This window comes from Ruegeria spongiae (assembly GCF_023502395.1).
GTDB lineage: Bacteria > Pseudomonadota > Alphaproteobacteria > Rhodobacterales > Rhodobacteraceae > Ruegeria_C > Ruegeria_C spongiae.
The window spans coordinates 1-55002 of sequence record NZ_JAMFMB010000007.1; the positions used below are offsets into that span (position 1 = coordinate 1).

The 55002-nt window shown below is 62.1% G+C and carries 60 protein-coding genes (1 of these 60 only partly in view); 34 read left to right on the forward strand and 26 right to left on the reverse strand.

What is annotated here, in order from left to right; all coding sequences use genetic code 11:
* On the reverse strand, positions 1-1291 hold a 1291-nt coding region (locus M3P21_RS07085), incomplete at its 3' end, for an MFS transporter (RefSeq protein WP_249708049.1).
* A 188-nt stretch (positions 1292-1479) separates the two neighbouring features.
* Between M3P21_RS07085 and cyoA the strand changes: the two genes are divergently transcribed.
* From cyoA to M3P21_RS07115, 6 genes are all read left to right on the forward strand, one after another.
* Positions 1480-2550, forward strand: a complete 1071-nt coding sequence (cyoA, locus tag M3P21_RS07090) for a ubiquinol oxidase subunit II (protein ID WP_249708050.1) — start codon at positions 1480-1482, stop codon at positions 2548-2550.
* Positions 2551-2568: 18 nt separating this feature from the next.
* Positions 2569-4602 carry a cytochrome o ubiquinol oxidase subunit I gene (gene cyoB / locus M3P21_RS07095; protein WP_283780879.1) on the forward strand — a complete coding sequence of 678 codons (2034 nt, stop codon included), beginning with the start codon at positions 2569-2571 and terminating at the stop codon, positions 4600-4602.
* Positions 4602-5234 (forward strand): cytochrome o ubiquinol oxidase subunit III, encoded by a 633-nt coding sequence (gene cyoC / locus M3P21_RS07100; protein ID WP_249708051.1) that lies wholly within the window; start codon positions 4602-4604, stop codon positions 5232-5234. The genes cyoB and cyoC overlap by 1 nt, the downstream gene beginning before the upstream one ends.
* Positions 5231-5590, forward strand: a complete 360-nt coding sequence (gene cyoD, locus M3P21_RS07105; protein WP_249708053.1) for a cytochrome o ubiquinol oxidase subunit IV — start codon at positions 5231-5233, stop codon at positions 5588-5590. Before cyoC ends, cyoD begins: the two co-directional genes overlap by 4 nt.
* Positions 5587-6285 carry an SURF1 family protein gene (locus tag M3P21_RS07110; protein ID WP_249708054.1) on the forward strand — a complete coding sequence of 233 codons (699 nt, stop codon included), beginning with the start codon at positions 5587-5589 and terminating at the stop codon, positions 6283-6285. Before cyoD ends, M3P21_RS07110 begins: the two co-directional genes overlap by 4 nt.
* Before the next feature lie 140 nt (positions 6286-6425).
* Positions 6426-8003, forward strand: a complete 1578-nt coding sequence (locus M3P21_RS07115; RefSeq protein ID WP_249708055.1) for an FMN-binding glutamate synthase family protein — start codon at positions 6426-6428, stop codon at positions 8001-8003.
* A gap of 9 nt (positions 8004-8012) precedes the next feature.
* Here the strand turns inward: M3P21_RS07115 and M3P21_RS07120 are convergent, their stop codons facing one another.
* The 4 genes from M3P21_RS07120 to M3P21_RS07135 all read right to left on the reverse strand — a co-directional run bounded on the left by M3P21_RS07120 (position 8013) and on the right by M3P21_RS07135 (position 11549).
* Positions 8013-9071 carry a threonine aldolase family protein gene (locus M3P21_RS07120; RefSeq protein ID WP_249708056.1) on the reverse strand — a complete coding sequence of 353 codons (1059 nt, stop codon included), beginning with the start codon at positions 9069-9071 and terminating at the stop codon, positions 8013-8015.
* A complete protein-coding gene (locus tag M3P21_RS07125; RefSeq protein WP_249708058.1) occupies positions 9071-9541 on the reverse strand; it encodes a YcgN family cysteine cluster protein in 471 nt (156 codons plus the stop codon). Before M3P21_RS07125 ends, M3P21_RS07120 begins: the two co-directional genes overlap by 1 nt.
* The gene (locus tag M3P21_RS07130) at positions 9538-10470 is read right to left on the reverse strand and encodes a bifunctional riboflavin kinase/FAD synthetase (protein ID WP_249708060.1); all 933 of its coding nucleotides are present in this window, start codon (positions 10468-10470) and stop codon (positions 9538-9540) included. Before M3P21_RS07130 ends, M3P21_RS07125 begins: the two co-directional genes overlap by 4 nt.
* Before the next feature lie 362 nt (positions 10471-10832).
* The gene (locus M3P21_RS07135) at positions 10833-11549 is read right to left on the reverse strand and encodes a GntR family transcriptional regulator (RefSeq protein ID WP_249708062.1); all 717 of its coding nucleotides are present in this window, start codon (positions 11547-11549) and stop codon (positions 10833-10835) included.
* Positions 11550-11638: 89 nt separating this feature from the next.
* On the opposite strand from M3P21_RS07135, the gene M3P21_RS07140 reads away from it, so the two are divergent.
* From M3P21_RS07140 to M3P21_RS07160, 5 genes are all read left to right on the forward strand, one after another.
* The gene (locus tag M3P21_RS07140) at positions 11639-13159 is read left to right on the forward strand and encodes a UxaA family hydrolase (protein ID WP_249708063.1); all 1521 of its coding nucleotides are present in this window, start codon (positions 11639-11641) and stop codon (positions 13157-13159) included.
* Entirely contained in the window at positions 13159-13896 is a 738-nt protein-coding gene (locus M3P21_RS07145; protein ID WP_249708065.1) for an SDR family oxidoreductase, read from the forward strand. The genes M3P21_RS07140 and M3P21_RS07145 overlap by 1 nt, the downstream gene beginning before the upstream one ends.
* 21 nt (positions 13897-13917) lie before the next feature.
* The gene (locus M3P21_RS07150; protein WP_249708066.1) at positions 13918-14760 is read left to right on the forward strand and encodes a fumarylacetoacetate hydrolase family protein; all 843 of its coding nucleotides are present in this window, start codon (positions 13918-13920) and stop codon (positions 14758-14760) included.
* Between the two features lie 102 nt (positions 14761-14862).
* Positions 14863-16095, forward strand: coding sequence for a lytic murein transglycosylase (locus M3P21_RS07155; protein ID WP_249708067.1), 1233 nt, complete (start codon positions 14863-14865; stop codon positions 16093-16095).
* A 43-nt stretch (positions 16096-16138) separates the two neighbouring features.
* On the forward strand, positions 16139-16738 hold the full coding sequence (locus M3P21_RS07160; protein WP_249708068.1) for an HAD family hydrolase: 600 nt from the start codon (positions 16139-16141) through the stop codon (positions 16736-16738).
* A 13-nt stretch (positions 16739-16751) separates the two neighbouring features.
* Here M3P21_RS07160 and M3P21_RS07165 read toward each other — a convergent pair whose 3' ends face one another.
* Positions 16752-17714, reverse strand: coding sequence for an acetyl-CoA carboxylase carboxyltransferase subunit alpha (locus M3P21_RS07165; protein WP_249708069.1), 963 nt, complete (start codon positions 17712-17714; stop codon positions 16752-16754).
* Positions 17715-17839: 125 nt separating this feature from the next.
* Here M3P21_RS07165 and M3P21_RS07170 point away from each other — a divergent pair, with 125 nt between their 5' ends.
* Entirely contained in the window at positions 17840-18673 is an 834-nt protein-coding gene (locus tag M3P21_RS07170) for an AraC family transcriptional regulator (RefSeq protein ID WP_249708070.1), read from the forward strand.
* 1 nt (position 18674) lies between these two features.
* Here the strand turns inward: M3P21_RS07170 and M3P21_RS07175 are convergent, their stop codons facing one another.
* Complete coding sequence (locus tag M3P21_RS07175) at positions 18675-19271, reverse strand: LysE family translocator (protein ID WP_249708071.1); 597 nt, start codon at positions 19269-19271, stop codon at positions 18675-18677.
* A gap of 73 nt (positions 19272-19344) precedes the next feature.
* On the opposite strand from M3P21_RS07175, the gene M3P21_RS07180 reads away from it, so the two are divergent.
* A complete protein-coding gene (locus M3P21_RS07180) occupies positions 19345-19797 on the forward strand; it encodes an Lrp/AsnC family transcriptional regulator (protein ID WP_249708072.1) in 453 nt (150 codons plus the stop codon).
* Between the two features lie 115 nt (positions 19798-19912).
* Positions 19913-20503, forward strand: coding sequence for a PA14 domain-containing protein (locus M3P21_RS07185; protein WP_249708074.1), 591 nt, complete (start codon positions 19913-19915; stop codon positions 20501-20503).
* A 57-nt stretch (positions 20504-20560) separates the two neighbouring features.
* Here M3P21_RS07185 and M3P21_RS07190 read toward each other — a convergent pair whose 3' ends face one another.
* Positions 20561-21523: an L-malyl-CoA/beta-methylmalyl-CoA lyase gene (locus tag M3P21_RS07190; RefSeq protein ID WP_249708077.1), complete on the reverse strand. Its 963-nt coding sequence runs from the start codon at positions 21521-21523 to the stop codon at positions 20561-20563.
* A gap of 295 nt (positions 21524-21818) precedes the next feature.
* Between M3P21_RS07190 and dgcN the strand changes: the two genes are divergently transcribed.
* The 3 genes from dgcN to M3P21_RS07205 all read left to right on the forward strand — a co-directional run bounded on the left by dgcN (position 21819) and on the right by M3P21_RS07205 (position 24727).
* The gene (gene dgcN, locus M3P21_RS07195; RefSeq protein ID WP_249708079.1) at positions 21819-22820 is read left to right on the forward strand and encodes an N-acetyltransferase DgcN; all 1002 of its coding nucleotides are present in this window, start codon (positions 21819-21821) and stop codon (positions 22818-22820) included.
* A 69-nt stretch (positions 22821-22889) separates the two neighbouring features.
* Positions 22890-23855, forward strand: coding sequence for an N-acetyl-D-Glu racemase DgcA (gene dgcA / locus M3P21_RS07200; protein ID WP_249708081.1), 966 nt, complete (start codon positions 22890-22892; stop codon positions 23853-23855).
* A gap of 11 nt (positions 23856-23866) precedes the next feature.
* A complete protein-coding gene (locus M3P21_RS07205; protein ID WP_249708082.1) occupies positions 23867-24727 on the forward strand; it encodes a D-amino-acid transaminase in 861 nt (286 codons plus the stop codon).
* 32 nt (positions 24728-24759) lie between these two features.
* On the opposite strand, the gene M3P21_RS07210 is transcribed toward M3P21_RS07205, so the two are convergent.
* The 5 genes from M3P21_RS07210 to M3P21_RS07230 all read right to left on the reverse strand — a co-directional run bounded on the left by M3P21_RS07210 (position 24760) and on the right by M3P21_RS07230 (position 29057).
* Positions 24760-26643 carry an SLC13 family permease gene (locus M3P21_RS07210; RefSeq protein ID WP_373319969.1) on the reverse strand — a complete coding sequence of 628 codons (1884 nt, stop codon included), beginning with the start codon at positions 26641-26643 and terminating at the stop codon, positions 24760-24762.
* A 390-nt stretch (positions 26644-27033) separates the two neighbouring features.
* Positions 27034-27390: a RidA family protein gene (locus M3P21_RS07215; protein WP_249708083.1), complete on the reverse strand. Its 357-nt coding sequence runs from the start codon at positions 27388-27390 to the stop codon at positions 27034-27036.
* Positions 27391-27582: 192 nt separating this feature from the next.
* Positions 27583-27897 (reverse strand): DUF1244 domain-containing protein, encoded by a 315-nt coding sequence (locus M3P21_RS07220; protein WP_249708084.1) that lies wholly within the window; start codon positions 27895-27897, stop codon positions 27583-27585.
* A 96-nt stretch (positions 27898-27993) separates the two neighbouring features.
* Complete coding sequence (locus M3P21_RS07225) at positions 27994-28233, reverse strand: DUF6868 family protein (protein ID WP_249708085.1); 240 nt, start codon at positions 28231-28233, stop codon at positions 27994-27996.
* Between the two features lie 86 nt (positions 28234-28319).
* Positions 28320-29057: an N-formylglutamate amidohydrolase gene (locus M3P21_RS07230; RefSeq protein ID WP_249708086.1), complete on the reverse strand. Its 738-nt coding sequence runs from the start codon at positions 29055-29057 to the stop codon at positions 28320-28322.
* 116 nt (positions 29058-29173) lie between these two features.
* On the opposite strand from M3P21_RS07230, the gene pyk reads away from it, so the two are divergent.
* Positions 29174-30619 carry a pyruvate kinase gene (gene pyk / locus M3P21_RS07235; protein ID WP_249708088.1) on the forward strand — a complete coding sequence of 482 codons (1446 nt, stop codon included), beginning with the start codon at positions 29174-29176 and terminating at the stop codon, positions 30617-30619.
* 72 nt (positions 30620-30691) lie between these two features.
* Here pyk and M3P21_RS07240 read toward each other — a convergent pair whose 3' ends face one another.
* Together M3P21_RS07240 and M3P21_RS07245 are read right to left on the reverse strand one after the other, a co-directional pair.
* On the reverse strand, positions 30692-31141 hold the full coding sequence (locus tag M3P21_RS07240; RefSeq protein WP_249708090.1) for a hypothetical protein: 450 nt from the start codon (positions 31139-31141) through the stop codon (positions 30692-30694).
* 20 nt (positions 31142-31161) lie between these two features.
* A complete protein-coding gene (locus M3P21_RS07245) occupies positions 31162-31533 on the reverse strand; it encodes an antibiotic biosynthesis monooxygenase family protein (RefSeq protein WP_249708092.1) in 372 nt (123 codons plus the stop codon).
* A 31-nt stretch (positions 31534-31564) separates the two neighbouring features.
* Here M3P21_RS07245 and M3P21_RS07250 point away from each other — a divergent pair, with 31 nt between their 5' ends.
* On the forward strand, positions 31565-32044 hold the full coding sequence (locus M3P21_RS07250) for a MarR family winged helix-turn-helix transcriptional regulator (RefSeq protein ID WP_249708096.1): 480 nt from the start codon (positions 31565-31567) through the stop codon (positions 32042-32044).
* A 79-nt stretch (positions 32045-32123) separates the two neighbouring features.
* On the opposite strand, the gene M3P21_RS07255 is transcribed toward M3P21_RS07250, so the two are convergent.
* Positions 32124-33044 carry a manganese-dependent inorganic pyrophosphatase gene (locus M3P21_RS07255; RefSeq protein ID WP_249708097.1) on the reverse strand — a complete coding sequence of 307 codons (921 nt, stop codon included), beginning with the start codon at positions 33042-33044 and terminating at the stop codon, positions 32124-32126.
* A gap of 116 nt (positions 33045-33160) precedes the next feature.
* Here M3P21_RS07255 and M3P21_RS07260 point away from each other — a divergent pair, with 116 nt between their 5' ends.
* The 10 genes from M3P21_RS07260 to M3P21_RS07305 all read left to right on the forward strand — a co-directional run bounded on the left by M3P21_RS07260 (position 33161) and on the right by M3P21_RS07305 (position 42168).
* Entirely contained in the window at positions 33161-33832 is a 672-nt protein-coding gene (locus M3P21_RS07260) for a DUF2161 domain-containing phosphodiesterase (protein WP_249708098.1), read from the forward strand.
* Positions 33833-33984: 152 nt separating this feature from the next.
* Positions 33985-34272 (forward strand): co-chaperone GroES, encoded by a 288-nt coding sequence (locus tag M3P21_RS07265; protein WP_249708101.1) that lies wholly within the window; start codon positions 33985-33987, stop codon positions 34270-34272.
* Between the two features lie 63 nt (positions 34273-34335).
* On the forward strand, positions 34336-35982 hold the full coding sequence (gene groL / locus M3P21_RS07270; RefSeq protein ID WP_249708102.1) for a chaperonin GroEL: 1647 nt from the start codon (positions 34336-34338) through the stop codon (positions 35980-35982).
* Positions 35983-36133: 151 nt separating this feature from the next.
* Complete coding sequence (locus M3P21_RS07275) at positions 36134-36547, forward strand: hypothetical protein (RefSeq protein ID WP_249708104.1); 414 nt, start codon at positions 36134-36136, stop codon at positions 36545-36547.
* A gap of 3 nt (positions 36548-36550) precedes the next feature.
* On the forward strand, positions 36551-37783 hold the full coding sequence (locus M3P21_RS07280; RefSeq protein ID WP_249708106.1) for an HlyD family secretion protein: 1233 nt from the start codon (positions 36551-36553) through the stop codon (positions 37781-37783).
* 73 nt (positions 37784-37856) lie between these two features.
* Positions 37857-38282, forward strand: a complete 426-nt coding sequence (locus tag M3P21_RS07285) for a lysozyme inhibitor LprI family protein (RefSeq protein ID WP_249708107.1) — start codon at positions 37857-37859, stop codon at positions 38280-38282.
* Positions 38283-38393: 111 nt separating this feature from the next.
* Positions 38394-39335 carry a DMT family transporter gene (locus M3P21_RS07290; RefSeq protein ID WP_249708108.1) on the forward strand — a complete coding sequence of 314 codons (942 nt, stop codon included), beginning with the start codon at positions 38394-38396 and terminating at the stop codon, positions 39333-39335.
* Between the two features lie 36 nt (positions 39336-39371).
* Positions 39372-40214: a DMT family transporter gene (locus tag M3P21_RS07295; protein ID WP_249708109.1), complete on the forward strand. Its 843-nt coding sequence runs from the start codon at positions 39372-39374 to the stop codon at positions 40212-40214.
* 38 nt (positions 40215-40252) lie between these two features.
* A complete protein-coding gene (locus M3P21_RS07300) occupies positions 40253-41026 on the forward strand; it encodes an esterase/lipase family protein (protein ID WP_249708110.1) in 774 nt (257 codons plus the stop codon).
* Positions 41023-42168: an alpha-D-ribose 1-methylphosphonate 5-triphosphate diphosphatase gene (locus M3P21_RS07305; protein WP_249708113.1), complete on the forward strand. Its 1146-nt coding sequence runs from the start codon at positions 41023-41025 to the stop codon at positions 42166-42168. The genes M3P21_RS07300 and M3P21_RS07305 overlap by 4 nt, the downstream gene beginning before the upstream one ends.
* A 67-nt stretch (positions 42169-42235) precedes the next feature.
* On the opposite strand, the gene M3P21_RS07310 is transcribed toward M3P21_RS07305, so the two are convergent.
* The 3 genes from M3P21_RS07310 to M3P21_RS07320 all read right to left on the reverse strand — a co-directional run bounded on the left by M3P21_RS07310 (position 42236) and on the right by M3P21_RS07320 (position 44448).
* Entirely contained in the window at positions 42236-43309 is a 1074-nt protein-coding gene (locus M3P21_RS07310) for a 5-(carboxyamino)imidazole ribonucleotide synthase (protein WP_249708115.1), read from the reverse strand.
* Positions 43302-43790 (reverse strand): 5-(carboxyamino)imidazole ribonucleotide mutase, encoded by a 489-nt coding sequence (gene purE, locus M3P21_RS07315; RefSeq protein ID WP_249708117.1) that lies wholly within the window; start codon positions 43788-43790, stop codon positions 43302-43304. The genes M3P21_RS07310 and purE overlap by 8 nt, the downstream gene beginning before the upstream one ends.
* Before the next feature lie 433 nt (positions 43791-44223).
* Entirely contained in the window at positions 44224-44448 is a 225-nt protein-coding gene (locus M3P21_RS07320) for a YdcH family protein (protein ID WP_249708120.1), read from the reverse strand.
* A 167-nt stretch (positions 44449-44615) separates the two neighbouring features.
* Between M3P21_RS07320 and M3P21_RS07325 the strand changes: the two genes are divergently transcribed.
* The 4 genes from M3P21_RS07325 to M3P21_RS07340 all read left to right on the forward strand — a co-directional run bounded on the left by M3P21_RS07325 (position 44616) and on the right by M3P21_RS07340 (position 47111).
* Positions 44616-45029, forward strand: coding sequence for an Hsp20 family protein (locus M3P21_RS07325; protein WP_249708122.1), 414 nt, complete (start codon positions 44616-44618; stop codon positions 45027-45029).
* A 3-nt stretch (positions 45030-45032) separates the two neighbouring features.
* Entirely contained in the window at positions 45033-45257 is a 225-nt protein-coding gene (locus M3P21_RS07330) for a DUF1150 family protein (RefSeq protein ID WP_249708131.1), read from the forward strand.
* A 100-nt stretch (positions 45258-45357) separates the two neighbouring features.
* Positions 45358-46245: a PhzF family phenazine biosynthesis protein gene (locus M3P21_RS07335; RefSeq protein WP_249708132.1), complete on the forward strand. Its 888-nt coding sequence runs from the start codon at positions 45358-45360 to the stop codon at positions 46243-46245.
* Positions 46242-47111, forward strand: coding sequence for a glycosyltransferase family 10 domain-containing protein (locus tag M3P21_RS07340; RefSeq protein WP_249708141.1), 870 nt, complete (start codon positions 46242-46244; stop codon positions 47109-47111). The genes M3P21_RS07335 and M3P21_RS07340 overlap by 4 nt, the downstream gene beginning before the upstream one ends.
* Positions 47112-47424: 313 nt before the next feature.
* On the opposite strand, the gene M3P21_RS07345 is transcribed toward M3P21_RS07340, so the two are convergent.
* The 4 genes from M3P21_RS07345 to trxB form a co-directional block, all read right to left on the reverse strand.
* Positions 47425-49140: a bifunctional sulfate adenylyltransferase/adenylylsulfate kinase gene (locus M3P21_RS07345; RefSeq protein ID WP_249708142.1), complete on the reverse strand. Its 1716-nt coding sequence runs from the start codon at positions 49138-49140 to the stop codon at positions 47425-47427.
* A 192-nt stretch (positions 49141-49332) separates the two neighbouring features.
* Positions 49333-51027, reverse strand: coding sequence for an adenylate/guanylate cyclase domain-containing protein (locus tag M3P21_RS07350; protein ID WP_249708144.1), 1695 nt, complete (start codon positions 51025-51027; stop codon positions 49333-49335).
* Positions 51028-51084: 57 nt separating this feature from the next.
* Complete coding sequence (locus M3P21_RS07355; RefSeq protein ID WP_249708145.1) at positions 51085-51552, reverse strand: RES family NAD+ phosphorylase; 468 nt, start codon at positions 51550-51552, stop codon at positions 51085-51087.
* Positions 51549-52490, reverse strand: coding sequence for a thioredoxin-disulfide reductase (trxB, locus tag M3P21_RS07360; RefSeq protein ID WP_249708147.1), 942 nt, complete (start codon positions 52488-52490; stop codon positions 51549-51551). Before trxB ends, M3P21_RS07355 begins: the two co-directional genes overlap by 4 nt.
* Before the next feature lie 226 nt (positions 52491-52716).
* Here trxB and M3P21_RS07365 point away from each other — a divergent pair, with 226 nt between their 5' ends.
* Positions 52717-53217: an Lrp/AsnC family transcriptional regulator gene (locus M3P21_RS07365; RefSeq protein WP_249708149.1), complete on the forward strand. Its 501-nt coding sequence runs from the start codon at positions 52717-52719 to the stop codon at positions 53215-53217.
* 92 nt (positions 53218-53309) lie between these two features.
* Here M3P21_RS07365 and M3P21_RS07370 read toward each other — a convergent pair whose 3' ends face one another.
* The 3 genes from M3P21_RS07370 to pgeF form a co-directional block, all read right to left on the reverse strand.
* Positions 53310-54092, reverse strand: a complete 783-nt coding sequence (locus M3P21_RS07370; RefSeq protein WP_249708150.1) for a Hint domain-containing protein — start codon at positions 54090-54092, stop codon at positions 53310-53312.
* Between the two features lie 330 nt (positions 54093-54422).
* Positions 54423-54575: a hypothetical protein gene (locus M3P21_RS07375; RefSeq protein ID WP_249708152.1), complete on the reverse strand. Its 153-nt coding sequence runs from the start codon at positions 54573-54575 to the stop codon at positions 54423-54425.
* A 270-nt stretch (positions 54576-54845) separates the two neighbouring features.
* Positions 54846-55002, reverse strand: partial view of a peptidoglycan editing factor PgeF gene (pgeF, locus tag M3P21_RS07380; protein ID WP_249708154.1) — the 3' portion only. It continues 599 nt past the right edge of the window; the window shows 157 of its 756 coding nt (coding positions 600-756); its start codon lies beyond the right edge, outside the window; the stop codon is at positions 54846-54848.

Sequence of the window (55002 nt, forward strand, 5' to 3'; positions counted from 1 at the left end):
GAACGAAACCAGAGCCGCCGCCACAGCCCGCTTGCGCGGCCTTGAGGCGGTTCAGCTGGTAGAGCGCAAAAAAGGTCACGACCACGCCCGAAATCAGATACAGCGCCGACGCCCAGAGGCCGAATGCCACGGTCAGGCCCAGCCCGATCAGCGGTGCAAAGGCAGCGCCGGTGATCCAGGACAGGTTGGTGGCCATCGCGGTGCCGGAATAGCGGTATTCGGGGGCAAACCGGTTGCCGACAATGGCGCTGGCCTGCCCATAGGCCAGCCCCAGCACCACGAAACCGAAGACAATGAAGATCGCGGGTTCGTTGTTCAGCGTGTCGATCAGAAAGCTCAGCACAACGATCAGGCCGGTGCTGATCACCAGCACCACACGCTTGTTCGTCATGTCGGCCAGCTTGCCCGACGCCATGACCGCAATGATCGCCAGCGCGCAGCCGATCAACTGGATCACCAGAATGCGCGAGATGTCCTGTTCGCCATAGAGCAACTCATAGGCCAGCGGGAACACCGTCACCATGTGGAACAGCGCATAGCTTGCCAGCGGCACCATGGTCGACAGCAGAACCTGGCGCCATTGGCTGTGCAGCAGCGCGCCCAGCGGGGCCGAGGTGGTCACCTTGGGGTCAACGCCCAGATCGGCATTGAGCAGCCGCAGCCGCGCAAACAGCGAGACCACATTCACCGCCATCACCGCGAAGAAGGCAAACCGCCAGCCCCATTGGATGAATTCTTCATCGGTCAGGAAATCGGTCAGCACAAAAAACAGTGAGGCCGCCACGAAGAACCCGATGGGTCCGCCCAATTGCGGCACCATGGCGTAAAGTCCCTTGCGGTGCTTGGGGGCGACATGTTGCAGCTGCAATGTCAGCCCGTCCCAGGCGCCGCCCAGCCCGAGTCCCTGCAGGATTCGCAGCACCGCCAGCAGCACCGGTGCCAGCCAGCCGATTTTCTCGTAGCCCGGCAGCAATCCGATGGCGACGGTGGCGCAGCCCAGGATCATCAGCGCCAGCGTGACCTTGGCGGCGCGCCCGATCTTGGCCTGTACCCAGCGCCCGGTCAGGCTTGCCACCGGTCGCGCAAGGAAGGCGAGCGAGAAGATGGCAAAGGATATCAACGTTCCTGTCACCGGGTCATGGGTGGGAAAGAACACCCGCGGAAACACCAGCGCCGAGGCGATGGCATAGACGAAGAACCCGAAGAAATCGGTGACGCGGGCCATGATGACAGTGATCACCACCTCGTCGATGGTGGCGCGTTCGGTATGGCTCTGACTGGCGGCGCTCATTGGGCCCTCCTCAACGTCTCGTCCTCATGGTGTTCTACACCGAAGGGCGCGCTGGCAAAAAGTGACCAGATGAGTCACCTTTTGTCGCATTGCGACACCGGCCCTGTCGGATCACAACATTACAATACACGCTATGGGGCAATTTTCCCTTTGCCAACGACTCGTTACGCATATGGTATGGAATCATTATGAAACGCGCAGTTCATATCGTGGCCCTGTTTTCCTGCCTCTTTCTGGCGGGGTGTGATCTGGTTGTGCTGTCGCCTTCGGGCGATGTGGCGCAGCAGCAAAGCGACCTGATCATCTATGCCACCGTCCTGATGCTGATCGTGATCCTGCCGGTCATGGCACTGACCGTGTTCTTCGCGATCAAGTATCGCGAATCCAACAAGAAGGCGAGTTACGAGCCCGAGTGGCATCACTCCTTCAGCCTCGAGATCGTGATCTGGTCGGTGCCGCTGGCGATCATCATCTGCCTTGCGGGTCTGACCTGGGTGGCAACCCACCGACTTGATCCTTACCAGCCGCTGACCCGGATTTCGCCGGATCAGCCAGTGAACCCTGAGGTGATGCCGCTGGTCATTCAGGTGGCCTCGATGGATTGGAAATGGCTGTTCATCTACCCCGAACAGGGTATCGCCACCGTCAACGAGGTGGCCGCCATCGTGGACCGCCCGATCGAGTTCCAGATCACCTCGGCCACGGTGATGAACTCGTTCTACATCCCGGCGCTGGCGGGGCAGATCTATGCCATGGCGGGGATGCAGACCGAGATGAACGCGGTGATCAACAAGCCGGGCGTCTATGACGGGTTCTCGGCCAATTACAGCGGCGCGGGATTCTCGCAGATGCGGTTCAAGTTCCACGGGATGGATCCCGCCGGGTTCGACGATTGGGTTGCCAAGGTCGGCACCAGCGCGCAGGTGCTTGATGCCGATATGCTGGCAAAGCTGAACCAGCCCAGCATCGCGGACCCGGTCAGCTATTACGGCGCGATCTCGGACACGGTCTGGGACCGTCTGGTCAATACCTGCATCGATGCCGACAGCCTCTGCCGGAACGACATGATGATGGTCGATGCACTGGGCGGCGGCGGGTTGGAGGGGCTGTGGAACCGTGAGATGTTCCGCGGCATCTGCTCGGCCGAGGACCCCGGCGCGTTCATCGCCATGCTGCGGCCCGAGATGCGTCTGCGCGGCGATGAGATCGTGACCGCCATGTCGCTGCTGCCCGGCATCACCCCCGACACACGACACTAGCAGGAAGAGAGACCTCAGATGGCGACATCCTCCGATCCCCATGGTCTGGCCTCCGGCAGCGTGGATATCCATCCGTTCTGGGGCAAGCTGTCCTGGGATATCTTCCCGTTCTACGAACCCATCTTGCTGGTCACCTTCATTGGTGTGGTGACCTTGGGCCTCGCCGTGCTGGGCACGATCACCTATTTCCGCCTCTGGGGCTATTTGTGGAAAGAGTGGTTTACCTCCATCGACCACAAGAAGATCGGCATCATGTACATGGTGCTGGGTCTGATCATGCTGCTGCGCGGATTTGCCGACGCGCTGCTGATGCGGGGCCATCAGGCGATGGCCGCCAGCGGCTCCGAGGGCTATCTGAACGCTCATCACTATGACCAGATTTTCACCGCCCATGGTGTGATCATGATCTTCTTCGTGGCGATGCCGTTTGTGACCGGATTCATGAATTACGTGATGCCGCTGCAGATCGGCGCGCGCGATGTGGCCTTTCCATTTCTCAACAATCTGAGCTTCTGGCTGACGGTTTCCGGTGCGATCCTTATCATGATCTCACTTTTTGTGGGGGAATTCTCAACCGCGGGCTGGCTCGCCTATGCGCCTTATTCGGGGCTGGAATACAGCCCCAGCGTGGGCATGGATTATTACCTCTGGGCGCTCAATATTGCCGGAGTCGGCACCACGCTGTCGGGCATCAACCTGGTGGTGACCATCGTCAAGATGCGTGCGCCGGGCATGACCTTTATGCGGATGCCCATTTTCACCTGGACCGCGCTTTGCACCAACATCCTGATCGTCGCGACATTTCCGGTACTGGCTGCCACGCTGGCGCTGTTGACCGCCGACCGCTATCTGGGCACCCATTTCTTTACCAATGAGCTGGGCGGCAATCCGATGATGTATGTGAACCTCATCTGGATCTGGGGCCACCCCGAGGTCTATATCCTGATCCTGCCGATCTTTGGCATCTTTTCCGAGGTTGTTCCGACCTTCACCGGCAAGCGGCTGTTTGGATATACCTCGATGGTCTACGCGACCTGCGTGATCATGATCCTCAGCTATATCGTCTGGCTGCACCATTTCTTCACCATGGGGGCGGGGGCCAATGTGAACTCGTTCTTCGGGATCACCACGATGATCATCTCGATCCCGACCGGGGCCAAGATCTTCAACTGGCTGTTCACCATGTACAAGGGCCGCATCCGGTTCGAGGTGCCCATGCTGTGGGTCATGGGTTTCATGATCACCTTTGTGATTGGTGGCATGACCGGAGTGCTGCTGGCGGTGCCACCGGCGGATTATGTGCTGCACAATTCGCTGTTCCTGATCGCGCACTTTCACAATGTGATCATTGGCGGCGTGGTTTTCGGCATCTTTGCCGGAATCGTCTACTGGTGGCCCAAGGCGTTTGGCTTCAAGCTTGAACCGTTCTGGGGCAAGGTCAGTTTCTGGTGCTGGCTGATCGGCTTCTACCTGGCCTTCATGCCGCTTTACGTGCTGGGGCTGATGGGCGTCACCCGCCGTCTCAGCCAGTTCGAGGATACGTTCTATTCGGTCTATTTCATCGTTGCCCTGATCGGCGCGCTGTTTGTGGCCGCCGGTATCGGGGCGTTTCTGGTGCAGATCGTCCAGTCGATCCGCAAGCGCGAGGAATTGCGCGATGTGACCGGCGATCCGTGGAATGGCCGCACGCTGGAATGGTCGACATCATCCCCGCCGCCCTATTACAACTTCGCCTTCTCGCCCCGTGTGCATGAGATCGACGCCTTCGCCCAGATGAAGCGCGAGGGGTTTACGCGACCCACCGATGGGTTTGTGCCGATCCACATGCCACATTCCACGGCAACCGGCGTGGTGCTGGCGGCGATCCTGACGGTGATGGGCTTTGCGCTGATCTGGCATGTGTTCTGGCTGGCCGCTGCCAGCTTTGCCGCGGCGCTGCTTTACGGCATCGGCCACACCTTCAACTACAACCGTGACTACAATATCCCGGCCGACGAGGTGCGCAGCATCGAGGATCAGCGCAGCGCGCAACTGGCACAGGCGGCGGAATGATGACGGATAGCCCTGTGAACGACGCGTCGAAATTCTACGTCCTCGACGAGCCGCACCACGACGCGGATCACGCCCATGAACCCCCGACGATGCTGGGGTTCTGGGTCTATCTGATGAGCGATTGCCTGATCTTCGGCATACTCTTTGCGACCTATGCGGTGCTGGGGCAGAACTATGCCGCCGGGCCGTCGCCCGCCGATCTGTTCGATATCGAGATGATCCTGGTAGCGACCTTCGCGCTGCTGTTCTCGTCGGTGACTTTCGGTTTTGCGGTGCTGCGGATGGATCACGGAGACCAGCGCGGTACGCTCTTTTGGCTGGTGGTCACCGGCCTGTTCGGCGCGGCGTTCCTCTATCTGGAATATCAGGAGTTCAGCCATCTCTGGCATCTGGGCGCCACGCCGATGGCCAGCGCCTTCCTGTCCTCGTTTTTCTTCCTCGTGGGCACCCACGGGCTGCATGTGACCGCCGGATCGATCTGGCTGGTCGTGTTGCTGATCCAACTGTCCCAGCACGGTCTGACCCCGGCCAACACCCGCCGGGTGATGTGTCTGAGCCTGTTTTGGCACTTTCTCGACCTGATCTGGATCGGGGTCTATTCGCTCGTCTATCTCACCGGGGTGCTGTTATGAGCAATCACGTCAAAGACGCGGGTCACGGCTCGTTGCATTCCTATCTTGTCGGTTTTGCCCTGTCGGTGATCCTGACGCTGATCCCGTTCTGGCTGGTACTGGGCGATGTGATCGACAACAAGGTCTGGGCCGTGGTGTTCATCTTCACCCTCGGTGGCGCGCAGATGCTGGTCCATATCCACTACTTCCTGCATGTCTCGTTGAAGGTGGACGAGGGCTGGCAGGTGATGTCGATGGTGCTGACCATCCTGTTGCTGGTGATCGTATTGGCCGGGTCGATCTGGGTGATGTTCAACCTGGACGAAAACATGATGCCCGCCCATGACCGGATCGAGCGCGCGCGCGCGCTGCAATGACGCAGACGGGCAGGCCGGTCTGGCTGACGGTTCTGCTGCTTGGTCTCTGCGCGGTTCTGATCCTCATCTTCATTCTGCTGGGCAACTGGCAGATACGCAGGCTGGCCTGGAAAACGGACCTGATCGAGCAGGTCGAGAGCCGCGCCTATGGCGACCCGGTGCCTGTTCCGGCAGAGTTTGACCCGGATGCGCATAGCTATCTGCGGGTTACGGTCACGGGCCGGTTCGACATGGAAAAGCAGGTTCTGGTCAAGGCTGTCACCGGATTGGGGCCGGGATATTGGGTAATGGTCCCGCTCCTGACCGGACGGGAGGCGATCTGGATCAACCGGGGTTTCGTTCCGGCGGATGAACGGGACTCGGACGGCTGGGTCGCGCCCGCCATACCGGTGACCGGCCTGCTGCGCCCGACCGAACCCGAGGGCACGCTGCTGGAGCGCAACGACGCAGTGGACGGGCGCTGGGTCTCGCGCGATGTTCAGGCGCTGTCGCAGACGGTTGGATTGAGCGTGACCGCGCCGTTTTTCATTGATGCCGACCCCTCGGGCGGGGCGTCGGCATGGCCGCGCGGAGGTCTGACCCAGCTTGGGTTTCGCAACACTCACCTGTCTTACGCGCTGACCTGGTATGCGATGGCGGCGTTGCTGTTTGGGGCGGTGACCTGTCTGGGCCTTGGATGGCTGCGCCGGACCTGATCGCGTCGCCACGCGGGTGACCCGCGTAGCACCTTGCGGAGGAAACTGTTGCCAACCCGGCACTTACGCGCAACCATGCCCCTGAAGCGCCGGATGCGCAGCGGCCCTCTGGGCTTGGCCACGTAACAAGGGACGGATGAATGGTACGCAAGATATACTATGCGGTGGCGCTATTGGGTTTGCCGCTTGTGCTGCTGCTGGGGTGGCTCTGGTCGCCGGCCTATTGGCTTCTGATCCTCGTGATCCCTTATATCATCGTGGGTTTCTACGATCTGACGACCACCCGGCACAACGTGTTGAACAATTACCCGGTTCTGGGCCATTTCCGCTATGCGATGGAATTTGTCAGCCCCGAGATCCGGCAATATTTTGTGGAAACCAACGAAAGCGGGCGGCCCTTCAACCGGATCACCCGCGCGCTGGTCTATTCGCGGGCCAAGGGGCAGGCCGATACGCTGCCCTTCGGCACGCAGTTCGATCTGCAGAAAGTGGGCTATCACAGCACCAACCACTCGCTTGCGCCCAAGGAGGTTGACGCCTCGGAGGAGCGGGTGATGCTGGGTGGGCCGCAATGCGACAAGCCCTATCTGGCCTCACGGCTCAACGTTTCAGCGATGAGCTTTGGCGCGCTCAGCTCCAATGCGATCCGGGCGCTGAATGGCGGTGCCAGGGATGGTGGTTTTGCCCATAACACCGGCGAGGGCGGGCTCAGTCCGTATCATCTGGCCGAGGGCGGCGACATCATCTGGCAGATCGGCACTGGCTATTTCGGCTGTCGCACCAAAGAGGGCGGGTTCGACAAGGACCTGTTTGCCGAAAAAGCAAAGAAGGATGTGGTCAAGGCCATCGAGATCAAGCTGAGCCAAGGCGCCAAACCCTCGCATGGTGGCGTCTTGCCAGCCGCCAAGGTCGATGAAGAGATTGCCAAGATCCGCGGGGTGGAGCCGCATAAGGACGTGATCTCACCCCCGGCCCATTCCGCCTTTGACGGACCGACCGGCTTGATGAATTTCGTCCAGCACCTGCGCGAGATGTCGGGCGGCAAGCCGGTGGGGTTCAAGCTGTGCATTGGCAACCGGTCGGAGTTCATGAGCATTTGCAAGGCGATGCTTGACACCGGTATCCTGCCCGATTTCATCACCGTGGACGGGGCCGAGGGCGGCACCGGTGCGGCCCCCGTGGAATACACCAACCGGCTGGGAGTTCCGCTGAACGAGGCGCTGATCTTCGTCAACAACTGCCTGCGCGGTATCGGGGTGCGCGACAAGATCCGGGTGATCGCCTCGGGCAAGGTGGCGACGGGGTATGATCTGATCGAGAAATTCGCGCTGGGGGCTGATATGTGCAATTGCGCGCGGGCCATGATGTTTGCGGTGGGCTGCATTCAGGCGCTGCATTGCAACACCAACCGCTGCCCCAGCGGGATCGCCACCCAGGACCCGGTGCGCGCCCGTGCCGTCAACGTGACGCAGAAACGGGTCCGTGTGCATCGGTTTCACGACGCCACGCTGGAAAGCTTTCGCGAGTTGCTAGGCGCGATGGGGCGCGAGACGGTTGCAGATCTCAGCCCCTCAGACATCCGCCGCCGCAATGCCAATGAATGCGAAGAAAGCTATGCCGAGCTTTTCACCCATCTGAAAGAGGGTGCGCTGCTGGGCAAGAAAATCCCGCCGGAATTTGCCGCCGATTGGGACCGCGCCTCGGTTGATCGGTTCTGAGCGTCGGCGTCAGGCTCCGGCAGGGGCCGTGTTCGAGATCAGCGCCAGGAACCGGGTGATCTCGGCCTCCTGCATCGACCAGTCGCAGACCAGGCGGCAGCTTAGCAGGGCGTTCTCGTCCGGGCCGTCCAGCTCTTCGCCTTCCATGTGATAGACCGCCCCGGCGTCAATCAGGCGGCGGTGCAGGTGGCGGGGCAAGCGGGCGAAGATCATGTTGGCCTGCGGCTCATACAGGAACACCGCACCCTCCGTGCGCAGCCCTTCGGCCAGATGGGCGCAATTGTCATTGGCCATGCGCGCTGAGCGCAGCCAGAGATCGTCGCGCAGATAGGCCGCCATCTGGGCCGACAGGTAGCGGTGTTTCGACAACAGGTGGCCGCCGCGCTTGCGGCGCAACTCAAATTCCTGCGCCTTGGTCGGATCGAACAGGATCACCGCCTCGACCCCCATCAGCCCGTTCTTGGTGCCGCCAAAGCTGACCACGTCCACGCCCGCTTTCCAGGTCATCTCGGCAGGCGTGCAGCCAAGTGCCACCAGCGCATTGGCAAAGCGCGCACCGTCCAGATGCAAAGGCAGGTCATAACCATGCGCCACCACGCCCAATGCACGGATCTCGTCCAGCGTATATAGCGTGCCGCATTCGCTCACCTGGGTGATCGAGACCGGGCCTCGCTGTGGCCCGTGCACGCCGCGATTTCCTTCGCCCTCAATGGCGGTTCGCAGCGCCTCAGGGCTCATCTTGTCGTCGCCTGCAACCAGCGTCAGCTTGGCCCCGCTGTAGAATTCGGGCGCGTTGCATTCGTCGCGGTGGATGTGTGAGACAGGGGTGCAGAACACGGTGTCCCAGGGATCGGCCAGCGTGGCCAGCGCCAGCGCGTTGGCCGAGGTGCCGTTGATCACCAGATAGACCGCCGCGTCGGGCGCTTCGAACAGGGAGCGGATTCGGTCGCGGACCTCATCCATCATCTCATCGGCACCATAGCCCATCTGGTAACCCTGGTTGGCCTCGGCCAGCGCCTGCAGGACTTCCGCATGGACCGGGCCGGAATTGTCAGAGGCAAAGAACATCAGGTCGGCTCCTCGATAATATGGTCTTCCCATTCGTCTTCGGGGGTCTCGAATTCCGAGACCGTCCAGCCGCGCACCGAGACGCCCGCCTTGTGCACGCTTTCAGCCGTGCCCGAGATCAGCGGGTGCCAGTCGTAAAGCGGCTTGCCCTCCCAGAGCAGGCGATAGGCGCAGGTCTGCGGCATCCAATAGGCGTGGCTGTCCAGATTGTCGGGCCGCAGCACGATGCATTCCGGCACGAACTGATGGCGGATGTCATATTGCGCGCAGCGGCAGCTCTCGTCATCCAGCAGGCGGCAGGCAACGCGGGTCAGGGCGACCTCGCCGCTGTCCTCATCTTCCAGCTTGTTGAGGCAGCATTTGCCGCAGCCATCACACAGCGCCTCCCATTCCTTCTGGGACAGTTTGGCGAGCGGCTTACGCTCCCAGAACCGGGGGGTCAGCCCCTTTCGGTCAATCGGATCGCTCATAGCGCCGCAAGGATGCCGCGCGCCTGCGCGCAATCGCCGTCCATCTGCGCGATCAGGGCGTCGAGCCCGTCGAACTTTAGTTCGGGGCGCAGATAGGCGACCAGCCCGACCGAGAGCGTCGCGCCATAAAGATCACCCGAGAAGTCAAACAGGAAGGTCTCGATATTGGGTTGTTCGCCGTCGAACATGGGCCGCACCCCGACCGAGGCCGCGCCGTGATAGCTGCCCGCATGGGGGCCATCCAGCACATCGACCAGCACCGCATAGACGCCGAATTTCGGCAGATGCAGCCCGTCCATCGACATGTTGGCGGTGGGATAACCCAGCTCGCGCCCGCGCTGCTCGCCACCGATCACCTCGCCCTCGATCCGGTGCCAGTGGCCCAGCATGGCGGCGGCGTCGCGAGGCTGGCCAAGGCTCAGCGCCTCGCGGATCGCGGTCGAGGACACGATTCGGTCGGAATGTTCCATCAGCCGGGCGATGGTGACGCCAAAGCCCATTTCGGCTCCAAAACGCTCAAGGTCGCCGGCATCGCCGCTGCGCCCCTTGCCAAAACAGAAATCAGACCCGACGACCACGTGGCGCAGGCCCAGACCGTCGGCCAGCACGTTGCGCGCGAACTCTTCGGGCGACAGCCCTGCGAGGCCTGCGTTGAAGTTCAGCTCATACAGCCGCTCGACGCCCAGCTTCTCCAGCCGGTGCGCGCGCGAATTGGGGCGCATCAGGCGAAAGGGCGGGGCGGAGGGGGCAAAATACTCGCGTGGATGCGGCTCGAAGGTCAGCACGCCCAGCGGCGCATCGGGGGCTGCGGCGCGGGTCTGGGCGATGACCGCCTGATGGCCCAGATGCACGCCGTCGAAATTGCCGATCGCAACGCTCGCGCCGCGATCTTCTGGGGTGACGAACTGATGATCCCGAATGATCTGCATAACCCGCATCCGTACAAGCAGAGCGGGGCCGGTTCAAGCGTGGTTTGGCGGCGCAACGCGCGCCCGGCTAACGTCATGCAAACCGTGACTGGTGCAGGGTGGCGGCGATCGATCCTTCACCTGCGCTCCTTGGGGCCTGCGTGTCGTAACAGACGTGGAACCGGACCCTGTGGCAGGGGTCTCGACCGACCGGTTGGCCGAGCGGGGGTGACGCCCCGTTTCCGATCTCCGCACCCGGTGGCGCCACCGATCATATCCCAAACATGATGCCCTGACGGGTTCCACCGCCCTGGCCAAGCCAGCGGCGGGCAAGGGCGATTCTGCGGGCGGACGAACAGCCTCGCCGCAGATCATCGCCCCTTTCAGGCCTGCGGTGAGAAGAGTTCGGGTCGGTCCTCGGCCAGTTGCGCGATCCGGGGCATGAGCTGGCCCAGGTGGTGGCGCATCCGGTCCTGCGCGGTGTGCGGATCGCGGTCACGGATCGCCTCGAAGATGGCGCGGTGTTCGTTCAGTGTCTCGGCCATCCGGCCCGGTGAGGGCAGCAGCAATATCCGCGCGCGGGTCACCTGCAGCGAGACTTTTTGCGCCACATCCGTCAGTCGGGCAAAGCCGGTGAAGGTCATGAGCAGGGCGTGAAACGTTTCATCCGTCTCGTAGAAGCCCCGGAAATCGCCATCCTCGGCCAGCAGCGCCTGCAGGCGCAGGGTCCGGTTGAGCTGTTGCAACTGCTCTTCGGTACGGTCCCGCGCCACATTGCCCACTGCCGCCAGTTCCAGCGCTTCGCGCAAGAACGCGCCTTCGCGAATTTCCGGCATCGAGAAATAAGCCACGCGCGTGGCCGATTGCGGGATCACCTCGACCAACCCGTCCTCTGACAACCGCGCGATGGCGTCAGAGACCGGTGCGCGCGACACACCCAGGCGCGCGCAGATTGCTGGCTTGCGCAGCACTGCGCCGGGCGGAAACTCAAGCGTCAGGATCGCCTGCTTCAGCGCCCGGTACACCTGTTGAGACAGCGGCCCATCCTGCGCGCCGACGGGGCTGAGTCGGGTCATGTCGATGTCTGGGGTCAGGGTCATGGGGCCTCATGTGTTAGCTAACATGTTAGTTGACAGTTTTTGCCCGTCAAGCTAGCAAACTCCCACCACCCGCAATGAAAGGACCCGCCATGAGCGGCCCGGCCCGTGATACGATTCGGCTGCATCCGAAGGACAATGTGGTGATCGCCCTGCGTGATCTGCCTGATGGAACAGGGGTTGAGGGCGCGGTACTGCCCGCGCCGGTGAGTCGCGGGCACAAGATCGCGGTGGCCGCGATCCGGGCAGGGCAGGTGGTGCGGCGTTACGGGCAGATCATCGGAGCGGCGAAACTCGATATCGCACCCGGCGACCACGTGCATGTGCACAATCTTGGCATGGGTACGCATCAGCAGGACTATGCCTTTGCCAGCCAGAACGATCCGCTGCCGGCGATCGACGGGGCGCGGGTCTTTCAGGGCTATCACCGCGCCGATGGCAAGGTCGGCACGCGCAACTATATCGGCATCCTGACCACGGTGAATTGTTCGGGTTCGGTGGCGCGCTTCATTGCCGAGGCGGCCGAGAAATCCGGCCTGCTGGATGCCTTTCCCAATGTGGATGGGATCGTGCCCATCGTGCATGGTACCGGCTGTGGCATGTCGATGCGCAACGAGGGGTACGCATCGCTTTTCCGCACGTTGTCGGGTTATGCGCAGCACCCCAATTTCGCGGGAATCCTGCTGATCGGGCTGGGTTGCGAAGTGATGCAACTCTCTGATCTGGTGGGCGGTCGCCCGATCCGGGCCGATGGCGCGCTGCGCTACATGACGATCCAGTCCGAGGGCGGAACGCGCAAGACCATCACGCGCGGGCTGGAGGAACTGCGCGGTATCGCCGCCCAAGCCAATCAGGCCATGCGTGCCCCCGCGCCGGTGTCAGAACTGACGGTCGGCCTGCAATGCGGTGGATCGGACGGCTATTCCGGGATCACCGCGAACCCGGCGCTGGGTCATGCCTCGGACCTGCTGGTGCGCCATGGCGGCACGACGATCCTGTCGGAAACCTCGGAGATTTACGGTGCCGAACACCTGCTGACCCGGCGCGCCGAATCCAGAGCCATCGGCGAAGCGCTGATCGACCGCATCCGCTGGTGGGAGGACTATACCGAACGCAATGGCGGCGAGATGGACAACAATCCCAGCCCCGGCAACAAGCGCGGCGGGCTGACCACCATTCTGGAAAAATCGCTGGGCGCCGTGGCCAAGGGTGGCACCGCGCCGCTGCGCGGGGTCTACAAATTCGGCGAGATCGTGGATCGCAAGGGGTTCGTCTTCATGGACAGCCCCGGCTTTGATCCCTGTTCGGTGACCGGGCAGATCGCCTCGGGGTCCAACCTGATCGTGTTCACCACCGGGCGCGGCTCGGTCTCGGGCTACCAGCCGACGCCTTGCATCAAGCTGGCGACCAATTCCGAGATGTATGCAAGGATGGCCGAGGATATGGACCTCAATTGCGGCGATATCGTCAGCGACGGGGTCAGCATCGAAGACAAGGGCAGGGCGCTTTTCGAGTTGCTGATCCGGGTGGCGTCGAGTGAGCATACAAAGAGCGAAGAATTGGGGTTCGGGGGCGTCGAATTTGTGCCCTGGCAAATCGGAGCGGTGATGTGATGGGACGACTTTCAGGAAAACGGGCGCTGGTGACGGCAGCGGGGCAGGGCATTGGCCGAGTATCGGCCGAAATATTCGCCGCCGAAGGGGGCGAAGTGCTGGCCTGCGACATCAACGAGGCAACGCTGGCAGAGTTGGAACCCCTCGACGGGATCACCCCGTTCCGGCTCGATGTGACCGACGCGGACGCGGTGCGCGATGCGGTGGCGCGGATCGGGCCGGTTGATATCCTGTTCAACTGCGCGGGATTTGTGGCGGCGGGGACGATCCTTGACTGCGACGAGGATGACTGGGCGTTCAGCAATGACCTGAACGTCACCGCCATGTACCGGCTGTGCCGGCTGGTGCTGCCGGGGATGCTGGAGCGCGGGGCCGGGTCGATCGTCAACATGTCCTCGGTCCTGTCCTCGATCACGTCGGCGCCCAACCGGTTTGCCTATGGCACGACCAAGGCGGCCGTAATCGGGCTGACCAAGTCAATCGCTGCCGATTTCGTGACACAGGGCATTCGTTGCAATGCGATCTGCCCGGGCACGGTCGATACGCCCAGCCTGCATGACCGGCTGCGCGCCACTGGCGACTACGACAAGGCGATGGACGCGTTTGTGGCCCGTCAGCCGATGGGACGGCTGGGCACCGCCGAAGAAATCGCCAAGCTCGCGCTTTATCTGGCGAGCGACGACAGCGCCTATACCACCGGACAGGCTTTCGCCATCGATGGCGGCTGGAGCATCTGACATTTTGAGAAGGGATCACCGATGAAACTACTGCGCTATGGCCCGGTCGGGTCGGAACGGCCCGGTCTTCTGGACGGCGATGGCAATATCCGCGACCTCTCGGGGCAGATTGCGGATGTGAGCGGGGATGCGCTGGGCGATGCGGCGCTCGAGCGGATCCGGGCGCTGGACCCGGCCTCACTGCCGCTGGTTGAGGGTAATCCGCGCTTCGGTGCCTGCGTCGGGCAGGTGGGCAAGTTCATTGCCATCGGCCTCAACTATGCCGATCACGCCGCCGAGGCGGGGATGGAACTGCCACCCGAGCCGATCGTTTTCTTCAAGGCGACCTCGTCGATCTGCGGCCCCAATGATCCGATCGAAATCCCGCGCGGGTCGGTCAAGACCGATTGGGAGGTCGAACTGGGCGTGGTGATCGGCAAACACGCCAAATATATCAGCGAGGACGAGGCGCTGGATCATGTGGCGGGCTATTGCACCATCAATGACGTCAGCGAACGGGAATTCCAGATCGAGCGTGCCGGGCAGTGGGTCAAAGGCAAATCCGCCGACACTTTCGGCCCGATCGGCCCCTGGCTGGTCACCCGCGATCAGGTGCCCGACCCGCAGGACCTGCCGATGTATCTGGAGGTGAACGGCACCCGCTATCAGGACGGCTCGACCCGGACCATGCATTTCGGCGTGCGCAAGGTGGTGTCCTACCTGTCGCATTTCATGAGCCTGCATCCCGGCGACGTGATCGCCACCGGCACCCCGCCGGGCGTTGGTATGGGTCTGAAACCGCCAGTCTATCACACGCCCGGTGACCGGGTGGAACTGGGTATCGGCGGGCTGGGCGTGCAGGTCCATGATGTGGTGGCCGGATAGCGCCATTTTCCGGCGTTTCATCGCCGGGGCGCACATGTGCCGCTGGTTTGCCTGTTGCGAAGCCGCTATCGTGTGAAAAACACCAGAGCAGGCGAGAGCGGTATGATTGACAGGCGTTTCTTTTTGTCCGGGCTGGGCGCCCTGGCGCTGGCCGGGTGCGACACTCCGGCGGCCAGCCCCACCCGGCCACAGCGGATGCGGGCGGTGCCCAATGCGGGCTATGACGCCTGGGTGGCGAATTTCCGGGCGCGCGCGCCTGCCCGTGGCATCTCTCAACCAACGCTGGAGCGCGCCTTTCAGGGCGCTGGCTATCTGCCCGGCGTGATCGAACGCGACCGCAACCAGACAGAATTCAAGCGCTCGCTCGAGGATTATCTGGCAATCGCCGCCTCGGATGAGCGGGTGAGCACCGGCAAGCAGAAACTGCGCAGCCATCAGGCGGTGCTGACCCGTATCCAGCAGCAATATGGCGTCGAGCCGGAATATGTCACCGCGATCTGGGGGCTGGAAAGCCGCTATGGCGCGCGCCGTGGCGATGTTCCGGTGGTCTCGGCGCTGTCAACGCTGGCCTATGACGGGCGGCGCGGGCAATTCTTTGAAAGCCAGCTGGTGGCCGCGCTCAAGATTCTGCAGAACGGCGACACCACGCCCGACAAGATGACCGGCAGCTGGGCCGGGGCGATGGGGCATACGCAGTTTATCCCGACCTCTTATCTGGCCTATGCGGTGGATTTCACTGGCGACGGGCGGCGTGACATATGGGATGACGACCCCACCGATGCGCTGGCCTCGGCGGCGGCTTATCTGCGGCGCTCGGGCTGGACCCCGGGCCAGCCCTGGGGTGTCGAGGTGCAATTGCCGCCGGGGTTCAATACCGGGCTGACCGGGCGCGGCAGCAAACGCCGCCCCGGCGACTGGGCGGCGCTGGGCGTGCGCGACGTGACCGGGCGCGCGGTGCCGGATTACGGCGCTGCCTCGGTGATCCTGCCGGCGGGGGCGAGCGGCCCGGCTTTCATGATTTTCAACAACTTCACGGTGATCACCCGCTACAACAACTCCACCAGCTATGTGATCGGGATCGGCCATCTGGCCGACCGGATCAAGGGCGGGCCGCCGATCCGGGGCAGTTTCCCGCCTGACGCGCAGGGCATGACGCTGAAGGACCGCAAAGAGCTGCAGACCCGCCTGACCGCCGCCGGGTTCGACACGCAGGGCGCCGATGGGGTGATCGGGTCGAACACCACCTCTGCCATCTCCGCCTATCAGCGCGCCAAAGGGCTGCCGGTGACCGGGCAGCCGACGCAGCAATTGTTGCAACGGCTTCGGCGCGGATAGGGCAGAACGGGCGCAGCACGGTTTCTTCGAGCAGGATCAATTCATGAAGAACGTCATTTTCGATTTCGGCAATGTGCTCATCCGGTGGCGTCCCTATGCCGCGCTGAACGGGTATTTTTCCACCGAAGCCGAGATGCTGACCTGTTTCGAGCAGATCGATTTTTTTGGCTGGAATGCCGAACAGGATCGCGGCCGCAGTTGGGAGGACGGGTTGGCCATTGCCGCGCGCGATTATCCCGAACATGCCCATATCTTCCACGCCTATTCCAACGGGTTGGACGCCGCTCATGGTGAACGGGTGCCGGGGATGTCGGACCTCGTCGAAGCCCTGCATCGGCGCGGCGTGGGTCTGTTCGGGCTGACCAATGCGGCCGAGGCCTCGTTCCAGGCGGTGAAAAGGACCGCGCCGGAAATCGGGTATATGCGCGATGTCGTGGTGTCGTCGCGCGAGGGGCTGATCAAGCCGAGCCCAGAGATATTCGAGATGTGCCTGAGCCGGAACGGGATTCAGGCCTCTGATGCACTCTTTGTCGATGACAGCGCCGGGAATTGCCGGGGCGCCGAGGCGATGGGCATCCGGGCACATCTGTTCACGGATGCCGCCACGTTGCAGGCGGACCTGCGCGCGTTGGGTCTGCTCTGAGCGGGGGGCAGGCTCAGGCCGCCAGCCCCTTGTTCCCGAGGTCGAGGAATTTCTGGCGGCGGTCCTTGATCAGCGCGTCACGGTCCTTGCCGGTCAAATCCTTCAGCATGTCACCGATGGCGCGGCCAACGCCTTCGATTGTGGCCGTCCTGTCGCGATGGGCACCACCATGAGGTTCGGATATGATCCGGTCTGCCACGCCCAGCTTGTGCAGGTCCTGCGCGGTCAGGCGCAGCGCCTCGGCCGCCTCGCGCATCTTTTCGGCATCCTTCCAGAGGATCGAGGCGCAGCCCTCGGGTGAGATCACCGAATAGACGGAATGTTCCAGCATTGCCACGCGGTTGGCGGTGGCAAAGGCCACGGCCCCGCCCGATCCACCCTCGCCAATAATGACCGAGACCAGCGGTACGCCGATGCGCAGGCACATCTCGGTCGATCGCGCGATCGCCTCGGACTGGCCGCGTTCCTCGGCGCCTTTGCCGGGATAGGCGCCGGGCGTGTCGACCAGCGTGATCACCGGCAGGCCAAAGCGGCCCGCCATGTCCATCAGGCGGATCGCCTTGCGATAGCCTTCGGGGCGCGCCATGCCGAAATTGCGCTCGATCCGGGATTTGGTGTCGCTGCCTTTTTCATGGCCGATCACCATCACCGGCTGGTCGTTGAACCGCGCCAGCCCGCCCATGACCGAATGGTCATCGGCAAAGTTCCGGTCGCCCGCCAGCGGGGTGTATTCGCTGAACAGTGTCTGGATATAATCCTTGCAGTGGGGCCGGTCGGGGTGGCGCGCCACCTGGCATTTCCGCCAGGGCGTCAGGTCCTTGTAGAGATCACTCAGCATCACTGCCGCCTTGGCGTCCAGCGCCGCTGCCTCGTCGGCGATATCCATCTCTTCGTTGGCACGGGCCAGCGCGCGCAGTTCTTCTGCCTTGCCTTCGATTTCGGCCAGCGGTTTTTCGAAATCCAGATACTGGGTCATGACGCCTCTTTTGCGCGGTGTTTGCCGATATATGGCCCGAGGGCGGACGGGATGCAACTCAGCAAGATTTGTGACATGTCGTCGTGGCATGTGGAAGGGGCAAGGACAAGGGAGCGATACGCGACATGACCAACAGCTACGAGGACCGGGTTCTGCGCGTTCTGGACCATATCCATGACAACCCCGCCGGGGACCTGTCGCTGGACGCGCTGGCCGATGTCGCGGCGATGTCGCGGTTTCACTGGCACCGGGTGTTCCGGGCCATGACCGGCGAGACCTGCGCCCAGGCGGTGCGGCGCATACGCTTGCACCGCGCGGCAGGATGGCTGTTGCAGAGCGACAGATCGCCCGAGCAGATTGCAGCGGATGTCGGATATCCCAATCCCAGATCCTTCGCGCGGGCCTTTTCCGAGGCCTATGGCGTCAGTCCCGCAGCCTATCGCAGGACCGGCCACCCGACGCCCGCCCATCCACAGTTCAGAACCGGAGAGTATCCCATGCATCCCGTGACCACCCGTACCGAACCCGCCCGCCGGATGATCGGCCTTGCCCATAAGGGCGCCTATATGGAGATCGGCAAGAGCTTTGAAAGCTTCGCCGCGATGTGTGAGGCGCGCCAGCTTTGGCCGAATGTCGGTGCCGGGCTGGCCATCTACCTGGACAATCCCGACGCTGTGCCCGAGGCGGATTTGCGCAGCTTTGCCGGGGCCGAATACCGGGGCCCGGACGTGCCCGATGGCATGGAGGAGCGGCATATCCCCGGCGGCAAGACCGCCGTTCTGACCTATAAGGGGCCATATTCCGGCATCCATGCGGCCTATCACTCGCTGTTCGGGAACTGGCTGCCGTCCTCGGGCGAGGAACCCGCGGACCGGCCCTGTTACGAGATTTATCTCAACAACCCGCGCGACACCGCGCCCGAAGCGTTGCTGACCGAAATCTGCCTGCCGCTGAAATAGCTCAGCCGGGCCAGAGCACCGGGTAGAGCGAGGCGACCAGCAGTGCCGCCATCACCCCGTTGAATATGCGCAGCTGGCGCGGGTATCTCAGGATTCGCGCCAGTTGCTGACCAAGTACGGTCCAGGAACTGATGCAGGGCAGGTTGATTGCCCCAAAGATCGCGGCGACCAGCAGGATCGCGGGGATCGAACGGTCCGGCGCGTAGATGCTGATCGCGGTCAGCGCCATCGCCCAGGCCTTGGGGTTGACCCACTGAAACGCGACGGCCTGCAGAAAGCGCATGGGGGTGCCTGCCTCGGTCTGGCGGTCAACGGGTGCCGCGGTGGCGATCTTCCACGCGAGATAAAGCAGATAGACTACCGAGCAGGTCTTGAGGATCGCGTAGCTGAGCGGAAACATGTCGAACAGGCCCAGCAGCCCGGCACCGACCAGCGCGATCATCAGCGCAAATCCGATACCCACCCCCAGCATATGCGGAATGGTGCGGCGAAAGCCGAAATTGGCCCCGGACGCCATCAGCATCAGGTTGTTGGGCCCCGGCGTTATCGACGAGACGAAGGCAAATCCGACAAAGGCGAGCAACAGGTCATAATTCATGCCAGCAAGCATCGCGCCATTTGCCCGAATTGAAATTGCGAAAATTTGGTTTGATGCCCTATATTTGCAACTTATGACGAAACTGGATCACACAAACCGCACGATATTACGGGAATTGCAGCGGGATGGACGAATCTCGAACCTGGAACTGGCCGATCGCGCCGGTCTCAGCCCCTCGGCTTGTCTGCGTCGGGTGCAGGATCTGGAACGGCGCGGGATCATCAAGGGATATCGCGCGGTGCTGGACCCGGTGGCGCTGGGCCATGGATTCGTCGCCTATATCGGTGTCGGTCTGGGAGAGCACACCAAGGCGGCGCAGGAAGGATTCGAACGCGCCATCGCCAGCGCGCCGGAGGTGGTGGAATGCCACAACATCACCGGGACCATCGAATACCTGCTGCGTGTCGAATGCGCCGATCTGCCCAGCTACAAGAGCTTTCATACCGATGTGCTGGGCACCCTGCCGCATGTGACCGCGATCACCTCGTATGTGGTGATGGGCTCGCCCAAGGATGAACGGGCGTAAGGGGAAAAGTTGACCAGCCGAGACTTGCCGGGGCCGATCTTCCTGCCTAGGCTCGCCGCAATTCTGTCGTGAAGCCGGCGCAGACCGGGCGGCATTGTCCAGCAGGGAGAAAGATATGACGTTCTTAACACGGGCGAGCGCCGCTTTGGCATGCGTTCTTGTGGCCTCTGCCGCAGGGGCCGCACCCAAGAAACTGCAACCCGCAAACCCGCAGCCGTCGGGGCTTAAATCCGGCCTGACGGTGGCCTATGCCTGGGCTGGGGATCTGCCCGCCAAGATCGACTTTCTGGCGCAAGCCAAGGACCTGCTGAAAGAGGGTACCAAATCCGGTAAACCTCTGCGCGGGCTGGATTATCGTGATACCGATGAAGGCGATCCGGTGCTGACCTTCGACCAGACCTACAACGTGGCCGCTGCCATCCGGGGCTATATCCGCTTTGACGAACCCGGAACCTACGAGGTCGAGACCTGGTCCAATGACGGGCTCGAGGCGTTTGTCGGTGGCCAGAAAGTGGGGATCGTCACCGGCCGTCAGACCTGCTCGCCGAACCAGCGCACCACCGTCGAAGTGCCGCAGGCGGGCTGGTATGATCTGAACATGGTCTATTTTCAGAAATGGGCGACCTCCTGCCTGATGATGAAATGGGGCAAGGAAGGCGACGAAGATCTGAAATGGGTTCCCAATGATGTGTTTGGGTACAAGTAGCGGCCTGCAGGGCCGGACGTTCAAAGGGGCACCGTGCGGGTGCCCCTTCTTGTTTGATCAACCGTTTGCCGCAATCAACTCGGATTGGGCCACGATCACCTCGGCCTGTTTGATCGAGGCGATATCGACCAAACGGCCTTTGTAGACGGTGGCGCCTTCGCCATTGGCCTTGGCCTGTTCCATTGCGGCCAGAATCTCGCGCGCTTCGGTCACGGCCTCGTCCGAGGGGGTGAAGACCTGATTGGCCAGCGCGATCTGCTTGGGGTGGATCGCCCATTTGCCGACCATGCCCAAGGTGGCGGAACGTTTCGCCTGCGCGATATAGCCCTCATCATCCGAGAAGTCACCAAACGGGCCATCGACCGGCAGCACGCCATGGGTGCGGCATGCGGCGACGATGGCGGCCTGCGCCCAGTGCCAGGGGTCGGACCAGTGCTTTTCGCCCTCGCGCAGCATGTAGTAGTTTTCCTGGGTGCCGCCGATGCCGGTGGTCTGCATCCCCATCGAGGCGGCAAAATCGGCAGCCCCGAGGCTCATCGCCTGAAGGCGCGGGGACGAGGCGGCGATGGCCTCGACATGGGCGATCCCGGCCGAGGATTCGATGATCACCTCGAAGCTGACCGGCTTGCTGCGGCCCTTGGCGCGTTCGATGGCGGTCACGAGGGCATCCACCGCATAGACATCCTCGGCGCAGCCCACTTTGGGGATCATGATCTGGTCGAGCCGGTCGCCCGCCTGTTCCAGCAGGTCGACCACGTCGCGGTACCAGTAAGGCGTGTCGAGCCCGTTGATGCGGACGGACATGTATTTGTTGCCCCAGTCCACGGTATTCAGCGCCTCGATCACATTGGCGCGGGCGGTGTCCTTGTCGCTGGGCGCCACCGAATCCTCAAGGTCGAGGTTGATGACGTCTGCGGCCGACGCGGCCATCTTGGGGAACAGTTTGGTGTTCGAGCCGGGGCCGAATAACTGGCAGCGGTTGGGGCGTGCCGGGGCGGCGGGTTGAATGCGAAAGCTCATGGATCGCCTCGTATAGTAAGGAAATTGCGATTTTCTCAGCTTGGGGGATATTAAATTGCGAGGATGCCTGCAAGCGCTATTGTGCGAGCGCAGCATTGGCGGTGCAGCATCTTTGGTGAATGGCCGTGATAGCCGCAGAGATGACCGAAGCGGGGGAAGTCCTTGGGAAAATCTCCGACAGTTTTATGTGTTTGCAGAATTATCTTGCGTCAATCAGTGGGAATTCAGGCGCAAAAACGAAACGCTTGCGGCCCCGTGCCCGTACTCTGCGCCAGAATCAGAGGAGTGAACCGCAATGATCGAGACGCCGTATCTTTTGTTCCTCGGGGATGCGCCCGACCAGCTGGCCGCGAAGGTGGCCATCGGCATCCGTGACTGGCGGCCCGAGAACGCCGTTGGCCAGATCCGCCTGCCCGGTTGCGGCGCCGATCTGGGGCTGACCGACCTGACGCTGGCCGAGGCCAAAGAGGCGGGGGCCAAGACGCTGGTCATTGGCGTCGCCAATCGCGGCGGCTTCATCAGCGACGCCTGGAAAGAGGTTCTGATCGCGGCGCTTGAAATGGGTTATGATCTGGCCTCTGGCCTGCACAACCTGCTGCGGGATGAGGGCGATCTGGTTGCCGCCGCGCAGACCCATGGCGGAACGCTGCATGACGTGCGCGTGCCGACGGTTGGCTATCCCATCGCCAATGGCAGGAAGCGGTCCGGCAAGCGCTGTCTGGCCGTGGGTACCGATTGTTCGGCGGGCAAGATGTATACGGCCATGTCGATGGATGCCGAGATGCGCAAGCGTGGTCAGAAATCCACCTTCCGTGCCACCGGCCAGACCGGCATTCTGATCACCGGGCAGGGTGTGCCTCTGGACGCGGTGATCGCGGATTTCATGGCTGGTGCCGTCGAGTATCTGACCCCCGAGAATGACGCAGATCACTGGGATCATATCGAGGGGCAGGGCTCGCTGTTCCACGTCTCTTACTCCGGCGTGACCATGGCGCTGGTGCATGGCGGTCAGCCCGATGCGCTGATCCTGTGCCATGAACCCACCCGCACCCATATGCGCGGGTTGCCCGAGTATTCCCTGCCAAGCCTCGCGCAGCTACGCGACACGGCGCTGCCGCTGGCGCGGGTGGCCAACCCGGCCTGTCAGGTGGCGGGTGTCTCGATCAACACCCAGCATATGGGCGAGGATGAGGCCCGCGCCTATATCGCTGAGGTGGAAACAGAGATGGGCATCCCCGCCACCGATCCCTACCGCTTTGGGGCGGGCAAGCTGGTGGATGCGCTGGCCGAGCTGTGATTTAAGCTCTCTGTCGGGGGAGGGGCTCTCTCCCGGCGTTATTCTGATTGACCAAGAAAGGGTGGGCGCGTGCAGATAGAGGTCTCTCGCGATGTGTTCCGGCTGGCGCAGGCTTTCACGATCTCGCGCGGGTCCCGGACCGAGGCGAAGGTGCTGACGGTGCGGATCAGCGACGGGGCGCAGCAGGGCTGGGGCGAATGCGTGCCCTATGCGCGCTATGACGAGACGCTGGACTCGGTCGAGGCCGAGATTGCCGGTCTGCCCGAGACATTCACCCGCCACAGCCTGATGGATTTGCTGCCCGCCGGTGCCGCCCGCAACGCGGTGGATTGCGCGCTGTGGGATCTGGAGGCCAAACGCGCGGGCAAGCGGGTGTGGGAACTGGCCGGTCTGCCCGCACCGGGCCCCGAGATCACCGCCTATACCCTGTCGCTGGACACGCCCGAGATGATGCGCGAACAGGCTGCCAAGAACGCCCATCGGCCTTTGCTCAAAATCAAGCTTGGCACAGCCGATGACATGCCACGCCTTGAGGCGGTGCGCGCAGGTGCCCCGCGGGCCAAGATCATCATCGACGCCAATGAGGGCTGGTCGGCCGAGGTTTATGCCGATCTGGCCCCGCATCTGGTCCGCCTTGGCGTGGCGCTGGTGGAACAACCCTTGCCCGCCGGTGAGGATGACGCGCTGCTGGGTATGGAGCGCCCGGTGCCGGTCTGCGCCGATGAAAGCTGCCATGATCGCACCAGCCTGCCCAAGCTGAAAGGCAAATATGACGTCGCCAACATCAAGCTCGACAAGACCGGGGGGCTGACCGAGGCGCTGAAACTGCGCGCCGCCGCGCTGGCGGGGGGCTATGACGTGATGGTTGGCTGCATGGTCGGCTCGTCGCTGGCCATGGCACCCGCGATCCTGTTGGCGCAAGGTGCGCTGGTAACGGACCTTGACGGGCCGCTGCTTCTGTCCGAAGACCGCGAGACACCGCTGATTTTTGACGATGCCGGAGTACACCCGCCCAAAGCGGCGCTCTGGGGCTGAGGAGAGTGACGATGACCCGAACCGTATACGTAAATGGCGACTACCTGCCCGAGGATGAGGCCAAGATATCGGTCTTTGATCGCGGTTTCCTGATGGCCGACGCGGTTTATGAAGTGACCAGCGTGTTGGACGGCAAGCTTATTGATTTCGACGGCCATGCGGTACGGCTGGAACGCTCGCTGCGCGAGCTGGACATGGCCGCGCCGTGTTCAAAGGATGAGCTGCTTGAAATCCACCGCAAGCTGGTTGCGGAAAACGGGATCGTCGAAGGGTTGGTCTATCTGCAGGTCACGCGCGGCTCGGATGGCGACCGGGATTTCCTGTTCCCGGCCCCGGAGACCAAGCCGGGTATCGTGCTGTTCACCCAGAACAAACCGAACCTCGCCGACAGCCCCGCGTCCAAGAAAGGTGCCAAGATCATTTCGATCGAGGATATCCGCTGGGGCCGCCGCGACATCAAGACCACGCAGTTGCTTTACCCGTCGATGGGCAAGATGATGGCCAAGAAGGCCGGATGCGACGATGCCTGGATGGTCGAGGATGGCTATGTGACCGAGGGCACCAGCAACAATGCCTATTTCATCAAGAACGGCACCATCGTGACCCGCCCGCTGAGCACGGACATCCTGCACGGCATCACCCGCAAGGCGGTGCTGCGGCTTGCGGAAGAGGCGCAGATGAAGATCGAGGAACGGCTGTTCACCGTGGACGAAGCGAAAGAGGCGGACGAGGCTTTTACCACTTCGGCCAGTGCCTTTGTGATGCCGGTGGTCGAGATCGACGGTGTGCAGCTTGGCGACGGTACGCCCGGCCCGATCGCCAAGCGCCTGCGCGAGATCTATCTGGACGAAAGTCGCAAGACGGCTGTTTGACTGGCTGGCCGGGGGCCTCCCCGGCCACATCCTCAGAAGACCAGATTCAACATCAGCAGCGACACGATCCAGAACAGGACGGTCATGATGCCGCCGCTCTTGACGAAATCCATCACCTTGTAGCCAGCCGGTCCCATGATCAGCGCGTTGACCTGATGTGTCGGGATGATGAAAGAGTTCGAGGTCGAAATCGCCACGGTCAGGGCAAACACCGCCGGGTTCGCCCCTGCCGCCACAGCGATAGAGACCGCCAGCGGCACCAGCAGGACTGTTGCGCCGACATTCGACATCACCAGCGAGAACACCGTCGCCAGCAGCGCGACACCCGCCTGCAGCGCCCAGATTGGCCATCCATCCAGCACCAGCAGAATTTGCTGCGCGATCCAGGCGGCGGTGCCGGTGTTCTGCACCGCATGGCCCAGCGGGATCAGGCTGGCCAGCAGAAAGACCGTGTTCCAGCCCACAGCGCGATAGGCCTCGTCGATGCTCAGCACCCGGCTCAGCATCATGCCCACCGCGCCTACCAGCAGGCAGAGCGACAGGCGCACATCGGTGAACAGGATCAGCGAAAGTGAAATCGCGAAGAAAAACAGCGCCCAGCCGACCTTGTGGGGGCGCAGCTCGTCCTGCGGGAAATCGGCGGTCACCACGACGAAATCAGGATCGCGTTTAAGCCGCATCAGGTTATCCCAGCGGGTATGGCCGACCAGCATGTCGCCGGCCTGAAACGGCACTAGACCGATTTGCGTCGGGGTGTGATCTTCGGTCTTGACGTGGCTCAACGTGTCTTCGCCACGATGGATTGCCAGCAGGCTCAGCCCATAGGTCTTGCGCAGCAACAGGTCGCGGGGGCTTTTGCCGATCAGCTTGGAATCGGGCGGGATGACCAGTTCGGCAACGCCCGCATTGGTCGAGGCAAACTCCTCGGAAAAGATATCCAGTTCGGGCCGGACAGTCAGGCCGAAACGCTCGGCGAAACGCCGCACATCCCCACCCTGGCCGATCACTGCCAGACGACAGGGGGCGGCGATCTCGGCGGTGAGAATCTGCACCATCGAGGATTTCCCGCGATAGAAGGTCGAGATGATGTAGATGCTGTTCTCATTGTTGATATCGGCAAGAATCTGGCCAACCAGCGGGCTGTCTTCGGGCACTTCGACCTCGAACACGCTGGCATCCAACCCATAGACCCGCTGCAGATATTCCGAGGTGCCCTGTGCCGAGGCCACGTCGCTGTCTTCGGCCCCGCCGGGCAGGACCCAGCGGCCCAGCAGCAGGAAATAGAGGATGCCGGTCAGGATCAGCACCGCCCCGATCGGGGTGACCGAGAACAGGCCAAAAGGTTCCATCTTCTGGCCTTCGGGCAGGCTGGCATTGGCGCTCTGGATCAGGTCGTTCAGCAGGATCAGCGGCGAAGACCCCACCATCGTCATGGTGCCGCCCAGAATGGCGCAGAAGCCCATCGGCATCAGCAACCGGCTAAGCGGGATGCCCGAGCGGACCGAGATCCGGCTGACCACCGGCAGGAACAGCGCAGCCGCCCCCACATTCTGCAGAAAGCTGGAAATGAACCCGACGGTGCCGGAAACGATGGGCAGGATGCGCGCCTCTGTCGTGCCGCCGAGTTTGAGGATCTTGGCGGCCACCTTGTTCATGATCCCGGTCCGATCCAGCCCGGCACCCACGATCATCACCGCGATGATCGAGATCACCGCGTTCGAGGCAAAGCCATCGAACAGATGCGCCGGGTCGGCCAGATTGTCGAGCCCGGGCAGGTAGCTGAAGATGCCCAGCAGCACCAGCACAAGGATCGCGGCGAGGTCGATGCGGATGATCTCAGAGACAAACAGAAAGACCGTGAATGCAAGCATCGCCGCAACGACGCCCATCTCAAACGTGAATGCAAGTGGTTCCAAATCTATGCTCTCCGCGGCGCGAGGGATGGTCTGTGCGATGGGCGCGGGCAATCTGTCCCGCGCGGCGGAGCGTCATCGGAGGCGGTGGCTACGATCGCCTGCGTCGGACCGGGTGCGGCCTTGCGGTCTTGTAATTTGCGCGTCTGGCATTGCTGTCCCCTGGACTTTCCATTTGTGCACAAAAAACCGGCAGTTGGAAAGAAAAACACCTGCTGGGTCGGAATCGGCGGCGGGGTGCGACCGGGTCAATAACTGGAGCCTGATCGTCAGATGGGCAAACTTTTGGGTCGGATAAGTTATTGAGCGCCCAAAATCGCCATTCGGGCGAGGCGAAGCGGATGGCAGGTCTGAGCCCAGAGTCACGGATGCTGCGCATTGCACAAATGTCGGCTATGCAATCTGAGCGGCGATTGCAGTGATCTCAATTAGTGTAATGTCATCGCCTAAATCAGCGCCAACACATGCTCGTTGTGGCCAGTTTTCTTCCGGCCCGATCCAGTTGCACCAGACGTCGTCCATGTCACTTTTCATCGACATATCGCTTAGGAATATCGTTACCTGAAGCAGCGCGTTTTTTCCGCTTCCAACCTCGGCCAACTTAGCATCGAGAAACCTAAGACAGTTACGCGTTTGAGCCTCGATCCCATCTGCTGCGTCGGGATCATAGGCGACGATGAATGCCATGCCGCCGTAAGCGACCACATCGCTGCGCCCACGTGCACTGCTGCGAACTCTTGCTATTTCCATGCCGTTCGACCACCCATTTCTGGTTTGATTACAACTCATAGCAGACATTCATGGGCAAGGAATGGATGTCCGTTTGGCCCGCACTCTACCCTTTGGCCTCTACGGCGCGGATTTTTGTGATCGGTCAACCGCGACCATTGAGACAGGCTAGGGGGCACGTCTAAGAGAGCGCTCCCGCATCCGGGTCAGATGCTATTTCTTGTCCAACACGTTTTCCTTGAATGCGGTTTCGAATGTGGCCTGTTTTTCCGGGCTGGCCTCGGTCTGGAAGGTGGATTTCCATTCGTCCATACTCATGCCGTAGAAGATTTCGCGCGCCTCGTTCTTATCCATTTCGATGCCTTTTTCATTCGCCGCTTCCTGATACCAGCGGCTCAGGCAGTTTCGGCAGAATCCGGCGAGGTTCATCATGTCGATGTTCTGGACGTCGGTGCGGTCTTGCATCAGGTGCTGCTGCAGGCGGCGAAAGGCGGCGGCCTGAAGCTCGATTTCGGTTTGAGGGTCCATTTTCGGGCTCCGGGGTTGAGAGGGGCTGTCTAGCAGTAACACCACAGCTTGGCCGGGAAAACAAACGCTTGATGGCAGTTGCGCCGCACCGACCGTTCAGACCAGTTTCAAGGCCAGCCAGGGTGTCAGGCAGAAGATCAGCGTCAGAATTTTGTAATTTGCCAGATAGGTGAAATAAGCCTTTCGCACTTCGGCGGGGCTCATGTCGAACAATCTGCCGTGAATATCAGCAACCCGGTCTTTCAAGACGACGATCATGATCGTGCTGAAACCGAGAATTGCGAAGTTGAGGAGTGTTATCCACCCAAAAACAGTGGTGAGTATATCTTGTGTCATAGGCACCTCCATTGTCCTGGAAATGGGGATCGGACTGGGTGCTCACAAGAAAGGGCGCGCTGATTGCGCACCTTTCAGACACTATGTCACAGGCTGCTTTGCGCCAGCGCGTCCTGCAGGATCACGGCCAGCCGTTCCGCCCAGACACGCTGCCCGGCATGGTCAGCGATCAGGTCATTGCGCAACTCGATCAGGGCGTTGGGGCGATGGTGCCCGGTGCAATGCTGGTCGATGGAATCCCCCGGCAGCACGCCGGTGTAGGGCTCGTTCACGCCGGTGCACAGATCGGGTTCCGCCTTTAATCGGTCGATCAGAGGGCGCGAGAACCGCTCATCGGGGGTATGCAGCACACCGACATGCCAGGGCCGCGGCGCCCGCCCGCGCAATTGCCGCGTGAACGAATGCATCGCGATCACCACCATATGCGGCAGCGCGGCCAGTTGCTCATAGGCCCGGTGGTAGGGCCGGTAGCACAGGTTCAGCCGTCGCTCGCGTTCTTCTGCGTCGGCGTGGCGGTTGGCGGGGATGATGGACCCGTCATAGAGCTTCATCAACAGGGTAGGGTCGTCTTCACCCCGGTTCGGGTCGATGGCGAGGCGCGAAAAATTGGCCCCGATCACCGGGGCGTTCAACAGTTCGCCCAGATGTTTGGAGACCTCATAGGCGCCGACATCATAGGCGATGTGGCGTTCCATATCCTCGCGCGGCAGACCCAGATCCCCATCATTGATCGCGGGCGGCACCATGTTGGTGGCGTGATCGCAGGTGATCAGCCAGCGCCCGGGGCGATCCTCGCCATGAATGAAAAAGGGGGAATATGTCATCAGCCTGTCATCTTGTTTGGCGCACCTCTAGGACAGTTGCCTGCAAAAGGGAATTGGGTCATAAGCGGCGCAAGTGATGTTTGCGGTAACATCAGGATCGGCAGGAGGGCAAAGCAGTGCGGCGTCTGAGAAATGTAAAAATCGTAGCGACGCTGGGACCGGCGTCGGACACCTATGAGACAATCCGTGCTCTGCACGAGGCGGGGGCGGATGTGTTCCGGCTGAACATGAGCCACGGCTCTCACGAGGAGATTCGCGAGAAACACAGCATCATACGAAAGATCGAACAGGATCTGGACAGCCCGATCGCCATTCTGGCCGATCTGCAGGGCCCCAAGCTGCGCGTCGGTGTCTTTGCCAACGAGGCCGAAGAACTGGTCGAAGGCGCGGCGTTCCGGCTCGACCTGGACGAGACGCCGGGGGATGCCGGACGGGTCTGCCTGCCGCATCCCGAGATCTTTCAGGCGCTGGAACCCGGTTCGCGGCTGTTGGTCAATGACGGCAAGATTCGCCTGACCGTGCAGGATTGCGGCCCCGATTTCGCCAATACCACCGTCGAGACTGGGGGCACCATTTCCAACCGCAAGGGCGTGAACGTGCCCGATGTGGTGCTGCCGCTGGCAGCACTGTCGGAAAAGGACCGCAGGGATCTGGAATTTGTCTGCGATCTGGGCGTGGACTGGCTGGCGCTCAGCTTCGTGCAGCGCGCCAAGGATGTGTTCGAGGCGCGCGCGCTGGCCGATGGCCGCGCCGCAATCCTCAGCAAGATCGAGAAACCTGCGGCGATCGAGGCGTTTGATGACATTCTTGATGCTTCGGACGGGATCATGGTGGCGCGGGGCGATCTGGGGGTGGAACTGCCGGTCTCGGCGGTGCCGCCGATCCAGAAGCGGCTGGTGCGCAAATGCCGGGCGGCGGCCAAGCCGGTAATCGTGGCGACCCAGATGCTGGAAAGCATGATCGAAAGTCCGATGCCGACCCGCGCCGAGGTTTCGGACGTGGCCACCGCGATTTATGAGGGCACCGACGCCATTATGCTGAGCGCGGAATCCGCCGCTGGATCTTATCCGGTGGAATCGGTCAGCACCATGAACAAGGTGGCCATCGAGGTCGAGGCCGACCCGACCTATACGCTGATCATCGCGGCATCCCGATCTGCCGCCGGGACCACCGTGGCCGACGGTATCGTCGCTGCCGCCCGCGAGATCGCGGAAAAGACCGAGATCAAGGCGATCTGCTGTTTCACTCAAAGCGGCACCACGGGTCTGCTGACGGCCCGCGAACGCCCCGGCATTCCGATCATCGCCATGACGTCGGTGCTGGACACAGCGCGGCGGCTCTGCCTGTCCTGGGGCTGCAACTGTGTCATTACGCCGGAATTGGAGCGTTTCAAGGGCGCCGTCGTCGCCGCCGCGCGTGCTGCGCGCTCGGGCGGTTTCGCCGCTGAAACCGACCAGATCGTGGTCACTGCGGGCGTGCCCTTCAACGTGCCCGGCAGCACCAACATCCTGCGCATCGCCCCCTGCGACGAGCGGCTGATCTACAATATGGATCCGGGGTAAGAGTGCGCGCGTTTCGGTTTGAAGGCGCGCGACTTGTCCGCTTGTTGATGCTTTGCGTATGCAAATAAACGCTCATTTCCGAGCGGTTTTTCTGCGACGTGCAGTCATCGCGCGCCCGTCCCGGATGCTCAGCCCCATCAAGGTGAGGTTGGTTGCCCCCGCGCAAAGCTCGATGATTTGCACGAGGTAAAATCCTGTGTCGAAAGACCCCGCACCTGCCTTGTTGTTTAGATAAATTGCTGCAGGCACCAGAATGAGCAGACCGTTCGCAGCAATGATCGGCATGCGTTTTTTCTTGGCGATGGCTGGCGCATCCTTGCGTCGTCCTCCGATTGACATGCCGGTGGCGCCAACAATCGCCATTGCCGGCACAAGGACCAAAAGGCCTTTCACGATCAGGGATTTGACCATGGCGACCGTTTCATAAGTCCCGAACACTTCGCTGTAGATCGTCGAGGTCCAGAAGAGGAGGATCGTCAGAAACCCAATGACTCCGGCGATGGGGTGGATTGCTTTCAACATGGGATGGCTCCGATCCGGGATTATGCGACGCAGTGGTTTGCGATGGCGAGTTTTCGGAAGAGATGTGGCCGGGCCACGGCGCCGGCGGGGTAGTCGGCCAGACGGCTCTGGAACTCGGGATCGTTGAAGGCCGCGCGAAAGCTCTGAACGTCCTGCCAGATGGCGTAATTCACAAAGCTCGAACTGCCCGCGATCCCTTTGTGCAACTGGGTCGAAATGTAGCCCGGCCGGGTTTTCATGAAGTCAGCGTCATGCGCCCAGGCCGTCAGCAGGGCCTCTTCGTCCTTTGCATCTACGGTGAACAAGTTGATCAACACGATCGGTCCTTCTTCGGCCTGAATCTGATCGGCCAAAGTTGTGATCGCATCCAATTCCTCGAAACGCGGGGCCATCGGTTTTCCTTTCTGCAAGAATTAACATAGCATGCTATTTAATATTGCACAGCATGCTATGCAAGTGGTAAATTCACGCATGGAATTCGAAAAAGAGAACTCGGCCGGATATCTGGTCAATCATATGGCGCGGCTGTTCGCCAAAGAGCTGCAGCAGCGCATTGCGCCCCACGGCATCGTCGTCGGACAATTTCCGATATTACTGGAGCTTTGGCAGAAGGACGGCGTTTCGCAAAAATCGCTGCTGGACAAGATCGATGTCGAGCAGGCAACCTTGGCCAATACGCTCAACCGGATGGAGCGTGACGGGCTGATAAGACGAACAAGAAATCCCACGGACGCCCGCGCTCAGCAGATCTGGCTGACCAACAAGGCTACCGCGTTGCGGGAATACGCCTATGCCTCTGCTCAGCGTGTGAACGCAGAGGCGCTAAGTGTTCTTGATGCTTCAGAGCAAGCGCATTTCATGGAATATATGAGCCGGATCATAAGCGGCATGCGCGCGTCATAAACAGAACGGGCCGCGTTTCCGTCGGCCCGGTGGGCGCGTCTGGGGCGGCGCGCCACTTTCATGTTTTTTGGTCGGTCGATCAGACCTTCAGGTTCGGAATGATCTGCTTCTTGCGGCTCATCACACCGGGCAGGACCACCGTGTCGCCTGTCGGCGCGGCATCGAAGGATTTCGCGGCCACGGTTTTCACCAGATCGTTCGGGACCAGCAGGGTGGCTTCCTCGTTCAGGATGTCCACCACAAAGAGCAGCACCTGATCGACGCCGTCTTCAGCGGCCACAGTGGTCATGCTGTCCATCAGCGAGGCTTTGCGGTCCAGCACCACGCCCGGCGCGGTGGTTTCCAGAACCGAGACCCGGAACTTGGTGCCCTCGACCGCGTATTCCTTGCTGTCCATGCGCAGCAGCTCGGCATCCGAGAAGCTGGAGACGTCCGATTTCGCGGCGAACATCTCGGCGGCATAGGCGGGGATATCGAGACCCAGCTCAGCGGCCAGCGCCTCGGCCACGGCGCGGTCGTGATCGGTGGTTGTGGGCGAGCGGAATTCCAGCGTGTCGCTGAGGATGCAGGTCAGTGCCGCTCCCTTGACCGCCTCGGGCATCGTCGCGGCATCGTCACCGATCAGGTCCATCATGATGGTCGCGGTGCAGGCCAGCGGGCGCACGGTGATGTCGATGGGGCCCTTGGTTTCCAGCCCGCCGACCAGTTTGTGGTGGTCGATGATGGCTCGGATGTCGGCGCTGTTGATGCTGGCGGGCAGTTCAGCGGGGTTGTTGGTGTCGACGATGACGACGGCTGCGTCCTCGGCCACGTCGCTGATGATCTCGGGCTTGTCCAGGCCCCAGCGTTCCAGCATGAAGGCGGCCTCGGTGTTGGGCTCGCCCAGCAGCACCGGCTTGGCAGTCTCGCCCTTGATCTCGTTCAGGTACCAGGCCCAGAGGATGGGCGATCCGGTGGAATCGGTATCGGGGGATTTATGTCCGAAAACTTGGGTGGTCATGTCACTGTCCTATCGTCACGAATTTGCGCGCCTTATAGGGGGGGTGGCACGCCTTGTCACCCGGACTGTTGGCGGCAAATGGACGCCGGGCCACCAGTGTCATAGAACGGAAGACAATGGAGCGCGAGCAGGATCTATATGCGCCGGTCAAGGCGTTGTTGGAACGACAGGGATATGTCGTCAAGGGCGAGGTCGGCGCCGCCGATGTGGTGGCAAGGCGCGGTGAGGAGCCGCCGGTCATCGTGGAACTGAAGCTGCGGTTCTCGCTGGCGCTCTACCATCAGGCAATCGCGCGGTTCAATCTGACCGATCAGGTCTATATCGCAGTTCCCAAACCCACCGGCCGCAGCCAGCGGCGGCTGTTGCGGGACAATACCGCCATGTGCCGCAGGTTGAGCCTGGGGCTGATCACGGTGCGCGGCGATGGGCGCGCCGAGGTGCAATGCGATCCGGGGCCTTACGCGCCACGCAAATCCCGCAAGCACACCGAACGTCTGCTGCGCGAGTTCGACCGGCTGCAGGGCGATCCGAATGCGGGCGGGGCGACCCGGCACGGGATCGTTACCGCTTACCGACAGGATGCGCTGCGCTGTGCGGCCTATCTGGCCGAGCATGGGGTGACCAAGGGCGCTGTGGTGGCAAAGGCTACCGGCGTGGCGCAGGCCACGCGGCTGATGCGGGACAATCACTACGGCTGGTTCGCGCGGGCCTCCGCGGGGTTTTACGCCCTGACCGAGGCGGGCGCCAAGGGTCTGCGGCACTGGGCCTATAGCTGGGATCATGAGTGATCGAAATTTTTCCCCTACCAGACGTTGACTCGGCCCGGCGATGTGCCTAGCTATGCGCCGTTATCACTCGACGTGGTTGAGTGCTAACGGCCCTCCGCGGGAGGCGTGAGGGCGATAAAGGAAACGTACTTTGAGCCCAAGGAGCTGCAAAGATGGCATTGAAACCGCTTCATGACCGTGTGTTGGTTCGTCGCGTTGAGAGCGAAGAAAAAACCGCAGGCGGCCTGATCATTCCCGACAGCGCAAAAGAAAAGCCCAGCGAAGGCGAAGTCGTCGCAACCGGCGAAGGCGCGCGCAAGGACAGCGGCGAACTGATCGCGATGTCGGTCACAGCAGGCGACCGCATCCTGTTCGGCAAATGGTCCGGCACCGAAGTGAACATCGACGGCGAAGAGCTGCTGATGATGAAGGAAAGCGACATCATGGGGATCATGGCCTGAGCCCACGGGCTTTGCCGACCTCAACTCGCTGAACGCTGACAAGAATTCTCAAGGAGATAGAACATGGCTGCAAAAGACGTCAAGTTCGACACCGATGCCCGCAATCGTATGCTGCGCGGTGTCAACATTCTGGCCGACGCCGTAAAAGTGACCCTGGGCCCCAAAGGCCGCAACGTGGTCCTGGACAAATCCTTTGGCGCGCCGCGCATCACCAAGGACGGTGTATCGGTCGCCAAGGAAATCGAACTGGAAGACAAGTTCGAGAACATGGGCGCGCAGATGGTCAAGGAAGTTGCTTCCCGGACCAATGACGAAGCCGGTGACGGCACCACCACCGCAACCGTTCTGGCCCAATCCATCGTCAAGGAAGGCCTCAAGCAGGTTGCCGCCGGTCTGAACCCGATGGACCTGAAGCGTGGCATCGACCTGGCGACCACCAAGGTTGTCGAAGGCATCAAGGCCGCTTCGCGCGAAGTGAAAGACTCGGCCGAAGTCGCTCAGGTTGGCACCATCTCGTCCAACGGCGAAACCCAGATCGGTCAGCAGATCGCGGATGCGATGCAGAAGGTCGGCAACGAGGGTGTCATCACCGTCGAGGAAAACAAAGGCCTGGAAACCCAGACCGATGTTGTCGAGGGCATGCAGTTCGACCGTGGCTACCTGTCGCCTTACTTCGTCACCAATGCCGACAAGATGATCGCAGATCTCGAAGACTGCATGATCCTGCTGCACGAAAAGAAACTGTCCTCGCTGCAGCCGATGGTTCCGCTGCTGGAATCGGTAATCCAGTCGCAGAAGCCCCTGCTGATCATTGCCGAGGATGTCGAAGGCGAAGCGCTGGCGACCCTCGTGGTCAACAAACTGCGCGGCGGTCTGAAAATCGCAGCCGTCAAGGCACCGGGCTTCGGCGATCGCCGCAAGGCCATGCTGCAGGACATCGCGATCCTGACCGGTGGTCAGGTCATCAGCGAAGACCTGGGCATGAAGCTGGAAAACGTCACCATGGACATGCTGGGTTCGGCCAAGAAGGTGTCGATCACCAAGGATGAGACCACCGTGGTTGACGGCTCGGGCGAGAAGGCAGAAATCGAAGCGCGCGTCGCTCAGATCCGCACCCAGATCGAAGAGACCACCAGCGACTACGACCGTGAAAAGCTGCAGGAACGCGTTGCCAAACTGGCAGGCGGTGTTGCCGTGATCCGCGTTGGTGGCATGACCGAAGTGGAAGTGAAAGAGCGCAAGGACCGTGTAGACGATGCGCTGAACGCGACCCGCGCGGCCGTTCAGGAAGGCGTTGTCGTCGGTGGCGGCGTGTCTCTGGTTCAGGCCGGCAAGGCGCTGGAAGACCTGAAAGGCGCAAACGCCGATCAGGACGCGGGCATCACCATCGTGCGCAAGGCCATCGAAGCGCCGCTGCGCCAGATCGCCGAGAACGCGGGCGTCGACGGCGCCGTGGTTGCGGGCAAAGTGCGCGAATCTTCGGATGCGGCCTTTGGCTTCAACGCACAGACCGAAGAATATGGCGACATGTTTGCTTTTGGTGTGATCGACCCGGCCAAAGTTGTCCGTACCGCTCTGGAAGATGCGGCGTCGGTTGCAGGTCTGCTGATCACCACCGAAGCCATGGTTGCCGACAAACCCGCCAAAGACGGCGCGCCTGCTGCAGGCGGCGGCATGCCCGACATGGGCGGCATGGGCGGCATGATGTAAGCCATCCGGACCTTCTGGTCAAAGATCGGGGCTGCCTTCGGGCGGCCCCTTTTTTTGCCGCAATCCCAGACATCCAGAGTAAATGCCATGCCAGCTTGTTTCACCGAGTTTTTGGTTTATTCATTGGGCGCATAGATTTTCGGAGATTCACGTGGCAACCCCAGACATACACCCCTTGGCAGCCGAACATATCCCAAAATATGTGGTGGCCGCAGACGGCAGCGATTATCTGTTCAATTTCATGCTGGTGTTCACCGTAGGTGTGATCCTGCTGATCGGGGTGGCCTATTTCACCCTGCATTCCATCCCCGAAAAGATGGCGCATGAATCCAACCATCCGCAGTTTCAGCTTGTGGGCATTCTGGCCCTGCTGGCGCTGTTTACCCACAATGGGATATTCTGGATCGCCGCGATCCTTGTCGCAGGCTTCCAGATCCCCGATCTGGCCGCGCCATTGCGATCGATTGCCGAGGCGATCCGCTCTCTGGCCCCGGCGCGACAGGTCAGCCCTCCGCCCGTGCCAGAGCCGCCCAGCGACCCCGAAACCCTGGTCGAGGAGCGCTGATCAATGCTGGAAACGATGATGTGCGCCCTGATCACGGTGCTGCCCGATTACCTGTTCCGCCGCTACTTTCAGGGCAAGCGGATCGGCCATGAGATCACGCTGTTCACCATGTGGTACGAGTTGCGCTGGGGCCTGACCGCCTGTGCGATCCTTGCCCTGACCGTGATCACCACCCTGTTCTACTTTCACCCCGCCAGTACCAACGTGGCCTCGTTTTTCAGAACGGTGACCATTCTGCCGCAGGTGGGCGGGCGTGTGTCAGAGGTCTTTGTCAGCAACAATGAGCTTGTGACCGCCGGGCAGCCGATCTTCCGGCTTGAGGATTCCAGCCAGCAGGCACAGGTGCAAGCCGCAAACGCCAAGATCGCCGAGGTTCAGGCCTCGCTGAAAGTTGCCGAAACCGATCTGGCCGAGGCCGATGCGGGCATCGCAGGCGCGCGTGCCTCGTTGGCTCAGGCGAGGGAGGATCTCGAGCGCAACGAGACACTGCGCGACGAAGGCTCCAGCGCGGTGCGGCTGGCCGAGGTCGAGCGGCTGGAAAACCTCGTGGCCGAGCGCGAGGCGCAGGTGGTCGCGTCACAGGCGCAGAAGGCCGCTGTGGAACAGCAGATCCAGGAATTGATTCCGGCACAGATGGCCAGCGCGATCGCGCAGCTTGACGCGGCCCATACAGAGCTTGAGAAGACGCTGATCGTGGCGGGTGTCACCGGCACGATCGAACAGTTCGGCCTGCAGGTCGGCGATTATGTCAGCCCGCTCTTGCGGCCCGCCGGCATTCTGGTCCCTTCCTTTTCCGGTCGTGACCGGTTCACGGCGGGGTTCAACCAGATGGCCGCACAGGTCATCAAGCCCGGCATGATCGGCGAGATCGGCTGCATGACGCGTCCGTTCAAGGTCATCCCGGTTGTGGTGGTCAACGTGCAGGATGTCATCCCCTCGGGCCAGATTCGCCCCAGCGACGAGCTGCGGGATCTGCAGCACAACAAGGTGCCCGGAACGCTCACGGTCTATCTGGAGCCGCTCTATGATGGCGTGGCCGATCACATTCCGCCGGGCAGCACCTGTCTGGCCAATGTCTATACCGACAATCACCACAAGCTGGAGGATGAGACCTTGGGCTTCTGGAACAAGGCGTTCCTGCATGTAGTGGACACGATCGGGGTGGTGCACGCGGCGGGACTGCGGCTCAGGCTGATCCTGATGCCTGTGAATACGCTGGTTCTGACCGGACACTGAAACATCAACCATGCCGAAAGTCTGTCAGGGGGCCGCCGCCGCTGCCCCGACAGACCCGAGCGACGGAGCGAACATGAAATCCTTTCTTTTCGCAGCGCTTCTGGGGCTTGTCGCTGTGCAGGCCTTCGCCGAAGACGGGACGCCGGGGGCTGCCGCCCGCCAGTGCGAGACGCGCGCTGCCGACGAGGTGGCGGCCATTCAATGTTACGAGACGGAGCTTGAAGAGTGGGACGCGCGGCTCAACACCGCCTACGGGGCTGCGATGCAGGGCGCTCAGGCCAATGACGCCCGCGAGGACCTTCCGGCAGGGGCAAGGAACGCGGCGGACGCTTTGCGCGAGATGCAGCGCGCATGGATCGCCTATCGTGACGGGCTTTGTGGGCTGGACCGGGCCGGGTTGACGCCGTCCAATACGCAGGCAATGGCCTGGACGAAATGCCGGTTGCAGGAAACAGCCCGCCAGACCGGATTGCTGGAGGGGGCGGCAGAGCGGTTCTGATATCGGCCCCGAGGGCTTTGATGCGCTGAAGCGGCGCAATGCGCAGGAAACGGATCGTCACCTGCTCCCGGCCCTGCCATCGCTTGGTGACTACGATCAAGGAGCCGGGCGATGGGAACAGACGTCAAACCAATGGACGCGCAGGACTGGGGACTGCTTGTTTTTCTGTCGATCCTGTGGGGCGCCACGTTCTTCTGGGCCGGGGTCGCGGTGCAGGAATTGCCGCCGCTGAGTGTGGTGCTGATCCGGGTGGGCGGCGCCGCGATAGTCCTGTTGCCGCTCCTGTTCTGGGCCGGGCACAGCCTGCCACGGGGATTTGCGGGCTGGGTGCCGTTTCTGGGCATGGGTCTGTTCAACAACGTGCTGCCGTTTGGGTTCATCTTTGCCGGACAGACGCAGATCGGTGTCGGCCTGTCGGCGATCATCAATTCGATGACACCGCTTTTCACCGTGCTGGTGATGGCCGGTTTCTCAGAAGAACGGCTGACCCGGTTCCGCCTGATCGGTGTGCTGCTGGGCGTGGCCGGGGTGGTGGTTCTGAACGGCGGCGGCGCGGCGCTGCAGGGTGGGCAGCTTCTGGGTGTCGCGCTGTGTATGGCGGGTGCGTCTAGCTACGGCTTTGCCGCGCTCTGGGCGCGCCGCAAACTGGCGGGCGTGCCGCCGCTCAAATCCGCCACCTGTCAGTTGATCTGCTCGACCGCGATCCTGTTGCCTGTGGTGGCGCTGGTCGACCGGCCGTGGAGCCTGACAGTGCCCTCCGACGGGGTTCTCTGGGCATTGGTGGCGCTGGCCCTGCTGGGCACCGCACTGGCTTATCTGGTGTTCTTTCGCATCCTCACGCGGGCCGGGCCAAGCAATGTGATGCTGGTCACGCTGCTGATCCCGGTGACCGCGATCCTGCTGGGCTGGGCGATTCTGCACGAGGCGGTGACGCCGCGCGATCTGCTCGGGGCGGGTGTTATCGGCTTTGGTTTGCTGTTCATTGATGGGCGTATCCCGGCCCGGCTGCACCGAGCAGTGACCGGAACGGGCCGTGCGAAAACGCGGAATTGAGTGTTCAAGGCGCGCCCTGCAGGATAAGGGCAGACCATGCGCCTGGTTCTTCTCATCTCTCTCACCATGGTGGCCTTTGCCGCGAATTCGATCCTGAACCGGCTGGCGGTGGGCAGCGGTGCGGCTGATCCCGGCACTTTCGCGGTGGTCCGTGTCCTGGCCGGAGCCCTTGTCCTGTGTCTGCTTGTGTGGGCGCGTGGCGGCCGGGTGCCGCTGACCGCACGGGGCCGTGTGGTGGGCGCGCTGTCGCTGTCGCTTTATATGGTCGGGTTCTCGATGGCCTATCTGACGCTGGATGCGGGGCTGGGCGCGCTGATCCTGTTCGGCGTGGTGCAGATCGCGATGTTTACTTATGGCACGTTGCGCGGCGCCCGACCTTCACCGTCGCAGATAATGGGCGCTGTGATCGCCTTTGCCGGGCTGGCCTATGTACTCTGGCCGTCTGGTGGCATGCGTGTGGATGCAGGCGGTGCGGCGCTGATGGCCTTGGCCGGGCTCGGCTGGGCAGCCTATACGCTTGCGGGCCGATCTGCGCCCGATGCGCTGGCGGCGACGGCGGCCAATTTTGTGACGGCCCTGCCGCTGACCGCTGCGGCGATCTGGATGATTGGCCCGGCGCTGGAGATGACGCCTGCCGGGCTGGCACTGGCCTGCCTTTCGGGCGCGGTGACCTCGGGGCTGGGCTATGCGCTCTGGTACCGGCTGGTGCCGCAACTCAGCCCGGCGGTGGCGGCAACGGTGCAGTTGAGCGTGCCGGTGATCGCGCTGGTGGCGGGCGTGCTGCTGCTGGGCGAAGTGGGCAGCCTTTCGCTGGTGCTGGGCACCATGCTGGTGCTGGGCGGCATTGCCCTTGCGGTACTGCCCGGCGCGCGGCGCTGAGGGTTTATCCCGGTGCGAAATGGCGTTATCCCGCAGCCATGCGTTACCTGATTGCCCTGTTCCTGTGTCTGCCCGCTCCGGCTTTTGCCGAATGTGTCATCCTGTTGCACGGGCTGGCGCGCACCGAAGTGTCGCTGACCGTGATGCAACAAGTGCTCGAATCGGAAGGCTATGACACGTTTGCGCCGGGCTATCCCTCGACCGATCTGCCGATTGACGAACTGGCCGCCGGAACACTGCCCTCCGCGATCGAGGCCTGTGGTGATCAGACGGTGAATTTCGTGGCCCACAGCATGGGCGGCATTCTGATCCGCTCTTGGATGCAGGATCACAAGCCCGCCAATATGGGCCGCGTGGTGATGCTGGGGACGCCCAACCAGGGCAGCCAACTGGTTGATGAACTGGGTGATCTGGAAGTGTTCGGCCTGTTGCACGGTCCTGCGGGCCTGTCGCTGGGTACCGGGCCGGACTCTGTGCCGCTGAGCCTGCCGCCGGTGAATTTCGAGCTTGGGGTGATCGCGGGCCGGAACTCTCTGAACCCGGTGTTTTCGGCGATGATCGAGGGGGCGGATGACGGCAAGGTGTCGGTCCAGTCAACAGCGGTGGCGGGGATGCGCGATCATATCGTGTTGCCGGTGACCCACACCTTCATGATGAACAACCCGCTGGTGATCGGGCAGACCGAGCATTTCCTGAAATACGGTCATTTCGACGCCGAACTGACCTGGATCGATTCGCTGATCGGGCCGATCGAAGAGGGCTGCGAGGAAGGGCAGGGTTGCGACACCTCCGAGCAGGAGCCGCGCGAATGAGCCTGAGCCTGACATTTGCCGGGGCCGAGGTGCTGCTGCCGGGGCAGGGGCTGGTCCGTGAGGAGATCTCGATTGCCGATGAGGTGATCACGGAGGGTGCGGCGCGCGCGGTGGCGCTCGACGGCTATATCGTGCTGCCCGGCATCGTTGACCTGCATGGCGACGGGTTCGAGCGGCATCTGGCACCCCGTCGCGGCGCGATGAAACAGATGGACGAGGGGGTAATCGCCACCGAGGCGGAACTGGCCGCCAATGGCATCACCACCGCTGTCATGGCACAGTTCTGGAGCTGGGAGGGCGGCGTGCGCGGCCCGGACTATGCCGCGCAGGTCTTTGCCGCCATCGCGAATATGCGCGACCGGGTGGTCACCGATCTGGTGCCGCAATTGCGGTTTGAGACACATATGCTTGAGGATTACGCGGCCTTGCCAGCACGGATGGCGGATTGGGGTGTGTCCTATCTGGTATTCAACGACCATCTGCCGCATGACCGGCTGGCGGCGGGGCGTGTGCCGCCGCGCCTGACGGGGCAGGCGCTGAAGGCGCGGCGCAGCCCCGAGGCACATCTGGCGCTGTTGCAGCAACTGCATGAGAACGGCCCCGAAGTGCCGGCTGCGCTGGACGGCCTCTGTGATACGCTGCGCGCGCAGGGCGTGGCGCTGGGCAGTCATGACGACCGGAGCGCGCAAGATCGCGCGGACTGGCGCGCGCGCGGCGTGCGGATCTCCGAGTTTCCTGAGACCGTCGAGGCTGCTGAAGCCGCGAAAGAGGTGGGCGATCCGGTCATTCTGGGCGCGCCGAACGTGGTGCGGGGCGGGTCGCACAAGGGCAATGCCAGCGCGCTGGACCTGATCGCGATGGGGCTGTGCGATGCCATTGCCTCGGATTATCACTATCCCAGCCCGCGCCGCGCAGCGCTGATGCTGGCGGGCAGCGGCGTGCTGGATTTGGCTGCGGCCTGGGCGCTGGTGTCATCCGGCCCGGCGCGGGTTCTGGGGCTGACGGATCGCGGTGATCTCAGCCCTGGCAAACGCGCCGATCTGGTGGTGCTGGAGGCTGACAGCAAGCGCGTTGCGCTGACCATGGCAGGCGGGCGGATCAGTTACCTGAACGGGGACATCGCCGCGCGGGTGCTAAGGTAGCGGGGACGCGCCGGCTCGGGCCCGGCGGGCCGTCGCCGACGCGTCGAAAATCTGCGATTTTCGGGTGCTAGGTTGCCCGGGTGATGCGATTGACATGGCCCATCTTGCGGCCCTGTTTGACCTCGGACTTGCCATAGAGATGCAGCGCTACATCGCGCTCGCGGGCCAAATCGGGGACGCGGTCCATGTCGTCGCCGATCAGGTTCTCCATCACCACATCCGCGTATCGCTGCCCATCGCCCAGCGGCCAGCCCGCCACCGCGCGGATATGCTGTTCGAACTGATCGACGGTGCAGCCATTCTGCGTCCAGTGGCCGGAATTATGCACCCGAGGGGCGATCTCGTTCACGATCAGCCCTTGCGGTGTCACAAACAGCTCAACCCCCATAACACCGACATAATCCAGCCGGTTCAGGATGTTGGCGGCCAGCAGCACCGCATCGGTCTTTTGCGCAGAGGTCAGCTGCGCGGGGACGGTGGTGGTGCGCAGGATGCCTGACTCATGCACGTTTTCGCCCGGATCGAAACAGGCGACCTGACCGTCCAGCCCGCGCGCGGCGATGATCGAAACCTCGTGGGAGAAGTCCACGAACCCTTCCAGAATGGCGGGTGCACCGGCCATATCCGCCAGAGCCATCTCGGCGTCGGCGGGCGCTTGCAGGCGGGCCTGCCCTTTGCCGTCATAGCCGAAGCGGCGGGTCTTCAGGATCGCCGGGGTGCCGATCTCGGCGATCGCTGCCTCGAGACTGGCCAGATCGGTGATGTCGGCAAAAGGTGCGGTTTGCAGGCCGAGGTCGCGCAGAAAGGTCTTTTCGGTCAGCCGGTCCTGGCTGATCCGCAGCGCCTCGCGTCCGGGGCGGATCGGGCGGTGCGCCTCAAGCAGGTCGAGCGCCTGAGTGGGGATGTTCTCGAACTCGTAGGTGATCACGTCGACCGAGGCGGCAAAGGCCTGCAGGGCGGTTTCGTCTTCATAGCGTGCAGTGGTGACGGCATGGGCCACATCGCCTGCGGGCGGGTTGGCGCCGGGCTCGAAGATATGAGTGCGAAATCCAAGTCGGGCCGCCGCGACAGAGAGCATGCGGCCCAGTTGACCGCCGCCCAGAATGCCGATGGTTGCGCCCTGGGGCAGGGGGTCAGTCATTGCTGGGCTCCTCGGGGATCGATGCGGAGAGGGCGCCGCGCCAGGCGTCGAGCCGTTGCGCCAGCGCGTCATCCTGCAGCGCGAGGATGCCTGCGGCCATCAGCCCGGCATTGGCCGCCCCCGCCGACCCGATTGCCATGGTGGCGACCGGAAAGCCCTTGGGCATCTGTACGATGGAATAAAGCGAATCGACGCCCGACAGCGCGCGGGTCTGCACCGGCACGCCGATCACCGGCACGCGGGTTTTCGACGCCATCATGCCCGGCAGATGCGCCGCACCGCCAGCGCCCGCGATGATCACATGCAATCCGCGATCCGCGGCGGTCTTGCCATAGTCCCACAACCGGTCCGGCGTGCGGTGAGCCGAGACGATGCGCGCTTCATGGGCGATACCCAGCTCGTCCAGAACATCGGCCGCCTCTTTCATCGTGGGCCAGTCCGACTGGCTGCCCATGATGATCCCCACTTTGATGTCGCCCATGCCTGTTCCCTCGACCCGTGAAAGAGCGCGCACTATAGCCAAATCGCTACGGCTGGCAATGCGGTTGCAAGGGCATGCGGGTCTCAGGATCGATCGGATGGGGAGGGCGTGATAAGCCACCACAAAAGCAAGCCCAAAGCAGCAGCAGAACACATGACGAACATTACCCATCGCAGGGTTTGGTGCAGAAAGTACGTTACTGCACTGATCGGCACCCAGAGTTCGGACGAATCCGGTCGCACGACATACTGAGGAGAGCCGCGCAGGAGGACATGGTTCTGACCCGCTTCGATCTTATGCCCTACCACTACGTCACCGATCCAGAAGTGGAGTGCAATTGAGGTCGCAAAAACGAGACCTGTGACAGTTAGATACACTCTAAAGAGCATTGATTTTGACTTGTCAGAAAGCTGCAAGCCTAAGCCTTCATAATTCACGCGATGATATCGGGCGTCAGGCGGTCCTCGATCAGGGCGATCATGTCCTTGAGGCGCAGTTTCTGCTTTTTCAGTCGCTTGATCGTCAGCTGATCGGCGGTGCCTTTGTCCACGAGCGCATGGATCGCCTCGTCCAGATCGCGGTGCTGGCGGCGGAACACCTCCAGCTCGACGCGCAGCACGTCATCGGTCTTCATCGAAAGGTCGGTAGGAGCGTTCATGAGCGACTCGGGTCTCTGTTGGATCTTGCCTGATCCCTAGAATACGCGTTCACGATGATTTCGCCTAGACCTTGTGGTGGGCATGGTTTCTCCCCATATTCATCTATGCGCGGTTGCCGGAACGGGACCACGCAAACCGTCGCTTTGACAGATAAGGACGATTGGACGTGTCAAAAACAACGCTTGCGTCTTACCCGCATCTGCTTGGGTTCGAGCAATTGGAACGCCTTCTGGAACGCTCGGCGAAATCGGGCAATGAAGGCTATCCGCCCTATAACATTGAACAAACCTCGGATCATTCCTATCGCATCACCCTGGCCGTGGCCGGGTTTGCGGAAGAAGATCTGGCGATCACCGTCGAGGACCGCCAGCTGGTGATCCGCGGTCGTCAGCGCGACGACAGCGAGGGGCGCGTGTTTCTGCATCGCGGCATCGCAGCGCGTCAGTTCCAGCGCATGTTTGTGCTGGCCGACGGCGTCGAGGTCGGAGAGGCCATCATGGAAAACGGGTTGCTGCATGTCGATCTGACCCGCGCGATCCCCGATACCGTGGTGCAGAGGATCAACATAAGGAAAGGGTAAGCGATGAATACACCGTTTGAAATAAAGAGCGACGCGGACCGGATCGTTTATGTCAAAGCGGTCGACGTGGCCGATCTACCGGATCAGGTGCGCTCGCAAGCCGGTGATCTTGAGCAGCTTTATGCGGTTCACGACGCCTCGGGCCAGCAATTGGCGCTGGTGGCTGACCGCAAGCTGGCCTTCGTTCTGGCGCGCGAAAACGACTATATGCCAGTGACCGTTCACTGACGCTTTTGCCACGCGGGCCCGGCAACTTCCCGCGTGACAAGCCGGGCAGAAGCGGAGATAGATGTCACCCTGACGGCCCGCCAAAGTCAGGGGACATGAGATGAGCAGGTTCGATTTCGATTGGGTGGATGCGTTCACCAACCGTGCCTTTGGCGGCAATGGCTGCGCCGTGGTGCATCAGGGCGCGGGGCTATCGGATGAGACCTGCATGGGCTTCGTGCGTGAAACATCCCTGATAGAGTGCACCTTCACCGGTCCCTCTGACTCCGCTGATATCCGAGTCCGCTATTTTCTGGCCAGTCGCGAGATTCCTTTCGCCGGCCATCCCACCATCGCGACTGTCGCGGCGCTGCGCGCGCGCGGGCTGGTGTCAAAGGATGAGCTGACCCTCGAGACCGGAGCAGGGATCGTGTCGGTCCGTGTCGACGGTGACCAGATCGAGATGACGCAGGTTGCGCCTGAGTTCGGGGCCGAGGTTCCTGCAGACATCGTTGCAAACGCACTTGGCCTGAACGTCGGTGACATTATCGGCCAGCCACAGATGGTCTCGACCGGATTGCCGTTCTGCGTCACGCTGTTGCGGGATCGCGCGGCGCTGGATCGGGCGGCGCTGAATGTCGAGGCGTTTCGCACCATGACGGCACATCTGGGATATGACGGCATCGACATGATGGAACCGTTCATGGTCACACTGAGCGGCGCGACCGATGAGGGCGACACCTATTCCCGGCTGCTGCTGGCCCCGCCCAGCTCGCCGGAAGACCCGTTCACCGGGTCAGCCACCGGCGCAATGGCGGCTTATCTGTGGCATAACGGTCTGATGGACAAGGACAGCTTCATCGCCGAGCAGGGTCACGGCATGGGTCGCCCCGGACAGGCGCGCGTTACACGGGTCGGGCCGCCTGACGCGATGACGGGCATCCGCGTCTCGGGCCAAAGTTTTGTGTTGATGCAGGGGCAGGTCGATCTGCCAGAGGGTGCGGCATGAGCGCCGCGCCCGGTATCGCAATCCTGCCCTATGGCACCTCGCTGGGGCCGAATTTGGCGCAGATGCCGTTGTCGGATCTGACCTGGCCGCTGGGCTGTCCGGATCGACTGCTGGGCAAACATGTGGGCGATCTGGAACGCACCGATCATTTGATCATGTACCCCAAGACCTCGCATCATTTCGTTCTGCGCCGGGGCACCAAGGCGCGGATTTCGCTGATGATGGGCGAACCATCGGTAATCCATGCCAAACATATCAGGCTGCTGAAATGGACCTGGCGGCGGTTCTTCCGGGTGCTGAGTTTTCATGAGGCGCTGGTTGGTTCCATCCCCAACTGCGTGTTCTTTCCCTATGGCACCACTTGGGTGCCTGAATGGCGCGATCTGGAGATTGAAAAGACCAAGAGCTGCTCTCTGATCGCCTCGGCCAAACGCGACACGGCCGGGCATCAGCTACGCCACGAGACGGTCGATTGGGTGCGTGAATCCGGTCAGGATGTGGAGGTTCTGGGCCGTGGCTATACAGCCTTTGACAAGAAATCCGATGGGCTGGCGCCCTACCGCTATTCCATCGTGATCGAGAATGTGCGCGAAAAGGATTACTTCTCGGAAAAGCTGCTCGACGCGGTGTTCTGCGAGACCGTTCCGATCTATTGGGGTTGCCCGAATATCGGCGACTTCATCGATCCCGAGGGGATGATCATCTGCGAAACAGGCGATGACGTGCGCGCGGCGGTGCAGAACATGTCGGTCGAAGATTATCAGCGCCGAGTGCCCGCGATCCGAGCGCTAAAGGACCAACTTGAGCCCTATGCGGATATCGACCTGCGGGCCGCCCAGTTGCTCCTGAAGGAGTTTAAGGCGTAGGGGTTCGAAATCGCGCTGCGCGCGATGCCTCCGGCGGAGGTATTTTTGAACAGAAGAAAAGCGGAATGCCGTTGGGGTAGCCCCCTGCGTTTATGGGGCAGGGGGCCTTCTCCTGTTACGGCCATCGGCGCCTCCGCCTGTACCGCAACATCATCCTTCTGCAAGAAGGTGAAGAAATCGTATTCTTCTGTTGAAAAATACCTCGGGGGAGTCGCGCGGTAGGCGCGGCGGGGGCAGCGCCCCCATATCCCGCTAGCCAATCTGAACGAAGGCCCGCCATGGAGCGGGCCTAAGAGATTTGCACGTGCACGGGTCAGCCTGCGATCAGGCCCATGCTTTCCAGTTTCAGCAGCACCTGATGGGCGCAATTGTCGACATCGACATTCTCTGTCTCGACGCTCAATTCAGGATTTTCGGGCACGTCATAGGGATCCGAGATGCCAGTGAATTCCTTGATCTTTCCCTCGCGCGCCAGCTTGTAGAGCCCCTTGCGGTCGCGGCGTTCGCATTCCTCGATCGAGGTGGAGACATGCACCTCGACAAAGGCGCCGAATGCTTCGACATCCTCACGCACAGCCCGGCGGGTCGTGGCGTAAGGCGCGATCGGTGCGCAGATGGCGATACCGCCATTCTTGGTGATCTCTGAGGCGACATAGCCGATCCGGCGGATGTTCAGGTCGCGGTGTTCTTTCGAGAAGCCTAGCTCCGAGCTGAGGTTTTTCCGCACGATATCACCGTCCAGCAGCGTGACAGGACGGTCACCCATCTCCATCAGTTTGACCATCAGTGCGTTGGCGATGGTGGATTTACCCGAGCCCGAGAAGCCGGTGAAAAATACGGTGAAGCCCTGTTGCGAGCGTGGCGGATAACGCCCGCGCAGCTGGTCCACCACCTCGGGGAAAGAGAACCATTCCGGGATCTCCAGCCCTTCGCGCAGTCGGCGGCGCAATTCGGTTCCGCTGATGTTCAGGATCGTGACGTTGTCCTTGTCGGCAATCTCATCATTGGGTTCGTATTGCGCGCGTTCCTGCACATAGACCATATGTTTGAAATCAACCATTTCGAGGCCGATTTCGTCCTGATGCTGACGGAACAGGTCCTGCGCATCGTAGGGGCCATAGAAATCCTCACCGGCAGAGTTCTTGCCCGGGCCGGCATGGTCGCGACCAACAATGAAATGGGTGCAGCCGTGGTTGGCGCGGATCAGCCCGTGCCAGACCGCCTCGCGCGGGCCAGCCATGCGCATGGCCAGGTTGAGCAGCGACATCGAGGTGGTGGCGGCCGGGTATTTGTCCAGCACCGCCTCGTAGCAGCGCACGCGGGTGAAGTGATCGACATCACCGGGTTTGGTCATGCCGACGACCGGGTGTATCAGTAGGTTGGCCTGCGCCTCTTTGGCGGCGCGGAAGGTCAGTTCCTGATGCGCGCGGTGCAGCGGGTTGCGGGTCTGGAAGGCAACGATGCGGCGCCAGCCCACCTTGCGGAAATAGGCGCGCAGTTCGTTCGGTGTGTCGCGGCGGGCGCGGAAATCATAATGCACGGGCTGCTGGATGCCGGTGATCGGACCACCCAGATAGACCTTGCCGGCCACATTGTGCAGATAGTTCACCGCCGGGTGCGCCTGATCGTCGGCGCCAAAGACCTTTTCGGCCTCGTTCGATTTGTCCGGCGTCCAGCGGTCGGTCACGGTCATGGTCGCCAGAATCACGCCTTCCTGATCGCGCAGGGCGATATCCTGACCCAGTTCGATGCTCTCGGCAAAGGTCTCGGACACGTCCAGCGTGATCGGCATCGGCCAGAGCGTCCCGTCGGCCAGGCGCATGTTCTCAACCACGCCGTCATAATCGGCCTCGCTCAGAAATCCTTTGAGCGGGTTGAACCCGCCATTCATCAAGAGCTCCAGATCGCAGATCTGACGCGGGGTCAGGTCATGGCTGGTCAGGTCAGCGGCCTCGACCTTGAGTTTTTGAGCGGAGTCGTAGGAAACATAGAGCTCCGGAATCGGAGCCAAATTGGCAAGCATGGTCATTCGAATACTCTCTGAGCAATCCGTAAATTCGGGTTTGATGGATACTGCCGCGCACTTGCCCGGTCTTGTTCCGGAAGTCCAGAGATTGAGAACAAATCAAGGAGAAGGTGTGCAGAATTGTCGCTTTTCGGAACGGATTTTTGTCGTTTCGCGAACGATACGGACGGCTGTTCCGGATTGTGGCCACGCGACTCAGCGTGATCGCGCCGGAGCATTCGCTGGTCGCATGCGATCAGAAAGCTTCGATGCCTGTCTGACCGGAAGCCCGGCAAGCGGGTCCGACACGCCCCGCAGGGCAAAAGGGCGCAGCCCGGCACCTGCGCTGGACAGGCCAGCGGCATTCAGGACAGGCTCGGACACGATCAGTTCGACCGCCAACTCCTTGGTCTCCCGTTCCAATCGGCTGGCGACATTCACTGCGTCTCCGATGATCGTGCGCGGTGCGTTTTCGGCGGCGCCGATCTCACCCAGAACCACGTTGCCCAGATGCAGCGCCATGCCGATTTGGACCGGGCGGTCGTGGTGTTCGGTCAGCGTCTTGTTGAACGCCTCGAGCGCCGCGCCGACGCCTTCGGCGGCCAGCAACCCGGCGCGGGCGGAATCGGTTGCCGAAAGCGCGTCGAAGACCGCCAGCAACCCGTCCCCCAGATACTTGTCAACCGTGCCTCCGGCGCCGGTGATGGCGGGCACGATTGCGTCGAAGAACCGGTTGAGAAAGAACACCACGTCATAGGGCAATTGCCCGGCGGTGCGGGCGGTAAAGCCGCGCATGTCCAGAAACAGGATGGCCAGCTGTCTTTCCTGCCCCTGACTGGCATGGGCGCGGCTGCGCCCGCCCTGGGGCCGGAAGACGCGATAAACGGTCAGCGGTGTGATCGGCCGGATCTGGCAGGCCAGACGGGTATTGGGCGTGGCTCCGACGGCGCGCAGGCTGCGCTCTTCGGCCTCGCTGGGAGGGTGCAGCAAATCGGCACCATCCTCGATCACCACGCGACAGGTGGTGCAGCGGCCCTTGCCGCCGCAAAGCGCGGTATGGGGGATATTGTTGGCCTTGGACATCTCCAACAGGGTCATGCCGCGTTCGGAGGTGATCTGCGGGCCGTCGACATAGCGGACCCGGACTGAGCGCCGCCTGCGCAGCAGCTTGCGGAAAAGATACACTGCTGCCGTCAGCGCAAGCAGCGCCCAGAAGATGTTCTGGGCAAAGGTCTTGACCCCGAATAACTGCTGGAACGCCACCTCGTTCGGCCAGTTGAAATACTCGATTGCCATGTCGCGCAGTTCCGGGTCGCCAAAGGCCGCCCACATGTTGCGTCCCTCGGTCAACAACCCGGCAAAGGCGAAGGCGGGGATCAATACGGCGATCCCGATCAGAACCGGCAGCATTCGGTGCCACCAACGCGTCAGCCGCAGCCAGAAATGCAGCCCCATGCAGCCATGCACCCAGACCAGCAACAGAAGCAGCGACTGGTACCAGACCGAGGGGGTGTTCCACATCAGAACGATCAGGTAGCTCATCTTGTCATTGACGTCGAAGACCTCTTGCGCAAAGCGCGTGAAGGTCAGATGCGACAGCAATTGCAGCGGGATCAGCAGGCCCAGAATGACCTGCAACGCCTGTGACCATCTCATGCGCAGGGTCCGCCGCGTCGCAAGATCATAAAGCGCGATGCCGATATGGATCAGAAATGCCCCATAGAGCAGGGTTGAGCCGATCGGGTTGCGGGTGATGAGCTTCCGTCCGGTCTGGAACGCATCCATTGCCTCGACCGAGACAAGCCCCACGCCGATATTGAGGAAATGGAACAGGGCATAGGTGAACAGGATCAGGCCCGAGACGATCCGCGCCCGGACCAGCCAGCCTCCTTGCCACAACACGTTGGCCACGCGCGTTCCTTTCGGTTTCGAAGGCCCAGAGTGGGGGGCTATGGCAGTGGGGTCAAGTCACAGCCGCGTGCTGTCGTCGGGCTCTGGGTTCCAGATTTGCGGTTTGGCGTCCTGGTGCAGATGCAGGATGCGCGGATCGAAGATCACCAGATGGCTCAACTCGGGGCGAGAGCGCGAGGAATAAAGCATCGCCTGCGCGCCCTCTGCGCGCGCCGTATCCGAAAAGGCCCAGGTGGGTGCGGGGGCCCCGGTGGCGCGGGCGTCCTGCCAGATCACCGTGGCCGCGCGGTCGCCGCGCAGATCCGCCACCTGCGCCGCGTTGATTTCCAGAGGCTGGATGAGACGAGCGGCGTCTCCGGGCGAGATGTACCGCCGGAGCGCCACGGCTGTGCCTTCAGGAGTGAGCGACGTGTAGATAGCCCATTGGCCGGAATGATGAAACCGCCCCTCGGGCGAGCTGACCGGGACCCGCGCATCCTGACCCTGAAAGGTCATGCGCCAGACAGTCCCGGTGAAGGGGATCATTCCTGCTCGGCCAGGAACCGCTCGGCGTCCAATGCGGCCATGCAGCCCATACCGGCGCTGGTCACCGCCTGTCGGTAGACATGGTCGGTCAGATCGCCCGCCGCGAACACACCGGGGATCGAGGTTTCGGTGGTGCCCGGCTTGGTCACAACATAGCCGCCCATATGGCTTTCAAGCTGGTCCTTCACCAACTCGTTGGCCGGTGCGTGGCCGATGGCGACAAAGACACCCTTGCAGGGGATCTCGGTAATCTCATCGGTCTTGACGTTCCTGACCTTCACGCCCTCGACGCCCAGCGGCGCGTCGGTGCCGGTGACCTCTTCCAACTGGTGAAACCAGAGCGGTTCAATCTTTTCGTTCTTGAACAAGCGATCCTGCAGGATCTTTTCGGCGCGCAGTTCATCGCGGCGGTGGATCAGAGTGACCTTGGAGGCGAAATTGGTCAGGAACAGCGCCTCTTCCACGGCGGTGTTGCCGCCGCCGATCACCACGATCTCCTGACCGCGATAAAAGAACCCGTCGCAGGTCGCACAGGCCGAAACGCCAAAGCCCTTGAATTTCTCTTCCGAGGGCATGCCCAGCCATTTCGCCCGCGCGCCGGTGGCCAGAATGGCCGCGTCCGCAGTATAGACCGTGCCGCTGTCGCCCTTGGCGGTGAAGGGGCGTTTCGACAGGTCGAGGTCGTTGATGATGTCGCCGATCACCTCGCAACCCATCGCCTTGGCATGCGCCTCCATCCGGACCATCAGGTCGGGACCCTGCACCTCGGTATCACCCGGCCAGTTCTCGACCTCTGTGGTGGTGGTCAACTGCCCGCCCGGCTCGATGCCCTGCACCAGGATCGGCTCCAGCATGGCGCGGCTGGCATAGACGGCGGCGGTATAACCCGCCGGGCCGGACCCGATGATAAGAACCTTGGTGTGACGTGTCTCGGCCATGGGAACCCCGTTCTGACGGATGGCGGGAGTGCCATCTTCGGGGGATGGATATAGCGACGCGGTGTCACGGCTTAAACCCCTTTTCTGACACGGCATCAGGCTTGCGGTCTCTCCGTGTCGCAGGCCCTGCGGGTCATTGTGATTAACAAAATTGCGCTGTAGCGAAATATTATTGCTCATCCCTGCGCGGCTGATATAACAACCGCAAAAATGGGCGGAGAATTTCATGGTCGCGACCCGACTCGATCCGATCGACAGAAAAATACTGGCTGAATTGCAGGCGGATGGCCGGATGACCAACGTGGAGTTGGCCAAGCGGGTCGGTATCTCGGCGCCGCCTTGCCTGCGGCGGGTGCGCTCGCTGGAGGAGGCGGGCTATATCCACGGCTACCACGCCGACGTGAATGCCCGCGAACTGGGGTTCGAGGTGCAGGTCTTTGCCATGGTCGGGCTGGAAAGCCAGGCCGAGGTCGAGCTTTCGGCCTTTGAAGAGACTTGCCGCAACTGGCCGCTGGTCCGCGAATGCCACATGCTCAACGGCGAGGTCGATTTCATGCTAAAATGCGTGGCGCCCGACCTGAGCAGTTTTCAGAGCTTTCTGACCGGCGAATTGCTGTCCACGCCGAACGTGGCCAGCGTCAAGACCTCGCTGGTTATTCGCGGCGCAAAAGACGAGCCCGGCGTGCCTTTCGACGTGCTCGAGGATCGCCTGAACCGGACCGCCTGAGCGCGATCTGTTCATCCTCGGTTACGGTCGCGGGCAAGAAGGCGCTCGCGACCATGCTGATCACCCACCAGATCATCAATTTCATGACAACCTCAGGCGCTTATCGCGTCGTACTGACCATCTCCGGCGCGCGGAAGTATCTGCGGCCCGAAGTCGGTCAGTTTTTCGACATGCGCGAATAGGTTCAAGTACAGCGACCGCATCGTCTGGCTCATCACCCGAACCGCATGGATGCCGGGGTGGTAGGTTTCGAATTGCAGCCCGTCCACCTTGATCACCGAATGACGCCTCAGGCACAGGTGAAACACTTCGACCGGGGTTGGCGGAGAGGTTTCGACCACGTTGTTGCCATCCACGAATTCCTTGATCGGCGTCAGGATCTGATCTCCGGCGCACAGGCTTTGCAGATGTCCGGGCGTGGCCAGCAGCCGCGCCGATGGCCCTACGATCACCCCCGACATCGGGCGTTGCATGCCAAAGCTGTCGGCCATGATCCGGGTCAGGCTCTGCACCCGGCCTTTCAGGTCGGGACGGCCCGGTATCAACGTGGTTGATCCTTTCCAGAGCACCTCCTGCGCCGAGCCGTCCTGCACGATCAGGCGATCGCCAGGGAGCAGATCCTCGATGGCCAGCGGCCCCATGTCGGTTTCCACCAGCGAGCCGCGGGAAAAGGCGCAGAATGCGTCTTCGAACAGCGGCAGCGCCGGTGCGATATGACGCGTCTGGGCAATGTTGTTCTTACCGATCAGGGCGCTCACCTCATAGCGCCTCAATTGTGGTTTGGACCGGCTTTGCAGCTTGGCCGGATCCTCTAGCAGTTTGCCGGTTTCCACAGCATTCCGCGCCGCTCGTGCTAGCGAGTGGGGGATAGTCATACCTATTCAACCCTCTTCATACATGTCAGCTCTGTGTCGGCCCCGAACGACAAGGTCAGAGTGACTCGGTTCAAATTGTTTTTGCCCCAAAAAAGCCATCCGGCCGCGCGGTTTCCACGCCGCGTTCCCCAGCCTGCGCCCATCCAGCTCACGATTCCATTGACCCCCCAATGGCACCGTTCGTAACGAGAGGATGTCCTCCTCCCGGTCGTCTTTGCTGCCCAAACCCGCCTCGCCATTGGGCGAGGCGGGCTCTTGTCCCCGGCCGGTCAGGGGCAGCGTCCGGCACCGGGTTCGTTGGATGGGCCGGTCAGCCCATCCATTGTCCGTTCAGTTCAGCGCCGGTTCGCACACCTCAGAGCCGCGTTCGGCACGGCGTGCGATCATCCGGGCGCGGCGTGCGCCGCGGGCCCAGGGCAACTGAAACTTCCCAGCAGACACGGCGGAGACCGTCAAAGCGATATAACGTCCTTTGGATTTCATCCGTGTAACTCCTGATCTTGCGTGCGGTACCGGTTTGGCGCCGCGTGTTCGACAGGTTCAATCTGGCAGTTCTTTGGGGCGGCGATTGGGCTGATCCGGGGAAAATACGGGACCGATCAACTTGCCCTCGGGACCAATGTTAAGAGACCGTACCGCGCCGTTCAGCCTTGATTTTTCGCACAAAAAAGCCCCGAGGGTCCTGACCGGCACCGGCGCAAGGTCCAGCTTCGGCCACAATTGTGACACTTCAGGGACCGCTGGTGGGGGATGTCAGAGGCGGATGGCCGAGATCAGCCGGCCGTAATCGGCCTCTTTGGCATGGGTGCTGCGGCGAAAGGAATAGAATCGCTCGGCATCCGAATAGGTGCAGTGCCGGGTCCATTCCGCATGACCCACCCCCGCGCGGCGCAAGCGGTGCAGGCCAAAC

Coding starts and splice junctions, on each gene's coding strand:
- M3P21_RS07155 (WP_249708067.1), top strand. CDS start 14,863: ATGATTGACAGGCGTTTCTTTTTGTCCGGGCTGGGCGCCCTGGCGCTG.
- M3P21_RS07245 (WP_249708092.1), bottom strand. CDS start 31,533: ATGGCCCCGCGTTTCGAGGAATTGGATGCGATCACAACTTTGGCCGAT.
- M3P21_RS07170 (WP_249708070.1), top strand. CDS start 17,840: ATGACCAACAGCTACGAGGACCGGGTTCTGCGCGTTCTGGACCATATC.
- M3P21_RS07290 (WP_249708108.1), top strand. CDS start 38,394: ATGGGAACAGACGTCAAACCAATGGACGCGCAGGACTGGGGACTGCTT.
- M3P21_RS07165 (WP_249708069.1), bottom strand. CDS start 17,714: ATGACCCAGTATCTGGATTTCGAAAAACCGCTGGCCGAAATCGAAGGC.
- M3P21_RS07285 (WP_249708107.1), top strand. CDS start 37,857: ATGAAATCCTTTCTTTTCGCAGCGCTTCTGGGGCTTGTCGCTGTGCAG.
- M3P21_RS07190 (WP_249708077.1), bottom strand. CDS start 21,523: ATGAGCTTTCGCATTCAACCCGCCGCCCCGGCACGCCCCAACCGCTGC.
- M3P21_RS07240 (WP_249708090.1), bottom strand. CDS start 31,141: ATGTTGAAAGCAATCCACCCCATCGCCGGAGTCATTGGGTTTCTGACG.
- M3P21_RS07160 (WP_249708068.1), top strand. CDS start 16,139: ATGAAGAACGTCATTTTCGATTTCGGCAATGTGCTCATCCGGTGGCGT.
- groL (WP_249708102.1), top strand. CDS start 34,336: ATGGCTGCAAAAGACGTCAAGTTCGACACCGATGCCCGCAATCGTATG.
- M3P21_RS07365 (WP_249708149.1), top strand. CDS start 52,717: ATGGTCGCGACCCGACTCGATCCGATCGACAGAAAAATACTGGCTGAA.
- M3P21_RS07295 (WP_249708109.1), top strand. CDS start 39,372: ATGCGCCTGGTTCTTCTCATCTCTCTCACCATGGTGGCCTTTGCCGCG.
- M3P21_RS07205 (WP_249708082.1), top strand. CDS start 23,867: ATGACCCGAACCGTATACGTAAATGGCGACTACCTGCCCGAGGATGAG.
- cyoA (WP_249708050.1), top strand. CDS start 1,480: ATGAAACGCGCAGTTCATATCGTGGCCCTGTTTTCCTGCCTCTTTCTG.
- M3P21_RS07335 (WP_249708132.1), top strand. CDS start 45,358: ATGAGCAGGTTCGATTTCGATTGGGTGGATGCGTTCACCAACCGTGCC.
- M3P21_RS07260 (WP_249708098.1), top strand. CDS start 33,161: ATGGAGCGCGAGCAGGATCTATATGCGCCGGTCAAGGCGTTGTTGGAA.
- M3P21_RS07230 (WP_249708086.1), bottom strand. CDS start 29,057: ATGACATATTCCCCCTTTTTCATTCATGGCGAGGATCGCCCCGGGCGC.
- M3P21_RS07130 (WP_249708060.1), bottom strand. CDS start 10,470: ATGCAGATCATTCGGGATCATCAGTTCGTCACCCCAGAAGATCGCGGC.
- M3P21_RS07280 (WP_249708106.1), top strand. CDS start 36,551: ATGCTGGAAACGATGATGTGCGCCCTGATCACGGTGCTGCCCGATTAC.
- M3P21_RS07185 (WP_249708074.1), top strand. CDS start 19,913: ATGACGTTCTTAACACGGGCGAGCGCCGCTTTGGCATGCGTTCTTGTG.
- M3P21_RS07145 (WP_249708065.1), top strand. CDS start 13,159: ATGGGACGACTTTCAGGAAAACGGGCGCTGGTGACGGCAGCGGGGCAG.
- M3P21_RS07310 (WP_249708115.1), bottom strand. CDS start 43,309: ATGACTGACCCCCTGCCCCAGGGCGCAACCATCGGCATTCTGGGCGGC.
- M3P21_RS07255 (WP_249708097.1), bottom strand. CDS start 33,044: ATGACCACCCAAGTTTTCGGACATAAATCCCCCGATACCGATTCCACC.
- M3P21_RS07215 (WP_249708083.1), bottom strand. CDS start 27,390: ATGGAAATAGCAAGAGTTCGCAGCAGTGCACGTGGGCGCAGCGATGTG.
- M3P21_RS07355 (WP_249708145.1), bottom strand. CDS start 51,552: ATGATCCCCTTCACCGGGACTGTCTGGCGCATGACCTTTCAGGGTCAG.
- M3P21_RS07370 (WP_249708150.1), bottom strand. CDS start 54,092: ATGACTATCCCCCACTCGCTAGCACGAGCGGCGCGGAATGCTGTGGAA.
- M3P21_RS07375 (WP_249708152.1), bottom strand. CDS start 54,575: ATGAAATCCAAAGGACGTTATATCGCTTTGACGGTCTCCGCCGTGTCT.
- M3P21_RS07110 (WP_249708054.1), top strand. CDS start 5,587: ATGACGCAGACGGGCAGGCCGGTCTGGCTGACGGTTCTGCTGCTTGGT.
- M3P21_RS07305 (WP_249708113.1), top strand. CDS start 41,023: ATGAGCCTGAGCCTGACATTTGCCGGGGCCGAGGTGCTGCTGCCGGGG.
- M3P21_RS07175 (WP_249708071.1), bottom strand. CDS start 19,271: ATGAATTATGACCTGTTGCTCGCCTTTGTCGGATTTGCCTTCGTCTCG.
- M3P21_RS07125 (WP_249708058.1), bottom strand. CDS start 9,541: ATGAGCGATCCGATTGACCGAAAGGGGCTGACCCCCCGGTTCTGGGAG.
- M3P21_RS07265 (WP_249708101.1), top strand. CDS start 33,985: ATGGCATTGAAACCGCTTCATGACCGTGTGTTGGTTCGTCGCGTTGAG.
- cyoD (WP_249708053.1), top strand. CDS start 5,231: ATGAGCAATCACGTCAAAGACGCGGGTCACGGCTCGTTGCATTCCTAT.
- M3P21_RS07345 (WP_249708142.1), bottom strand. CDS start 49,140: ATGACCATGCTTGCCAATTTGGCTCCGATTCCGGAGCTCTATGTTTCC.
- M3P21_RS07225 (WP_249708085.1), bottom strand. CDS start 28,233: ATGACACAAGATATACTCACCACTGTTTTTGGGTGGATAACACTCCTC.
- M3P21_RS07250 (WP_249708096.1), top strand. CDS start 31,565: ATGCTATTTAATATTGCACAGCATGCTATGCAAGTGGTAAATTCACGC.
- M3P21_RS07115 (WP_249708055.1), top strand. CDS start 6,426: ATGGTACGCAAGATATACTATGCGGTGGCGCTATTGGGTTTGCCGCTT.
- M3P21_RS07330 (WP_249708131.1), top strand. CDS start 45,033: ATGAATACACCGTTTGAAATAAAGAGCGACGCGGACCGGATCGTTTAT.
- purE (WP_249708117.1), bottom strand. CDS start 43,790: ATGGGCGACATCAAAGTGGGGATCATCATGGGCAGCCAGTCGGACTGG.
- M3P21_RS07150 (WP_249708066.1), top strand. CDS start 13,918: ATGAAACTACTGCGCTATGGCCCGGTCGGGTCGGAACGGCCCGGTCTT.
- trxB (WP_249708147.1), bottom strand. CDS start 52,490: ATGGCCGAGACACGTCACACCAAGGTTCTTATCATCGGGTCCGGCCCG.
- M3P21_RS07300 (WP_249708110.1), top strand. CDS start 40,253: ATGCGTTACCTGATTGCCCTGTTCCTGTGTCTGCCCGCTCCGGCTTTT.
- M3P21_RS07220 (WP_249708084.1), bottom strand. CDS start 27,897: ATGGACCCTCAAACCGAAATCGAGCTTCAGGCCGCCGCCTTTCGCCGC.
- M3P21_RS07340 (WP_249708141.1), top strand. CDS start 46,242: ATGAGCGCCGCGCCCGGTATCGCAATCCTGCCCTATGGCACCTCGCTG.
- M3P21_RS07320 (WP_249708120.1), bottom strand. CDS start 44,448: ATGAACGCTCCTACCGACCTTTCGATGAAGACCGATGACGTGCTGCGC.
- M3P21_RS07120 (WP_249708056.1), bottom strand. CDS start 9,071: ATGTTCTTTGCCTCTGACAATTCCGGCCCGGTCCATGCGGAAGTCCTG.
- cyoB (WP_283780879.1), top strand. CDS start 2,569: ATGGCGACATCCTCCGATCCCCATGGTCTGGCCTCCGGCAGCGTGGAT.
- M3P21_RS07135 (WP_249708062.1), bottom strand. CDS start 11,549: ATGACCCTGACCCCAGACATCGACATGACCCGACTCAGCCCCGTCGGC.
- dgcN (WP_249708079.1), top strand. CDS start 21,819: ATGATCGAGACGCCGTATCTTTTGTTCCTCGGGGATGCGCCCGACCAG.
- cyoC (WP_249708051.1), top strand. CDS start 4,602: ATGACGGATAGCCCTGTGAACGACGCGTCGAAATTCTACGTCCTCGAC.
- M3P21_RS07140 (WP_249708063.1), top strand. CDS start 11,639: ATGAGCGGCCCGGCCCGTGATACGATTCGGCTGCATCCGAAGGACAAT.
- M3P21_RS07180 (WP_249708072.1), top strand. CDS start 19,345: ATGACGAAACTGGATCACACAAACCGCACGATATTACGGGAATTGCAG.